Origin of the sequence: Clostridium chromiireducens, assembly GCF_002029255.1 — a bacterium.
GTDB classification, from domain to species: Bacteria; Bacillota; Clostridia; order Clostridiales; family Clostridiaceae; genus Clostridium; species Clostridium chromiireducens.
Window position 1 is genome coordinate 1 of record NZ_MZGT01000007.1, and the last position, 57,671, is coordinate 57,671.

General features: G+C 31.7%; 52 protein-coding genes and 3 pseudogenes. 7 read left to right on the forward strand and 48 right to left on the reverse strand.

Features of this window, described 5'->3' with window-relative positions; genetic code table 11:
• On the forward strand, window positions 1-993 hold a 993-nt coding region (locus CLCHR_RS03250; RefSeq protein ID WP_242965985.1), incomplete at its 5' end, for an amidase domain-containing protein.
• A gap of 540 nt (window positions 994-1,533) precedes the next feature.
• Here the strand turns inward: CLCHR_RS03250 and purB are convergent.
• Window positions 1,534-2,964 carry an adenylosuccinate lyase gene (purB, locus tag CLCHR_RS03255; protein ID WP_079438253.1) on the reverse strand — a complete coding sequence of 477 codons (1,431 nt, stop codon included), beginning with the start codon at window positions 2,962-2,964 and terminating at the stop codon, window positions 1,534-1,536.
• A 205-nt stretch (window positions 2,965-3,169) separates the two neighbouring features.
• Between purB and CLCHR_RS03260 the strand changes: the two genes are divergently transcribed.
• The gene (locus tag CLCHR_RS03260) at window positions 3,170-3,388 is read left to right on the forward strand and encodes a DUF378 domain-containing protein (RefSeq protein WP_079438254.1); all 219 of its coding nucleotides are present in this window, start codon (window positions 3,170-3,172) and stop codon (window positions 3,386-3,388) included.
• 134 nt (window positions 3,389-3,522) lie between these two features.
• Here CLCHR_RS03260 and CLCHR_RS03265 read toward each other — a convergent pair whose 3' ends face one another.
• From CLCHR_RS03265 to CLCHR_RS03485, 44 genes and pseudogenes are all read right to left on the reverse strand, one after another.
• Window positions 3,523-3,783, reverse strand: a complete 261-nt coding sequence (locus CLCHR_RS03265) for an HPr family phosphocarrier protein (protein ID WP_079438255.1) — start codon at window positions 3,781-3,783, stop codon at window positions 3,523-3,525.
• A 122-nt stretch (window positions 3,784-3,905) separates the two neighbouring features.
• A complete protein-coding gene (locus CLCHR_RS03270; RefSeq protein WP_009169189.1) occupies window positions 3,906-4,166 on the reverse strand; it encodes a stage V sporulation protein S in 261 nt (86 codons plus the stop codon).
• Window positions 4,167-4,361: 195 nt separating this feature from the next.
• Complete coding sequence (gene rny, locus CLCHR_RS03275) at window positions 4,362-5,903, reverse strand: ribonuclease Y (protein WP_079438256.1); 1,542 nt, start codon at window positions 5,901-5,903, stop codon at window positions 4,362-4,364.
• A 311-nt stretch (window positions 5,904-6,214) separates the two neighbouring features.
• Window positions 6,215-7,303, reverse strand: a complete 1,089-nt coding sequence (gene recA, locus CLCHR_RS03280) for a recombinase RecA (RefSeq protein ID WP_079438257.1) — start codon at window positions 7,301-7,303, stop codon at window positions 6,215-6,217.
• A gap of 279 nt (window positions 7,304-7,582) precedes the next feature.
• On the reverse strand, window positions 7,583-8,173 hold the full coding sequence (gene pgsA, locus CLCHR_RS03285; RefSeq protein WP_079438258.1) for a CDP-diacylglycerol--glycerol-3-phosphate 3-phosphatidyltransferase: 591 nt from the start codon (window positions 8,171-8,173) through the stop codon (window positions 7,583-7,585).
• Complete coding sequence (gene rimO, locus CLCHR_RS03290; protein ID WP_139376206.1) at window positions 8,157-9,509, reverse strand: 30S ribosomal protein S12 methylthiotransferase RimO; 1,353 nt, start codon at window positions 9,507-9,509, stop codon at window positions 8,157-8,159. The genes pgsA and rimO overlap by 17 nt, the downstream gene beginning before the upstream one ends.
• A 237-nt stretch (window positions 9,510-9,746) precedes the next feature.
• Entirely contained in the window at window positions 9,747-12,131 is a 2,385-nt protein-coding gene (locus CLCHR_RS03295) for an FtsK/SpoIIIE family DNA translocase (protein WP_079438260.1), read from the reverse strand.
• Window positions 12,132-12,244: 113 nt separating this feature from the next.
• Complete coding sequence (locus CLCHR_RS03300; protein WP_079438261.1) at window positions 12,245-12,952, reverse strand: ClpP family protease; 708 nt, start codon at window positions 12,950-12,952, stop codon at window positions 12,245-12,247.
• Between the two features lie 111 nt (window positions 12,953-13,063).
• On the reverse strand, window positions 13,064-14,260 hold the full coding sequence (dapG, locus tag CLCHR_RS03305; RefSeq protein ID WP_079438262.1) for an aspartate kinase: 1,197 nt from the start codon (window positions 14,258-14,260) through the stop codon (window positions 13,064-13,066).
• Between the two features lie 15 nt (window positions 14,261-14,275).
• Window positions 14,276-14,557, reverse strand: coding sequence for a YlmC/YmxH family sporulation protein (locus CLCHR_RS03310; protein WP_079438263.1), 282 nt, complete (start codon window positions 14,555-14,557; stop codon window positions 14,276-14,278).
• Between the two features lie 66 nt (window positions 14,558-14,623).
• Window positions 14,624-15,931: a M16 family metallopeptidase gene (locus CLCHR_RS03315; RefSeq protein ID WP_079438264.1), complete on the reverse strand. Its 1,308-nt coding sequence runs from the start codon at window positions 15,929-15,931 to the stop codon at window positions 14,624-14,626.
• Between the two features lie 49 nt (window positions 15,932-15,980).
• Window positions 15,981-18,086 (reverse strand): polyribonucleotide nucleotidyltransferase, encoded by a 2,106-nt coding sequence (locus CLCHR_RS03320; protein ID WP_079438265.1) that lies wholly within the window; start codon window positions 18,084-18,086, stop codon window positions 15,981-15,983.
• A gap of 251 nt (window positions 18,087-18,337) precedes the next feature.
• Complete coding sequence (gene rpsO / locus CLCHR_RS03325; RefSeq protein WP_079438266.1) at window positions 18,338-18,601, reverse strand: 30S ribosomal protein S15; 264 nt, start codon at window positions 18,599-18,601, stop codon at window positions 18,338-18,340.
• Window positions 18,602-18,729: 128 nt separating this feature from the next.
• Complete coding sequence (locus CLCHR_RS03330; RefSeq protein ID WP_079438267.1) at window positions 18,730-19,656, reverse strand: bifunctional riboflavin kinase/FAD synthetase; 927 nt, start codon at window positions 19,654-19,656, stop codon at window positions 18,730-18,732.
• Window positions 19,657-19,708: 52 nt separating this feature from the next.
• The gene (gene truB / locus CLCHR_RS03335) at window positions 19,709-20,584 is read right to left on the reverse strand and encodes a tRNA pseudouridine(55) synthase TruB (RefSeq protein WP_079438353.1); all 876 of its coding nucleotides are present in this window, start codon (window positions 20,582-20,584) and stop codon (window positions 19,709-19,711) included.
• A 77-nt stretch (window positions 20,585-20,661) separates the two neighbouring features.
• Window positions 20,662-21,642, reverse strand: coding sequence for a DHH family phosphoesterase (locus tag CLCHR_RS03340; protein WP_079438268.1), 981 nt, complete (start codon window positions 21,640-21,642; stop codon window positions 20,662-20,664).
• The gene (gene rbfA / locus CLCHR_RS03345) at window positions 21,642-21,992 is read right to left on the reverse strand and encodes a 30S ribosome-binding factor RbfA (RefSeq protein ID WP_079438269.1); all 351 of its coding nucleotides are present in this window, start codon (window positions 21,990-21,992) and stop codon (window positions 21,642-21,644) included. The genes CLCHR_RS03340 and rbfA overlap by 1 nt, the downstream gene beginning before the upstream one ends.
• Window positions 21,993-22,009: 17 nt before the next feature.
• The gene (infB, locus tag CLCHR_RS03350) at window positions 22,010-24,100 is read right to left on the reverse strand and encodes a translation initiation factor IF-2 (protein ID WP_079438270.1); all 2,091 of its coding nucleotides are present in this window, start codon (window positions 24,098-24,100) and stop codon (window positions 22,010-22,012) included.
• A 26-nt stretch (window positions 24,101-24,126) separates the two neighbouring features.
• Window positions 24,127-24,438 carry a ribosomal L7Ae/L30e/S12e/Gadd45 family protein gene (locus CLCHR_RS03355; protein ID WP_079438271.1) on the reverse strand — a complete coding sequence of 104 codons (312 nt, stop codon included), beginning with the start codon at window positions 24,436-24,438 and terminating at the stop codon, window positions 24,127-24,129.
• Window positions 24,431-24,697 (reverse strand): RNase P modulator RnpM, encoded by a 267-nt coding sequence (gene rnpM, locus CLCHR_RS03360; RefSeq protein ID WP_079438272.1) that lies wholly within the window; start codon window positions 24,695-24,697, stop codon window positions 24,431-24,433. The genes CLCHR_RS03355 and rnpM overlap by 8 nt, the downstream gene beginning before the upstream one ends.
• Window positions 24,698-24,710: 13 nt before the next feature.
• A complete protein-coding gene (gene nusA, locus CLCHR_RS03365) occupies window positions 24,711-25,877 on the reverse strand; it encodes a transcription termination factor NusA (RefSeq protein WP_079438273.1) in 1,167 nt (388 codons plus the stop codon).
• A 17-nt stretch (window positions 25,878-25,894) separates the two neighbouring features.
• Window positions 25,895-26,356, reverse strand: a complete 462-nt coding sequence (gene rimP / locus CLCHR_RS03370; RefSeq protein WP_079438274.1) for a ribosome maturation factor RimP — start codon at window positions 26,354-26,356, stop codon at window positions 25,895-25,897.
• Between the two features lie 586 nt (window positions 26,357-26,942).
• On the reverse strand, window positions 26,943-28,022 hold the full coding sequence (ispG, locus tag CLCHR_RS03375) for a flavodoxin-dependent (E)-4-hydroxy-3-methylbut-2-enyl-diphosphate synthase (protein ID WP_079438275.1): 1,080 nt from the start codon (window positions 28,020-28,022) through the stop codon (window positions 26,943-26,945).
• Between the two features lie 131 nt (window positions 28,023-28,153).
• The gene (locus CLCHR_RS03380) at window positions 28,154-29,164 is read right to left on the reverse strand and encodes a M50 family metallopeptidase (RefSeq protein ID WP_079438276.1); all 1,011 of its coding nucleotides are present in this window, start codon (window positions 29,162-29,164) and stop codon (window positions 28,154-28,156) included.
• A 17-nt stretch (window positions 29,165-29,181) separates the two neighbouring features.
• Window positions 29,182-30,345 carry a 1-deoxy-D-xylulose-5-phosphate reductoisomerase gene (dxr, locus tag CLCHR_RS03385; protein WP_079438277.1) on the reverse strand — a complete coding sequence of 388 codons (1,164 nt, stop codon included), beginning with the start codon at window positions 30,343-30,345 and terminating at the stop codon, window positions 29,182-29,184.
• A 97-nt stretch (window positions 30,346-30,442) separates the two neighbouring features.
• Entirely contained in the window at window positions 30,443-31,411 is a 969-nt protein-coding gene (locus CLCHR_RS03390; protein WP_079438354.1) for an AI-2E family transporter, read from the reverse strand.
• A 133-nt stretch (window positions 31,412-31,544) separates the two neighbouring features.
• Window positions 31,545-32,339, reverse strand: a complete 795-nt coding sequence (locus tag CLCHR_RS03395; protein ID WP_079438278.1) for a phosphatidate cytidylyltransferase — start codon at window positions 32,337-32,339, stop codon at window positions 31,545-31,547.
• A gap of 15 nt (window positions 32,340-32,354) precedes the next feature.
• Window positions 32,355-33,113, reverse strand: coding sequence for an isoprenyl transferase (locus tag CLCHR_RS03400; RefSeq protein WP_079438279.1), 759 nt, complete (start codon window positions 33,111-33,113; stop codon window positions 32,355-32,357).
• A gap of 304 nt (window positions 33,114-33,417) precedes the next feature.
• Window positions 33,418-33,975, reverse strand: coding sequence for a ribosome recycling factor (gene frr / locus CLCHR_RS03405; RefSeq protein WP_079438280.1), 558 nt, complete (start codon window positions 33,973-33,975; stop codon window positions 33,418-33,420).
• Window positions 33,976-33,985: 10 nt separating this feature from the next.
• Window positions 33,986-34,699, reverse strand: a complete 714-nt coding sequence (gene pyrH, locus CLCHR_RS03410; RefSeq protein ID WP_079438281.1) for a UMP kinase — start codon at window positions 34,697-34,699, stop codon at window positions 33,986-33,988.
• Window positions 34,700-34,806: 107 nt separating this feature from the next.
• Window positions 34,807-35,724, reverse strand: coding sequence for a translation elongation factor Ts (gene tsf, locus CLCHR_RS03415; RefSeq protein ID WP_079438282.1), 918 nt, complete (start codon window positions 35,722-35,724; stop codon window positions 34,807-34,809).
• Window positions 35,725-35,812: 88 nt separating this feature from the next.
• Window positions 35,813-36,514, reverse strand: a complete 702-nt coding sequence (rpsB, locus tag CLCHR_RS03420) for a 30S ribosomal protein S2 (RefSeq protein WP_079438283.1) — start codon at window positions 36,512-36,514, stop codon at window positions 35,813-35,815.
• Between the two features lie 447 nt (window positions 36,515-36,961).
• Window positions 36,962-37,738 carry a GTP-sensing pleiotropic transcriptional regulator CodY gene (gene codY / locus CLCHR_RS03425; RefSeq protein ID WP_079438284.1) on the reverse strand — a complete coding sequence of 259 codons (777 nt, stop codon included), beginning with the start codon at window positions 37,736-37,738 and terminating at the stop codon, window positions 36,962-36,964.
• A gap of 205 nt (window positions 37,739-37,943) precedes the next feature.
• Complete coding sequence (gene topA, locus CLCHR_RS03430; protein WP_079438285.1) at window positions 37,944-40,037, reverse strand: type I DNA topoisomerase; 2,094 nt, start codon at window positions 40,035-40,037, stop codon at window positions 37,944-37,946.
• 46 nt (window positions 40,038-40,083) lie between these two features.
• Complete coding sequence (gene dprA / locus CLCHR_RS03435) at window positions 40,084-41,139, reverse strand: DNA-processing protein DprA (RefSeq protein WP_079438286.1); 1,056 nt, start codon at window positions 41,137-41,139, stop codon at window positions 40,084-40,086.
• Between the two features lie 17 nt (window positions 41,140-41,156).
• A pseudogene (locus CLCHR_RS03440) lies at window positions 41,157-42,035 on the reverse strand (ATP-binding protein); the annotation flags it as partial.
• 20 nt (window positions 42,036-42,055) lie between these two features.
• Window positions 42,056-44,008 carry a recombinase family protein gene (locus CLCHR_RS03445; RefSeq protein WP_169896755.1) on the reverse strand — a complete coding sequence of 651 codons (1,953 nt, stop codon included), beginning with the start codon at window positions 44,006-44,008 and terminating at the stop codon, window positions 42,056-42,058.
• A 1,050-nt stretch (window positions 44,009-45,058) separates the two neighbouring features.
• On the reverse strand, window positions 45,059-47,347 hold the full coding sequence (locus CLCHR_RS03450) for a hypothetical protein (RefSeq protein WP_139376205.1): 2,289 nt from the start codon (window positions 47,345-47,347) through the stop codon (window positions 45,059-45,061).
• 378 nt (window positions 47,348-47,725) lie between these two features.
• Entirely contained in the window at window positions 47,726-47,920 is a 195-nt protein-coding gene (locus tag CLCHR_RS03455; protein ID WP_079438290.1) for a hypothetical protein, read from the reverse strand.
• A gap of 373 nt (window positions 47,921-48,293) precedes the next feature.
• Window positions 48,294-48,416, reverse strand: a pseudogene (locus CLCHR_RS25635) (helix-turn-helix domain-containing protein); the annotation flags it as partial.
• Between the two features lie 433 nt (window positions 48,417-48,849).
• On the reverse strand, window positions 48,850-49,578 hold the full coding sequence (locus tag CLCHR_RS03465) for a hypothetical protein (RefSeq protein WP_079438292.1): 729 nt from the start codon (window positions 49,576-49,578) through the stop codon (window positions 48,850-48,852).
• A gap of 25 nt (window positions 49,579-49,603) precedes the next feature.
• Window positions 49,604-50,086 (reverse strand): hypothetical protein, encoded by a 483-nt coding sequence (locus CLCHR_RS03470; RefSeq protein WP_079438293.1) that lies wholly within the window; start codon window positions 50,084-50,086, stop codon window positions 49,604-49,606.
• A 24-nt stretch (window positions 50,087-50,110) separates the two neighbouring features.
• Window positions 50,111-50,350, reverse strand: a complete 240-nt coding sequence (locus CLCHR_RS03475) for a hypothetical protein (RefSeq protein ID WP_079438294.1) — start codon at window positions 50,348-50,350, stop codon at window positions 50,111-50,113.
• A 431-nt stretch (window positions 50,351-50,781) separates the two neighbouring features.
• Window positions 50,782-51,921, reverse strand: a complete 1,140-nt coding sequence (locus CLCHR_RS03485; protein ID WP_079438296.1) for a transglutaminase domain-containing protein — start codon at window positions 51,919-51,921, stop codon at window positions 50,782-50,784.
• Between the two features lie 173 nt (window positions 51,922-52,094).
• Here CLCHR_RS03485 and CLCHR_RS03490 point away from each other — a divergent pair, with 173 nt between their 5' ends.
• The 4 genes from CLCHR_RS03490 (at window position 52,095) to CLCHR_RS03505 (ending at window position 53,996) form a co-directional block, all read left to right on the forward strand.
• Window positions 52,095-52,250: a ribbon-helix-helix domain-containing protein gene (locus CLCHR_RS03490; RefSeq protein ID WP_079438297.1), complete on the forward strand. Its 156-nt coding sequence runs from the start codon at window positions 52,095-52,097 to the stop codon at window positions 52,248-52,250.
• 314 nt (window positions 52,251-52,564) lie between these two features.
• Window positions 52,565-53,179, forward strand: a complete 615-nt coding sequence (locus CLCHR_RS03495) for a tyrosine-type recombinase/integrase (RefSeq protein ID WP_169896756.1) — start codon at window positions 52,565-52,567, stop codon at window positions 53,177-53,179.
• A gap of 33 nt (window positions 53,180-53,212) precedes the next feature.
• Window positions 53,213-53,521: a hypothetical protein gene (locus CLCHR_RS03500; RefSeq protein WP_079438299.1), complete on the forward strand. Its 309-nt coding sequence runs from the start codon at window positions 53,213-53,215 to the stop codon at window positions 53,519-53,521.
• Between the two features lie 16 nt (window positions 53,522-53,537).
• Complete coding sequence (locus tag CLCHR_RS03505; protein WP_079438300.1) at window positions 53,538-53,996, forward strand: hypothetical protein; 459 nt, start codon at window positions 53,538-53,540, stop codon at window positions 53,994-53,996.
• A 222-nt stretch (window positions 53,997-54,218) separates the two neighbouring features.
• On the opposite strand, the pseudogene CLCHR_RS03510 reads toward CLCHR_RS03505, so the two are convergent.
• A pseudogene (locus CLCHR_RS03510) lies at window positions 54,219-54,869 on the reverse strand (magnesium chelatase domain-containing protein); the annotation flags it as partial.
• 167 nt (window positions 54,870-55,036) lie between these two features.
• Between CLCHR_RS03510 and CLCHR_RS03515 the strand changes: the two are divergent.
• Entirely contained in the window at window positions 55,037-55,405 is a 369-nt protein-coding gene (locus tag CLCHR_RS03515) for a YraN family protein (protein WP_079438302.1), read from the forward strand.
• A gap of 454 nt (window positions 55,406-55,859) precedes the next feature.
• Here the strand turns inward: CLCHR_RS03515 and CLCHR_RS03520 are convergent, their stop codons facing one another.
• Together CLCHR_RS03520 and ylqF are read right to left on the reverse strand one after the other, a co-directional pair.
• On the reverse strand, window positions 55,860-56,672 hold the full coding sequence (locus CLCHR_RS03520; protein WP_079438303.1) for a ribonuclease HII: 813 nt from the start codon (window positions 56,670-56,672) through the stop codon (window positions 55,860-55,862).
• Complete coding sequence (gene ylqF, locus CLCHR_RS03525; RefSeq protein WP_079438304.1) at window positions 56,659-57,531, reverse strand: ribosome biogenesis GTPase YlqF; 873 nt, start codon at window positions 57,529-57,531, stop codon at window positions 56,659-56,661. The genes CLCHR_RS03520 and ylqF overlap by 14 nt, the downstream gene beginning before the upstream one ends.
• Window positions 57,532-57,671 lie beyond the last annotated feature (140 nt).

Genomic DNA, 57,671 nt, shown 5'->3' on the forward strand with positions numbered 1-57,671 from the left:
GGATTATATATGTTATCTAAAAATTTATATTCTTTGTGTTTGTTACTCTCAACACCCTATAATAATTTAGAATCACTTTCCAATAACGTCGTTGCTTTAAATAGCTATTTACAAGAAGAAATATATTTAAAGAAACTATTTGATTTTAGATGGAGAAAAAAATTAAATTCATCTTTTGAAAATTTCCACTTTGATTATTCTTATGACTTAGTAGAAGAATATTCTAACCTTATCAAAGTTAAGCTAAATTTAAAAATTTTTTTTACAATAAAAGATTCTAATGCTCTTATAAATTCTGCTTGTGTTCATGAATATATTATAATTCTAGAAAATCTACACAATAAATATAAAATACATCTTCTTATAGAGAATGAAGAAAATCCTATTCTATATAATTATATTTTAAGTACTTCCATATCACTAATCGATAATTCTATTTTTACTAAAACTCAGAGTATATATTTTGACAAGAATTCAAAAATAGATTCATTATACGAATCTTTTATAAGGACGGTTATGAAACCCAACAAAAAATATATACCCCGAAATGATCCCGTTTTTAACATTGATAAAGCATGCGCCTATGCAGAAACTTATGCCTTAAAACCAAATCCTAATTACAAATCGTTTGATGGAATTGGTGGCGACTGCACAAATTTCATATCACAAATTCTGCATGCAGGTGGATTTAATGAAAATAGTATATGGAAACCATATACTAACACTTGGGTTCGGGTTGAGGATCTTTACTCATATTTAACTTCACAAAAGTTAGGCATTAAACTTCCTGATGATACTTATCTAGATAAGGGAGTCTTAATTCAATTTTATACCCCCTCAATAGGTAGATATTTTCACAATGGATTTATTACTTATAAATTGCAAAATAATGACTATCTTTATTGTTGTCACAGTTACAACAAGCTAAACTATCCCCTTAGCGAAATTTATCCCCATAAGTATCCAAAACTTAGAGCATTAAAATTTAGTTGATATAGACAAGACTTATGCAATAAACCACCGAAATGAATAGCATACTTTTGTTCCAGTTTCTAAGGAATCTTTATGGGTGATTCTAATAACAAAAGTTGTACCCAAAATGCTAGCCTCAAAGACAAAGCTTTGAACTAGCATATTTGGAACAACTTTTATTCTAAGAATCACTACCACAAAAATTCCTTATGAAACATTCCACAAAAGTATGCTACTCATTTCTAGTTTGGTTATATTTCAAAGTAAATAATTGACGTATTATATAAACATATTTACAAATTTATTAAAACTTTAAGTTGATATCTTAACTAGAAATTATAAACATTTTTATGGAGAAAACATTTGAAAATAAGCTGCTAAAGATTCTTAGTTGTAGGTTGTTCCACTTTAGCTTGTCAAACTGAAAGTTGGAGCATGCTAAAGTGGATACAACCTGCTACTTAGAACCTTCAGCGATGTTTTCATAGTTTTTCGGAATAAAAATGTTTATAATTTCGGTAGGTTATCACTTAAGTCTAAGTTATATGTTGGATATCTATACTACACTGTAATTTCACTTTTAATCTTTAATGCTTCTTCATTATTCTTAATGATTGGATCTACGTATTCATCGATAAATTCAACAACTTGGCTTGGTGCTCTTCCAACAAATTTAGTTGGATCAATAACTGCTAGAATTTCTTCCTTGGATAGACCAAATGATTCATCACTTATTATTCTATCAATTAGATCATTATCTAATCCTTCACCTTTTACTCTTTGGGCTGCAGCCATAGAATGAACTCTAATCTGTTCGTGTAGCTCTTGTCTATCTTTACCCCTTTTTACAGCTTCCATCATTATATTTTCAGTAGCCATGAATGGTAACTCTCTTTGTACATGAGAAGCTATTACTTTATCATATACTACCATATTTTCAGCGATATTTATGTATAAATTTAAAACTCCATCTAATGCTAGGAATCCTTCTGCAACTGATAATCTCTTATTAGCTGAATCATCTAAAGTTCTTTCAAACCATTGAGTCCCTGCTGTTATCGCTGGGTTTAATGCATCTACTATAACATATCTAGCTAATGCACTTATTCTTTCACTTCTCATAGGATTTCTCTTATACGCCATAGCTGATGATCCTATTTGATTTTTCTCAAATGGTTCTTCCATTTCCTTCATATTTTGAAGTAATCTCAAGTCATTACTAAATTTATAAGCACTTTGAGCAATTTCTGATAATGTATTTAAAACTATAGAGTCAAGCTTTCTTGGGTAAGTTTGACCTGTAACTCCATAGCTTTTCTCAAACCCCATTTTTTCTGCTACTATTTTATCTAATGCTTTAACTTTACTTTCATCCCCATCAAAAAGTTCCATAAAACTTGCTTGAGTACCAGTAGTTCCTTTTACACCTCTAAGTTTTAAAGTTGATATCAAGAAATCTATATTTTCTATATCCATTACTAAATCTTGCATCCATAATGTTGCTCTTTTTCCTACAGTAGTCAATTGAGCTGGTTGAAAATGTGTAAATCCTAGTGTTGGCATATCTTTATACTCTAATGCAAAATTTTTCAAATGATTTAAAACTGTGACTATTTTATTCTTTATTAGATTTAGTCCATCTCTCATTATTATGACATCTGTATTATCTCCTACATAACAAGACGTAGCCCCTAAATGGATTATTCCTTTAGCAGCTGGACATTGAAGACCATATGCATAAACATGACTCATTACATCATGTCTGACTTCTTTTTCCTTCTTTGCAGCTTCTTCATAATTTATGTCATTAATATGTTCTTTTAATTCTTTAATTTGTTCTTCAGTTATATTTAACCCTAACTCTCTTTCACCTTCTGCAAGAGCTACCCATAATTTTCTCCATGTTGTAAACTTCATATCATCAGAAAAAATAAAACTCATTTCTTTTGATGCGTATCTCGAATTTAAAGGTGTGCTATATAAATTTCTCATTCAAAAACCTCCACACGAATATATTTTATACTTTTTCTTTCAACATTCGTATTATATCATACTTTTTTCATATTTGACTATTTAATTTTTAATTTTTAATCATCATGTAATAAATTTATATAAAATTAATTTAACTTTTTGTTATTATTGTCTCTTAAATTCATATAATTATAATAAAATAATATTTAAGATAGGAGTGGGTATTGTGTGTAAACTAAATCTATTTGACAAGCTCTCTTTTCTACTAGTCTTTCTCGGTTCTCTAAATTGGGGAACTATCGGCCTATTTAACCTGAATTTTGTGAATATGATCTTCCTTCATAATTCAATTATCGTAAGAATCAGCTATATTATTATTTTCTTAGCAGCATTAAATATAGTTACCTTATTTTTTAGGTGTAACTTACTTACTGACGATAATTAAACCTTTACAATTTAATATTTCAATAGATAAACTCACTTGTTTAGCTTTAACTATTATTAACTACATTATTATTCGAATAATTTTCCATAGAAAAAAGGTTCCATATTAAAAATATGGAACCCTATTTTGCATAATTAGTCTTCTAAAGTTTCAACTAATTTAACAATTTCTTCAACAGCTAAAGCTTCGTCATCACCTGAAGCTACAACTTTGATTAGAGCATCTTTAGTAACTGCTAAAGATAAAACTCCGATTAAGCTTTTTACATTTGCTTTCTTACCGTTATATTCTATGCTAACGTCTGATTTAAATGATGAAGCTTTCTTAACTAATAATGTTGCTGGTCTAGCATGAAGACCAGATGAATTTTTTACTGAAACCTCTTTTGCTATCATTATATACACCTCTTTACAAAATAATTAATAAATATAGCATTTAACTATTATAGTATAATCGTTTTTATAGATAATTTCAACTTAAAAATCACTTCATAGCATATTAATTTAGAAATAATTTATTATCTAGGTTGTACTATTAACTTTATTGCAGTTCTTTCTTCTCCATCAATTTGTATATCAGTAAAGGCTGGTACGCATACAATATCTTTTCCGCTAGGTGCCACAAACCCTCTCGCAATAGCAATTGCCTTGACCGCTTGATTAATTGCACCTGCTCCAACTGCTTGAATTTCAGCAATATTCTTTTCTTTTATTATAGCCGCCAATGCACCTGCCACAGAATTAGGATTTGATTTTGTTGATACTTTTAATACTTCCATTTTTGTTATTCCTCCTAGAATTTATTATACAAATCGTTTACATTAATTATATTCTATAAATTTCTTTAAATTCCTTTTTATTCTTACTAAATTTTAAAAATTTTTTTCATTTTTTTATATTAGTTGCTCAAATATATTTTGTTATATAATAAAATGAAGTATATTTTATTATATAACAAAATATACTTCATTGATTTACTTAGCAAAATCTATTGCTCTAGTTTCTCTAATCACATTAATTTTAATTTGTCCTGGATATTCAAGTTCTTCCTCGACACTCTTAACTAAATTACGTGCCAATTCAATTATTCCAGCATCATCTACTTTATCTGGTTTAACCATAATTCTAATCTCTCTACCAGCTTGAATGGCATATGACTTTTCTACACCTTCATGTGAATTTGCAATTTCCTCTAACTTTTCCAATCTCTTAATGTATGCTTCTAATGTTTCTCTTCTAGCACCTGGTCTAGCTGCCGATATTGCATCTGCTGCTTGAACTAGTACCGCTTCTAAAGATAGCATTTCAACATCTGAATGATGCGCTGCTATTGCATTAATTACTAATGGTGATTCGTGATACTTTTTAGCTAGATCTCCACCAATTAAAGCATGAGGCCCCTCTTGCTCTTGATCAACAGCTTTCCCGATATCATGTAACAATCCAGCTCTTTTAGCTAAAGTAACATCTAAACCTAGCTCTGAAGCCATTAAGCCAGCTAAGTATGAAACTTCTATGGAATGTTTTAAAACATTTTGACCATAACTAGTTCTATACTTTAATCTACCAAGAAGTCTTATAATCTCTGGATGTAGTCCATGTACACTAGTTTCAAGAGCTGCTTGCTCTCCTTCTTCTTTTATACTATTTTCTACGTCCTTATTAGCTCTTTCAACCATCTCTTCGATTCTTGCTGGATGTATTCTGCCATCCACTATTAACTTTTCTAGTGCCATTCTTGCAACTTCTCGCCTTATTGGATCAAAGCTAGAAAGAATGACTGCTTCCGGAGTATCATCTATTATTAAATCAACTCCTGTTAATGTTTCTAAGGTTCTAATGTTTCTTCCTTCTCTACCTATTATTCTACCTTTCATCTCATCATTCGGTAGTGCAACAACGTGTACAGTTGATTCAGACACATGATCGGCAGCACATCTTTGGATCGCAGTCGTTATTATCTCCCTTGATCTCTTATCTGCCTCTTCTTTTGCCTTACTTTCAATATCTTTTATCATTAAAGCAGCATCGTGAGTAATCTCTTTTCTTACTTCATCCAAAAGTATCTCACGTGCGTCTTCACCAGAAAGGGCTGCTACTCTTTCAAGTTCTGCTCTTCTTTCTTCATAAAGCTTCTGTACCTTTGCTTCTACTTGATCTACTTCAAGCATTCTTTGATTGATTGTTTCGTCTTTCTTTTCAAGAAGTTCACTCTTCTTATCTAGAGCTTCTTCCCTTTGAATTACTCTTCTTTCAAGCCTTTGAATCTCATTTCGTCTTTCACGAGATTCCTTATCAAAATCATTTCTCAATTTATGAAGTTCTTCTTTTGCCTCAAGGATTGCCTCTTTTTTAGTTGCTTCTGCATCCTTTTTAGCTCTTGCTAGAATTTCTTCTGCTTCTTTTTCAAGCGATTCAATTTTTGTTTTTGATATGTTTTGAATCGTTTTATAAACCACTATTCCTAATACTAATAAAACTATTATATCTATTAATATCATAAATGCTATTTCCACATAAACACCTCCTAATTTATCATTTTCTCATTATATTATTATTAACAAGAAAGTGTAGTCGGTGTCATATTCTTCTCACTGCATTCGGAATATGATAAACCAGTATTCCTTTTTATTCTATATTAAAAACAAAATTATGTCAAGTTTGCTCATATAATGGTTATATTCTGTTTTGTACTATGAAATATCAAGGAATTTTAAATATAGCTACATTATATGAGTAATCATATATATGTAGCTATATTTTAATTATATCTAATTTTATGGAATAAAATATTATTTATTCATCATTTTTACCTTTATAGTTAAATTTATTCTTTATTATCTTCTGCACTGTCTTCTTTAACCTTAGCCTCTGCATTAGTTGTGTTATTTATCACAGCTGTCTTAGCTAATTCTGCTGCAGGAAGATTATGCTTTTCTCTAATTTGATTTTCTATATCTAATGCTATTTCTGGATTTTCTTTTAAATAAATCTTAGCATTTTCTCTTCCTTGACCTAATCTTACATCACCATAAGAGAACCAAGCACCACTTTTTTGAACTATTTCTTCCTTAACACCAACATCTATTATGTTACCATTTCTTGAAATTCCCTCATTATACATAATATCAAATTCAGCTTGCCTAAATGGAGGTGCAACTTTATTCTTTGTCACCTTAATTCTTGTTCTGTTACCAATGATAGCATCACCTTGTTTTATAGAATCTATTCTTCTAATATCAAGTCTTACTGAGGCATAGAACTTTAATGCTCTTCCTCCTGTTGTTGTTTCTGGAGAACCAAACATAACTCCAACTTTTTCTCTTAATTGGTTAATAAATATCGCAACACAATTAGTTTTATTAATTGTTCCTGCAAGTTTTCTTAAAGCTTGTGACATAAGTCTAGCTTGAAGACCGATATGAGAATCTCCCATTTCTCCTTCAATTTCTGCTTTAGGTACTAAAGCAGCAACAGAGTCTACTACCAGAACATCAATAGCACCTGAACGTACTAATGCTTCTGCGATTTCAAGCCCTTGCTCTCCTGTGTCTGGTTGAGAAATTATTAAACTATCTACGTCAACGCCAAGTTTTTGAGCATAACTAGGATCTAACGCATGCTCTGCGTCTATATACCCTACAGCTCCTCCTTTTTTTTGCGATTCTGCAGCTATATGAAGTGCAATTGTAGTTTTTCCTGAACTTTCTGGTCCATAAATTTCAATAATTCTTCCTTTTGGTACCCCGCCAATTCCAAGTGCTATATCTAAATCTAAACATCCAGTTGATATAGCATCCATATTAGAAATATTGTGGTCACCTAATTTCATTACTGCCCCCTTACCAAATTGTTTTTCTATATGACTCATAGCACTTTCAATTGCTTTTAATTTTTCTGAATTTATATTTCCCATAATACTAACTTTCTCCCTTCTATCGAACTTATGTTCTGTATTTATTATAAATTAATTCTAAACTATAGTCAATATTTAATTCAAGGCATATGAACGAAAATAATAGTGCCAAAGATGTAAAATTGACAACCATACTGGTATATTATTTCTTTGAATGTGCCTGAAGAAAAGTTCCTTCTTTACCAACTAAAGAAGGAACCATTTAATTTATATCCACTTTTTCTTATTCTTAAACATAATATATATAGAAAATTTATATTTCTATATATATTTAATTTTTTATTTATCAATAGAGACTGCTTCCTTATTTTTCTTAAAGTAATCATAACCTGAAAGCAGGGTTACTACAACCGCAATCATAAGCATTATCATTGGAGCGAATTTAAAAAATCCTTTCAAATAATAATTGTCTATTACAAAAATTTTTAACAGCCTTGCATCATGAATATTTACTTTTAATAGTAATAAAATTATTGCTATAATTTGTATAACCGTTTTAATTTTTCCCCACCAGCTAGCTGCTATAACTCTTCCTTGTGTTGCAGCTATTGATCTTAAGCCTGAAACAGCAAATTCTCGTGCAATTATAACCACAGCTGCCCATCCTGGTACTACCTGTAATTCAACTAAAGAAATTAACGCCGCAGTAACTAATAATTTATCTGCTAAAGGATCCATAAATTTTCCAAAGTTAGTTATTTGATTTCTAGATCTAGCAATATACCCATCTAACTTATCCGTTAATGAAGCTAAAATAAATATAAATGTAGCAATAAAACTTCCATATGGTATATCTTTAACTGCTATAAATACTAAAAATACAGGAACCAAAAATATTCTAATTAAGGTTAACTTATTTGCAAGATTCATCAACAACAACTCCCACTAAATCATAATCCATATTCTCTACTATTTTTACCTTTACAAATTTGCCATTTACTATATTTCCTGAAAATTCAAATAATACATTTGCATCAATATCAGGAGCCATTTCATAATTTCTTCCATAGTAATACTTTCCATTATATCCTTCAACAAGAATATCATATAATTTCCCAATTTTCAATTTATTTATTTCTTCTGTAATATTTTTTTGTAATAACATTAATTTTTCTTCTCTTTTTTCCTTGATTTCTTCTTCTACTTGACCAACCATTTGTGCTGCCGGGGTATCTTCTTCTTGTGAATAAGTGAATACCCCTACTTTATCAAGTTTATATTCTTTAAGAAAGTCTATGATTTCATTGAATTCTTCTTCTGTTTCATTAGGAAATCCAACTATAAAAGTTGTTCTTATGATGATTCCTGAAACTTTTTCTCTTAACATTTTTATTTTATTTATTATATCTTGTTTGCTAGTCTTTCTTCCCATAAGCTTTAAAATTTTATCACTTATGTGTTGTATAGGTATATCTAAGTATTTTACAACTTTATCATTGCTCGCAATTTCATCTATAAGTTCATCATATATTTCCTCTGGATAACAATAAAGAATCCTAATCCACTTTATCCCTTCAATTTTAGATAATTCATTTACTAATATATGAAGGCTTTTCTTTCCATAGATATCACTACCATATAAAGTGGTATCTTGAGCTATAAGTATGATTTCTTTAACTCCACTTTCACTCAAGTCTCTTGCTTCATTTATAATATTTTCCATCTTCCTACTTCTAAATTTTCCCCTTATTTTAGGAATTATACAATATGTGCAAAAATTGTTACAACCTTCTGCAATTCTAATATATGCGCTTTCTTTTTGTGTTGTAATAATTCTTTTTCCTTCATTAATGTTTTCATCAGAATAATTTAAAAGTTCTAGTGCCCTTTTATTTCCATCTATAAAATCAGTTATTATTTCATTGATTTGATTATAATCATTAACACCCATCATCATATCTATCTCTGGTATTAACTTTCCTAGCTCTTCTCCATATCTTTGAGTCAAGCATCCTGTAGCTATAAGCAATTTACATTTATAATTTACTTTATAGTTAGCCATCTCTAAAATAGTGTCAATAGATTCTTGTTTTGCACTTTCTATAAAACCACATGTGTTTACAATGATTATATCTGCATTCTTAGGATTGCTAGTTATTTCATACTCGTTGCTCATCTTGCCTAATATTATCTCTGAGTCAACTCTATTTTTATCACATCCTAAACTTACCATACCAACTTTATATTTTTGATTATTATTTTCCATCTCTATTTTAATTTCACTCAAGTCCTTACATCCTCCTGTGTTTTAATAGTCTTTATTATAACAAATTAAAACTATACTTTACAAGTTTCTATTATTATAATATTACTACCATTATTACATAAAAATCATTTACAATTATATCTTAAATAGTATGAATCTAAAAAATTAACACAATGTTAAATTTTACTTCATAAATAGTTTAAAATTATTAATTAAATGTCTATATTGAAAAATCGTCTAATTATTCTCATCTTGTGTGTTCTCATCTAGAAGTTGTTGTCTTGTAATAAGCACTTGTCTCGGTCTACTTCCATCTTTTTCAGATATAATACCTCTTTCCTCTAATTGATCCATAATTCTAGAAGCTCTATTAAAACCTATTCTAAATTTTCTTTGAATAAATGAGGTTGACGCTTGACCATATTCTACTACAACATTGATTACTTCGCTAAGCAACTCATCTACATCATCACTGCTTTCACCTGACTCCGTAGATTTTGAATCTGACGCATTATTAATATGATCTATTATATCTTCTTCGTAATTAGTATCACCTTGTTCACTCTTAATAAACGAAATAACTTGTTCTACTTCTTCCTCTGATATGAAACACCCTTGAACTCTAAGAGGTTTACTTTCCCCAACAGGGTAATATAACATATCTCCTTTACCAAGAAGTTTTTCTGCACCTGATCCATCCAGTATTGTTCTTGAATCAATCTGAGATGAAACTGCAAAAGATATTCTAGAAGGAATATTTGCCTTAATTACTCCTGTTATTACATCTACTGATGGTCTTTGAGTTGCTATAACCAAATGCATACCAGCTGCTCTTGCCATTTGAGCTAATCTTCCGATATAATCTTCTACATCATTTGGACACACCATCATAAGATCTGCAAGCTCATCAACAATAATTACAATGTATGGGAGCTTTTGTTCTATAATACCTTTATTAAATAACTCATTATAAGATTCCATATTTCTAACTCCAGAATCAGCAAAAAGCTTATATCTGTTTGTCATTTCATTTACTGCCCAATTTAAAGCTGCTGCCGCCTTTTTAGGATCCGTAACAACTGGAATCAGAAGATGTGGTATTCCATTATAAACATTCAATTCAACAACCTTAGGATCAACCATAAGAAGTTTAACTTCATCAGGGTTATACTTATATAACAAACTTATTATAAGAGAGTTTATACATACACTTTTACCAGACCCAGTGGCCCCTGCAATTAATGTATGAGGCATCTTACTTAAATCTCCCACAACGCACTTTCCTGAAATATCTTTCCCTAGAGCGAATGCTAATTTTTTCTTAGAATTAATAAATTCATCATTTTCCAATACTTCTCTTAAAAATACTGGAGTTTGCTTTCCATTTGGAACTTCGATACCAACTGCAGCTTTCCCCGGAATAGGAGCTTCTATTCTTATACCTGAAGCGGCAAGCCCTAAAGCTATATCATCCGCTAAATTTACTATTTTACTTACCTTAACTCCTGGACTAGGCTGAAGTTCAAATCTTGTAACCGATGGACCTTTAGTTACTTGAGTTACTTTCGCATCAACTCCAAAGTTAGATAAGATCTCTTCAAGTTTATTTGCATTTTCTATTAATTCTTTTTTATCGGTATTATTGAGCTTTGTATTAGCATTTAACTTCAATAATTCTAAGCTTGGATGTTTATATTCTTTTTGTTCTTTTTGTTCTAAAATATGTTCCTGTATTTCTTTATTCACAACATCCTTAACATCATTTTCTAAATTTTCTTTCTTACGTGTATGGTTTTGTGTACTTTTCTCTAAGAAACTATCTATTTGAATATCTGATGAAATTTCTGACTGCAAATCTGGCGATACATCATCATCTTCACTTGCATTCTTCATAAAGTCTAAAATCTTTATCTTCTTATCAACTCCAGATAGAAATGCATCCTTTTCTTTTTGATTTCTATCTTCACTTTCATCCTTTTCTACTATATTGATGAAATTTTCACGAACCCGTTGTTCATTTTTTTCCCTTATCTTTTTATTTCTATTATTTCTTATCTTTTCTCCTTTATTATATGCCTTTAATCCTAAATCATATAAAGTAATATCAAAAATCAAAATAAGCGCTATTATTGAAAATGCAAGAAGTAAAATATAAGTCCCAACTACACCTATAATTTTATAAAGTGGATAACATATAAGATATGCTATAATTCCACCATGCATAGTTTTAGTATTATCACTAATTATAAGTTTAAGATTACCAAAAAAATCGCTTTGATTTTCCAAACTTTGAATATTTATAATTCCGAAAGTTAACATGATAACAACTACTAAAATTGTCATCCCAAAAAAATTCTTATTTAATTCTATCTTTCCTCTTGTCTTTATATATTGAAATCCAAAATATATTAGATAAATAGGTAACGCATTTGCACCTATTCCAATTGTTACATAGGATCCCTTTTGTGCCAGGAATGATAATATCCCAGCTAAAGAAGTGTATATTGCTATCCCAAGTATTATTCCTGTTGCAATATACACTATTCCTACTATATCTGGGTTTACTGTCTTCTCATCCTTTTTAGCTTTTGTGGCGCCATTTTTGCCTTTAGTCCTACCCACCTTAATCACCTCATATATTTATTTCTACGTAAGATAACGCTTCTCCTTTAATAAGATAACACTAAAAACAAAAATCGGCTATAGATTTTTTCTATAACCTTAAAAATAGAATGCTATTTTTCTATAAGTTCATTAAGTTTTTCTAAGGCTTCCTTTATTCCTCCAACCTCATCGATAAGTCCACACTCAACGGCCTGTTTTCCAATCAACATAGTTCCAACATCATTTAGCAAATCGTTAGTTTGCAACATGAACTTTTCTAAATTATCTTGTTCTATATTTGATGTTCGAACAATAAATTCATTTATTCTTTCCTGCATTTTCTTAAAATACTCAAATGTTTGCGCTACGCCAATCACAAACCCATTCATTCTTACGGGATGAACAATCATTGTAGCAGATGGAGTTATAAAAGAAAAATCTGCTGATGTTGCAAGCGGAACTCCTATTGAATGTCCTCCACCAATCACTACAGATACAGTAGGCTTAGACATGCTTCGAATCATTTCAGAAATCGCAAGACCAGCCTCTACATCTCCTCCAACTGTATTTAATACTATAAGTAATCCTTTTGCGTCTTCATTTTGTTCAATATCGATTAATTGCGGTATAATATGTTCATATTTCGTAGCTTTAGTTTGTGGAGGTAATACTGAATGTCCCTCAATTTGACCTATTATAGATAGCACCTGTATTTTTTTATTTGGAGTCGCTAGAGCTGTATTTCCAAGCTCTTTCACATTTTCTATTTTATCTTGAGCTTCTGATTTTTCTTTTTCTTCTTTTTCTGTATTATCACTGTTTAAAATATATTTATCCATAAAATAATTCCTCCTATACTAATTTTATTTTGTACATTCGGAATTATTTTATTCATAGTATAAAGTATAAAATATAAATCAGCCTATAAATCTAATTTATATTTTCAATTGCTAAAGCTTAAAAGTTTTATGTAAAACATTAATTGCTTCTTTTTCATCTTTTGAATGAACCAAACACCAAATTGTCATATGTGAATCAGCTGTTTGCAATACTTCAATGTTATTATCACTTAACGCTTTAATAATCTTAGCCATAACACCAGGTATCCCTTTCATTTTTGAGCCAATAACAGCTACTTTGCTACAATTCTCTATTAGTATATATTTTAAGTTAGCACTATTTAAGACATTTTCTAAAGTTTCTTTATCGGCTTGATTTACAGTAAAAATCTGTTCACTTGGAAATATGTTTATTAAATCCAAACTTATTTTATTTGCTGCTAGCAAATCTAAGACATTCTTATATTTGCTATTGCCTTGATTTTCAGCTGCAGTAATAGACACTTGAATCCTATTTTTTTGACTTGTAATGCCAGTCATCATTCTATCATTACTCTTATCGCCAAAATTATTAATTAAAGTTCCCTTACAGTCACTCATTGTATTTTTTATTAATATAGGAATATTTCCTTCCATTGCTACTTCTACTGCTTTTGGATGAATTACAGTGGCGCCTTTTTCAGCTAATTGGAATACTTCATAATAGCTTATAACATCAATTAAATTAGCATTTTCAACTACTCTTGGATCTGCCGTCATAATTCCATCTACATCGGTATATATTTCAATAGCCTCAGCCTTAAGAGCCACTCCTAAAATTGAAGCTGTAGTATCACTCCCACCTCTTCCTAAGGTAGTCAAATATCCATTTTCAGTAACACCCTGGAATCCAGTTACCACTGGGACTCTTCCTTGTGATACTAAGTCAAATATTTTTTTTGGCTTAACGTCAATACAAGTCGCTTCATTAAAATTATTGTCAGTTAATATCCCCGCTTGTCCTCCGGTAAGCGGCACAGCATCAATTCCTGCATTATATAAATCATCACTCATCACAACAGAACTAATAATTTCTCCACAACACATAAGCAGATCCTTAGCCAACTTGTTTGTATTTTTGAATTTATCATCTATTAATGATAATAGCGTATCAGTCGCATAAGGCTGGCCTTTCCTTCCCATAGCAGATACCACTAGAACAGGACTATACCCTTCCTTAATGGCATTTTTAACCTTATTAATAACTTGCTGTCTATTTTCTTCAGTTGATACCGAAGTTCCTCCAAACTTTTGTACGACTATTTTCATTACATTTCCTCCTAATTATAGCTTAACCTTTTTAATCACTTCATCATCTGCATCTAATATTATTGTTTTAGCCCCGATTTTCTTTACACATTCCCACGGAATCTCTAAAAAATCTTTACTACTAAAAAGATTAAATTTTCCACCACTGAGATTCACTATTAAATATTTAAAGTTTCCTTCATCATCTATTATCAAATCATTATTTAATAGATAGTCATACTTTTCCCCATCGTTAATGTTTATAAGTTCATATCTTTCTATATCACTTAAGTATTTTATTTTATTTTCCTCACTCATAATAAAAACCTCCTTTTGTACTCATAAAATAATATGAGATAAGGAGGTTTATTATTACACTATTGTTTATAAATTAAGCTTACTATCATTATTTGAATTATCATAAGCCTTTGCATTCTTCAAGATTATAGAATCTAACTTCTTATATTCTACATCTTGACCAACGTATGCTGCATTTAAAACTCCTTTTTTAAAGCACCTATCTAAAACATATTGAATATCATCTTTACTTATATCATCTATCTTTTTTATTACTTCTTCTTGAGTTTTTAATTTATTTCTGAAAAGGTACGCTTTCGCATTTGAAAACATTCTAGAACTAGTACTTTCTAATCCCAAAATGTAATTAGCTTTTATCTTTTCTTTATTGATCTCAAGTTGTTTATCAGTTATACCATTTTTACCAAAAAGAGTGATTTCCTTATCTATAACTTCTAAAGCTTTTTCTCCATAATTTCTATTTAAACCCGCATATATATTTAGAGTACCGACGTCTTGAAACGGTTGCAGATAAGATGCAATAGAATAGCACAATCCCAATTCTTCTCTTACCTTTTGAAAAAGAATTGATGAAGCTCCACCTCCAAATATATTATTAAGAAGTACTAGTGCATAATTCTTTTCATGACCATATGGTAATCCCTCTAAGCCTAAAGAAATATGAAGCTGCTCAATCTCTTTTTTTGCATTTGCTGAGTTAACTTGTATTGATGTTTCTTTATATTCTGGTTTATATTGGTCCTTACTTTCCCATGCCCCAAAATATTTATTAATTAAGTCCTCTAGTTCCTTATCATCAAATTTACCACAGACTGATATTACAGAGTTATACGGTGTATATTTCTCGCTAATAAAATCCAATATTTTTTCTCTTGTAAATGATTTTACCAAGGGGATCGTTCCCAATATCGGAAATCCTAATGCTTCGTCACCAAATGCTGATTTAGAGTGAATATCATCTAACACATCCTCTGGAGAATCCTCACTCATATTAATTTCCTCAATTACTACACCTTTTTCTTTTTCTATTTCGTCTGGATCAAATTTCGCATTCAGCATTATATCTGAAAGCACATCTAATGATAAATCTAAATGCGTATTCAATGCTTTGATATAATAACAAGTAGCTTCTTTACTTGTGAATGCATTGATCTGACCACCTACATTTTCTATTTGTTCCATTACTTCCTTTGAAGTTCTTCTATCTGTTCCTTTAAAAAACATATGCTCAATAAAATGAGATATCCCATTAACTTCTGCATTTTCATTTCTTGAACCATTTTGAACCATAACTCCAACACTTATAGATTTTAAATGTTCTATTTTTTCAGTTACAACTCTTAATCCATTTTTAAGGGTATATGTGTTATACATTTTGTACTTGCCCTCCTTAATAGTTAAAAAAAAGGCAATTAATTGCCCTTTATTTTTCCTCTTTATTTTCTTGTTCTAATAAAGCATCTTTTCTAGAAAGATTTATTCTGCCTTGGTTATCAATTTCTGTAACCTTAACCAAAATTTCATCCCCGATAGATACAACATCCTCAACCTTGTTTACTCTCTCTTTAGCTAGTTTAGAAATATGAACTAATCCTTCTTTGCTAGGTAAGATTTCTACAAATGCTCCAAAAGTTGTTATCTTAGTTACTTTACCTAAATAAACTTCTCCTGATTTAACTTCTTTAGTTAAGCCCTCTATTATTTTTATGGCTTGATTTACGCCATTATGATCAGTTGAGCTAACAAATACTGTTCCATCTTCTTTTATATCAATCTTAACACCTGTATCTTGAATTATCTTGTTAATAACTTTACCACCAGCTCCGATTACATCTCTAATCTTATCTGGGTTTATGCTCATTATTTGAGTTTTTGGTGCATATAATGAGACATCTTCTCTAGGTGAAACCATACATTCATTAATCTTATCGATTATCATAACTCTAGCTTTTCTAGCATCTTTTATTGCATTTTCAACAACGTTAAAGCTAAATCCTTGAAGTTTAGTATCAACTTGAATTGATGTTATTCCTTCTGTTGTTCCAGCCACCTTAAAGTCCATATCTCCAAAGAAATCTTCTATTCCTTGAATATCAGTTATAACTGCTTCTTCTGTTAAATCTTCAGATGTTATTAATCCCATTGCAATACCAGCTGCTGGTCTTTTAATAGGTACACCTGCATCTAATAACGCTAATGTTGAACCGCAAACTGATGCTTGTGATGTTGATCCATTTGAGCTTAGTACTTCTGATACTAATCTAATTGTATAAGGGAATTCTTCTTCTGACGGAATTAATGGCTCAAGCGCTCTTTCAGCTAATGCTCCATGCCCAATTTCACGTCGTCCAGGTCCTCTTAGAGGTTTTACTTCACCAACACTGTATCCTGGGAAGTTATAATGATGCATATATCTTTTTGATTGTGCTTCATCTATTCCATCTAATATTTGAATTTCGCTAATTGATCCAAGTGTTGCTACAGTCATTACTTGAGTTAAACCTCTCGTAAATAGTCCTGTACCATGTGTTCTTGGTAAAATCCCAACTTCACATCCTATTTTTCTCACTTCATCAAAAGCTCTTCCATCAGGTCTTCTTTTATCTTTTAAAAGCATATGTCTTACAACCTTTTTTTGCATGTTGTAAAGAACTTCTTTTATATCACCTGATTTTTCAGCATATTTCTCTTTAAATGCTTCATTAACTTTTTCATATACTACATCTACAGCAGCATTTCTTTCATCTTTATCTGTAATGTACATTGCTTCTTTAACCATATCGTAAGCAAATTCTTTTACATCTTTTTCAATTTCCGAGTCTACAGTATATAATACTGGCTCATCCTTTTTCTTCCCGAACTTAGCCATAGCATCTTCTTGGAAAGAAATAATTTTTTTACATTCATCAAAACCATATTTTATAGCATCGATCATAGTATCTTCTGGTATTTCTCGACCGCCTGCTTCAATCATCATTACTTTTTCTTTTGTAGCGCATACAGTTAAATGAAGGATACTTTTTTCACGTCCTTCTGTGTCTGGATTTGTAATGAATTTACCATCTATAAGACCTACTTGCACTGCAGCAACTGGAATCGTATATGGAATACTTGAAAGGCATAACGCAAGAGACGCTGCATTAATGGCTAAGATTTCTGGTAAGTTATCTTTTTCAACGGATACTACTGTAGTAACTACTTGAACATCATTTCTGTATCCTTTTGGGAATAGAGGCCTTATTGTTCTATCAACAGCTCTACCATTTAATATTGCTTTTTCTGATGGTCTTCCTTCTCTTTTTATGAATCCACCCGGAATTTTACCTACTGCATATAATCTTTCTTCATATTCAACACTTAGTGGAAAGAAATCTATTCCTTCTTTTGGTTGTGGTGACGCATTAACATTCGTCAAAATAACTGTATCACCATAACTTGTAAATGTTGCTGCATTTGATAACATACCTACTTTTCCGAACTCTACTTTTAATTCTCTTCCAGCGATTTCAGTCGTTAGAACATTACTCATAATTCATGACCTCCCTTTAGGTTCATCTCATTATTATAAATTTATTTAGTCATAATCAAAAATAACAAATCCTTGTGCCAGCCTATTTTTCTTCATTCTTCATAAGCGTATTTCCCTAATAGCCCTCTATGAGGCAAATATACTTCTTCGTCTGAAGAAAAATATACATCACATCACGGACTTGTTATTTTTCATTTGCCATATAATTGTATATTTTTAAAATAATAGAGCGGAAAACTCCGCTCTAAAAATTATCTTCTTAAACCTAATTCTTTGATTAAAGTTCTGTATCTTTCGATATCTTGATCGCTTAAATAGTTTAAAAGACCTCTTCTTTGACCAACCATCATTAATAATCCTCTTCTTGAGTGGTGATCTTTTTTGTGAATCTTTAAGTGTTCAGTTAAATATTGAATTCTTTCAGTAAGTAATGCTACTTGAACTTCTGGTGAACCAGTATCTCCTTCACTTCTTCCAAACTTTTTAATAATTTCTATTTTTCTTGCCTTATCCATTATAAGTGCACCTCCGTGTATTATATTAATTATCCCCTAGTTCCAAGTAAAAGATGGCACCTTACAACTTAGAATTAGGTTCCCTGTGTTATTATATCAAAAGTAACTATTATTGTAAACTATATTGTTTAAGTCGACACACAATTCTCATCTCTTGCGAAAGATTTGTCTTTTTCAAGCTGATCCTTTAATTCATCTAGGCTATTGAATTTTATTTCATCTCGGATTTTTTTTATAAATCTTACTTCTATCTGTTCTCCATAAATTTCTTTGCTAAAGTCCAAAATATATGTTTCTATTGTCAATTTTTCACCATTTACTGTTGGATTCTTACCCACTGATGTAATTCCCTTATATATATTATTATTTACCCAAATATTAGTATAATATACACCAATCTTAGGTAAAATGAAATTTTCATCATATTTTAAATTTGCTGTAGGAAAACCTATAGTTCTTCCAATCTTTCTTCCATGAATAACCTCACCGCTTAAGGCATACGGCATACTTAACATTCTACTAGCCTCAAAAACATTTCCATCTTCCAATGACTTTCTTATCCTAGTACTGCTTATAACTTCATTCTTATATGTACATGGCTCCATAACATATAATTCATATCCGTATTTTTTTTGCAATTCTTTTAAAAGTTCAACATTTCCAAGATTTTTATATCCAAATTTATAATTAAATCCTACTACAAAGCCTTTAATATTATATTCTAGTATTAATGATTTAATAAATTCTTCTGGCTTTATTTTCATGAATTCAAGATCAAATTCTTTAAAACAAACAATATCAACATTATTGATTTCTAGAATTTCAGCTTTCTTTTTGTTATCCATTAAAAGTTTAGGTGCATCCTCTTTATTGATAAGAGTCTTGGGATGATTTTTAAATGTAAAAACCATACTTTTTCCATTATTCTTTTTTGCTACTTCTACAACTTTGTATATTAAAGAAAGATGCCCAATATGAAGTCCATCAAAACTTCCAAGAGCTGTATAATTATTAGTATTTCGAATATCTTGTAAATCTTTTTCTATAATAATCATTTCTTTACTCCTAATTTAAGATACATAAAAATAGCCGCCTACTTATATATCCTTAAAGCAACAATTTTTCAATCTTAAAGCCATCATCATCTTGCTTTCCAATTCCAATGAAAGTATTTTCACTATCATAAACTCTATAAAGAATATTTTTTTCTCGCTTCTCGCTAGTCAAACGTTTATCAAAAACTTTAACACCATTTACTAATAATCTTGTAAATGAACTATTTACTATAATTTTAGGATAGAATGAAAGCGCCTGTTCCATTGTAATTATATAATCTTCTATATTTTCTTCTGTTAAGTCATTAATATTGATGCTTTTTTCCTGCTTAAATATCGACGTCTCACTTCTATTTAATTCTGTCATAGTTGCGCCTACTTCAAGCTTTTCACCAATATCATAACATAAACTTCTTATATAAGTTCCTTTTGAGCAAGATACTTTCATATATACATAAGGCAACTCAAATCTTATATTAGATATATCAAATATACTAATTCTTCGAGCTTCCCTCTCTACTTCAATACCTTGTCTTGCTAAATCATAGAGTCTTACTCCGTTTTTCTTAAGAGCAGAATACATTGGTGGAACTTGATCATATTCACCAATAAAAGATGCTATAACTTTTGAAACTTCCTCCTCTGAAAGATGCTGTACTTCATTTCTTTGTACTATTTCACCTTCTAAGTCATAGGTAGTTGTCTTTATTCCAAGTATGAATTTAACCTCATACGTCTTATTGCTATTCATAATATAGTCAATAATTTTTGTAGCCTTACCAAGGCATATTGGAAGGACTCCTGTAGCTTGTGGATCTAAAGTCCCAGTATGTCCTACTTTCTTTTCTTTTGCAATAAATCTTACTTTCCTAACAACATCAAAAGAAGACATTTCTTTATTTTTAAATACATTTAGTACACCATTCACTTTAACTTTCTTCCTATCTTCCTTAGTAAGTGAAGTTTTTATTTCCTCTTTCATACGTGAAACTTCTATTCCTTCCTTCATAAGTTCATTTCTTTTTTAAGCGAATCTAACAAGTTATTTCTTGCTGTTCTAATATCAACGCCTCTTTGCATAACACCAGCAGCTTTTATATGTCCGCCACCGCCGTATATCTCTGCAATTTTTCGTACGTCTACATTATTTTTAGATCTTAAACTACCCTTTACCCCATCTTCAACTTCTTTTAAAAGCATAGAAACTTCTACACCTTTAATACCAAGACCAACCGAAATTATATCTGAAGTATCAGCATTCTGTAAGTTCAATTCCTCTAATAATCCCTTTGGTATCTGAAGAACGGCAACTTTATTATCTAACGCAAGTTCAATATTAGATAATACATTTCCCATTAACTTCACTTTTTCAAAAGGCTTATTATCAAAAAGATTGCTATGAATTTTACTATTATCTAATCCAATCGCTATAAGGTTTGATACTATATCATGAGTTCTACTTGTAACATTCGAGTGTCTAAACGAACCAGTATCTGTTACAATCCCTGTATAAACTGCTTTTCCTATAGCTATTTCAATATCTGTTTTACTTTCAAAATCAATTCCCAATTCTTTTATTAAAAGATATGATAATTCACATGTAGCAGCTGCAGTTATGTCTACATAATTAATAAATCCGTAATTTTCGTTAGAAATATGGTGGTCTATATTAATTATTTTCCCATTATAATTCCTTAAATCTGCAGATATTCTTTCAACATTTCCACAATCTAATATTATTACTAAATCAGTATTATCTCTTGGTTCTGTTATGCTTTTATCAACTTCATTTGCTAAAGGAAGGAACGAGAGGTTATCCGAAATAACATCTCTCGTTATAATATATGCGTCCTTTTTTAAATATCTCAACGCATTAAGCAAAGCTAAAGTACTTCCTATAGCGTCTCCATCTGGAGAAGAGTGGAATGATAACCCTATTCTTTTTGCTGATAAAATCTCTTTTTTTATTTCTTTAAGACTACTCATTATTCTTTACTTATCCTTTGAATTAATTCATCCATACGCATTCCATAATTAATGGAGTCATCTAATTCAATAATAATTTCAGGGGTATGTCTTAGATTTATTCTTTGCCCTACAGCTTTTCTAATGAATCCACTTGCATTTCTTAATGCTTCAAGATTACTTTTCTTTTCATCATCATTTTTAGAGAATATACTTACATAAACCTTAGCATATCTTAAGTCTTTAGTAACCTTAACATCTGTAACTGAAATCATAGCTGTAAGTCTTGGATCTTTAACTTCGTTCTGAATTAAATTACTTATTTCTCTTTTAAATTCTTCGTTAATTCTTCCACCTCTATAATTTGCCATACCTGCAATTCACCTCTTTAAAGTTCTTTTCTCTTGATTGCCTCCATCATGAAGCATTCAATAATGTCACCTTCTTGAATGTTGTTAAACTTCTCAACAGTTAAACCACATTCATATCCAGCATTTACTTCTTTTGCATCGTCTTTAAATCTCTTAAGTGATGATAGTGAAGATTCAAAAATTACTATTCCATCTCTTATAACTCTAGCTTCTGCATTTCTTTGAAGTTTCCCTTTTAATACATAACATCCCGCAATTGTACCAATATTTGAAATCTTATATATTGATCTTATTTCTGCAGTACCTAATATAACTTCTTTATATTCTGGTTCAAGCATTCCTATCATCGCTGCTTTAACATCATCCATAGCCTCATAAATAATTCTATAAGTCTTAATATCTACTCCATCTTTGTCAGCTTGAGCAGCTGCATTGTTATCAGGTCTTACATTAAATCCAATAACTATTGCATTAGACGCAGTTGCAAGTGTTACATCAGTTTCTGTTATAGCACCAACACCGCCATGAATTACTCTTACCTTTACATCATCAGTAGAAAGTTTTTCTAATGATCCCTTAATAGCTTCAACTGATCCTTGAACGTCTGCTTTTACTATAATCGCAAGCTCTTTAACTTTACCTTCTTTAATTTGATTATATAAATCTTCTAATGAAACTCTATGATTTGCAAGTAAAGTTTCTGCTTTTAACTTATCTTTTCTGCTATCAGCCATATTTCTAGCAGTTTTTTCATCTTTAACTTGGTTAAATCTATCTCCTGCCTCTGGAACTTCTGAAAGACCTAAAACCTCTACTGGAATTGATGGACCAGCTGATTTTATTTTCTTACCAGTATCATCAAACATAGCTCTTATTCTACCATATGTAGAACCAACTAAGATTGAATCTCCAACTCTTAATGTTCCGTTTTGAACTAGTAAACTAGCAACTGAACCTCTACCTTTATCAAGTTTAGCTTCAATAACTGTTCCTACTGCTCTTCTATCTTTATTGGCTTTAAGTTCAAGCATTTCAGCTGTAAGAAGAACCATTTCCAATAGCTTATCGATATTTAGATTTTGTTTTGCAGATACTTCTTCACAAATAGTATCTCCGCCCCAATCTTCCGCAAGCAATCCTTGTTCAGCTAATTCTTGTTTAACTCTATCTACATTAGCACCTGGTTTATCGATTTTGTTTATTGCTACTACCATTGGAACTCCTGCTGCTTTACAGTGAGCAATAGCTTCCTTAGTTTGTGGCATAATTCCATCATCTGCTGCAACAACTAATATAACAACATCTGTAATTTGTGCTCCTCTAGCTCTCATAGCTGTGAACGCTTCATGACCCGGAGTATCTAGGAATGTAATTTCTTCTCCGTTCAATTTTATAGTATAAGCACCAATGTGTTGAGTTATACCACCTGCTTCTGTATCAGTAACCTTTGCTTTTCTTATACAATCAAGTAAAGATGTTTTACCATGGTCAACATGACCCATAACAGTTACAATTGGTGGTCTCTTTTGAAGATTTTCTTCATCATCTTCTTCTATTTCTAACACTTCTAATTCTTGAATTTCTTCTTTTCTCTCAACCAAAACTTCATATTCAGCACATACTTTTTCTGCTGTTTCAAAATCTATTTCTGCATTAATTGCTGCCATAACACCAGAAAAAATTAAAGTTCTTATTACATCATTTGAAGGTTTCTTTAGCTTTTCAGCTAATTCCTTAACTGTTATGCTTTCTCCAATTTCTATAACTTGAGATTCTCCCGCATTCTTACTAGCTTCTCTAGCTGCTTCTTCCTGCTCTTCTTTTCTTGTCTTTTTCTTTTTCTTACTTGCTTTATTAAGTTGGTCTGCTAATTCATCTTCGTATACGTCAACGATACTCTTCGAAGTTCCAGTTTTCTCTTCTGATACTGCTGAATCACCTTCCGATCTTCCTGCTAACAATTCCTTGATTAATACAGCATCTTCATCTTCAATTGTACTCATATGATTTTTAACTTCTATATTAAATTCATCCATTAATATAGTTACTAATTCCTTTGACTCTATGTTAAGTTCTTTTGCTAATTCATGTACTCTTATTTTTGACATGCAGTCACCCCCGTATTATTATCTACTCATATATTTTTTTCCTCCTCGTATAACGACAACATTCTTTTTGCTATATCGCTATCTAGAATCCCGAGCAGCATAATTTCTTTACGCCCAATCGGAGCTCCTAGTTGGTCTTTCGAGAAATCTTCAATATATGGTATATTTTTTTCATTACAATGCTTTTTAAATTTATCCTTAGATTTATCTGATAAATCATTAGATATAATAAAAAGATAAATTTTAGTATTATTTCTATAATCATCGCATTTGCTATATCCTTCAAGCAAATTACCCGATTTTTTTGCAATACTTAGAAAATTAAAAAACCTATTCATTATTTACTTCATCCTTTAGCTTATTATAAATTTCTTCACTTATAGGAGTTTCTAAGTTTCTACTAAGTCTTTTTGCTTTAAATGCTTTTTCCAAGCATTCTGTACTCTTGCAAATATATGCGCCTCTTCCTGACTTTTTACCAGTTAAATCAACACATACATCGCCCTCTGGAGTTTTTACTACTCTAATTAATTCTTTCTTTGGTTTCATTTCCATGCAACCAGTGCACATTCTTAAAGGAATTTTCTTAACCTTCATGAAAAGCACCTCTCTATTCTCTTATTTCTTCAATTTCAATTTCATCTGAAATTTCAAATTCATTTAAATCAGTAATTTCTTCATTGTCTATTTCGACATCAGTATTTAAAATTCTTTCGTCTTCTTCATCTTGGGCTTGTTTTTGAGATTTACTTTTAATATCAATTTTCCAATTTGTAAGTTTAGCTGCAAGCCTTACATTTTGGCCTTCTTTTCCTATTGCTAGTGAAAGTTGATTATCGTCAACTACAACTTTTGCTGATTTGCTATCTTCATCTACTACTACACTTAGTACTTTTGCTGGACTTAAAGAATTTGCAATAAATTCCTCTGGATTTTTGCTCCATTTTATTATATCTATTTTTTCGTTTTTAAGTTCATTAACTATACTTTGAACTCTTACTCCTTTCGGCCCAACACAAGCTCCCATTGGATCTACTTCTTCATCATTTGAGTGTACAGCTATCTTACTTCTTGAACCTGCTTCTCTGGAGATGCTTTTTATTTCAACTACTCCTTCAAAGATTTCTGGAACTTCAAGTTCAAATAATCTTTTAACTAATCCTGGATGTGTTCTTGAAACATGTATTTGAGGTCCTTTGCTTCCATTTTTAACTTCAACTATATATAGTTTTAACTTTTCATTGAATTTATATTCCTCATTTGGAATTTGTTCGTTAGGACCTATTATACCTTCCAATTTTCCTAAATTAACAAAAACTATTCCTTTATCTTTTCTTAAAATAGTTCCTGTAATAATATCAAACTCTTTTTCTTTATATTCGTCATATATTATACTTCTTTCTGCTTCCTTAATTCTTTGAGTAACAACTTGTTTTGCTAGTTGAGCTGCAACTCTTCCGAAATTTTTAGGAGTAACTTCGAGATTTATAACATCATCGACTTCACTTTTAGGACTTATTTCTTTTGCTTCTTCTAATGAAATTTCTGTTACATCGTCATATACTTCATCAACTACTGTTTTTTGAGCATATACATGAATTTCTCCAGTTTCTCTATCAATATTAACTTTAACATTTTGTGCGTTTGTATTAGCATTGGCATAATTTTTCTTATATGCTGCAACCATTGCATCTTGAATGGTTGTAAAAAGCAAATCTTCACAAATCCCCTTTTCCTTAACTAATTCTTTAAGAGCACCTACAAACTCTTCATTCATTTTTATACCCTCCTCGTCTATATTTCCCCTTCTAAATTTGCTGCTTTTATTTTATCTTTCGGTATTTTAACTTCTTCTTCTGCTTCAATTATTATGGAGTCTTCGGAAACATCTTTTAATATTCCTTTAATATTTTTCGCTCCATTAATTGCGCTAGTAAGCTTAACCAATACTTCTTTTCCTAGAACTCTTTTAAAGTGTTCCTCGTTATATAATCCTCTGTTTAGTCCTGGCGATGAAACTTCCAGGTAATATGCTTCCTTAATTGGATCCTCTACATCTAGAATCTCACTAACTCTTCTTGAAACAGCTTCGCAGTCATCTAATGATATTCTACCTTCTTCTTTATCTATATATATTCTTAAGTAAAACTCTCCATTTTCCTTTACATATTCCACATAATATAATCGACATGACACTTCTAAAAAAACAGGACTTACTAGGTCTTCAATCTTTTCAATTAATACATCTTTTTTCATTTTCTAACCCTCACTTTCATCTTTTAAAAACACATAGATTATAGTTAGCATGTGCATTTTTAAAATTTGTAATCAAAAACGCAACTATCGTAAGTTAGTTGCGTTACAAACAGAAAGAGCGGGTAATCTTCCCACTCCTTTTTTCTAGCTATTAGAAATAAATCTTCTTATATAATATCACAGATAAATTAATATTACAAGGGATACTGGGAAATTTTAAATATACATAATTATTTGAGTAATATTACTTAATCAAAATAATGTATTATACACTTTAGATCATTATAACATTTATAAATTGTATTAAAAGTTTATAATTGTGCTTCGCACTTTTTTCATCGGTGAAATGATCCTAATTGTGCTTCGCACCCTTTTCATCGGTGAGATGATCTCAATTGCACTTCGTGCTTTTTTAATCTGTGGAATGATCTTAATTGTGCTTCGCACCCTTTTCATCGGTGAGATGATCTTAATTGTGCTCCGCACCCTTTTCATCGGTGAGATGATCTTAATTGTGCTCCGCACTTTTTTCATCTGTGAGATGATCTCAATTGCACTTCGTGCTTTTTTAATCTGTGAAATGATCTTAATTGTGCTCCGCACCCTTTTCATCGGTGTACAACTTTTCTATTTCTTCCATTAGTGCGTCGACAAGCTCTTCTTCTTTTACTTTTTTTACTATTTTACCTTTTTTAAAGATAATTCCTTCACCTTTTCCTCCAGCAATTCCTATATCTGATTCTCTTGCTTCTCCTGGTCCATTAACAACGCATCCCATAACAGCAACTTTAATATCTTTTTTGAAATTTTCCAATCTTTTTTCAACTTCTTCTGCAATTTTTATTAAATTTATTTGGGTTCTGCCACACGTAGGGCATGATACAAATTCAACACCTTTTTTCTTTAACCCTAAAGCTTTTAAGATTTCTGTACCAACTTTAATTTCTTCAATTGGATCTGTAGTCAGAGACACCCTAATAGTATCTCCTATTCCTTCTGCAAGAAGAGTTCCTATACCTATACTTGACTTTATCGTTCCCTTTTGTATAGTTCCAGCCTCAGTTACTCCTAGGTGAAGAGGATAATCACATTTTTCAGCTATTAGTCTATAACACTCTATCATCATTTGTACATTCGATGATTTTATAGATATTACAATATCATGAAAATCTAACTCTTCTAATATCTTAACATGCCTTAATGCACTTTCAACCAATCCCTCTGCAGTTGGCATTCCATACTTCTCTAAAATATCTTTCTCTAAAGATCCAGAATTAACTCCAATTCTTATTGGTATCTGCTTCTCACTGCAAGCTTCCTTAAGCACTCTTATTTTATCCACACTTCCAATATTTCCAGGATTTATTCTAAGAGCTGAAACCCCATTTTCTATTGCCTTTAATGCCAATCTATAATCAAAATGTATATCTGCTACTACTGGAATAGGCGATTTCTTTGTTATTTCTCCTAAACTTTCAGCATCTTCCATATCTAACACTGCACATCTTATAATATCGCATCCCGCATCATATAATCTACCTATTTGCTTTAACGTCTCTTCAACATTTTTAGTCCGAGTTGTAGTCATTGATTGTACTGTAATAGGAGAATCTCCTCCAACATATGTATTTCCAACTTTTACTTTTCTTGATTTTCTTCTTTCCATATAATATATCTCCTCTTGCTAATCCCAATTACTTTAGTATTTTTATTTGTTTATTCTAACACTTAAATTTATCAGCTTATTTATATAAATAGCTTACCCTTCAAAATTTCTTTATCCAAGTAAGCTTTTTTCTAAAATTGCACTGGGAATAATATGTCTTTTATAGTTACTACTATCATCAATCCAATTAGTGCTGCAAATCCAATATAGTTTAGCACTCCAACTACTTTATCAGGAACTTTTCTTCTAGTTATAAATTCAATTAATAAAATTACACACCAGCCACCGTCTAAAGCTGGGAAAGGTAATAAATTAAATACCGCTAAATTCACGCTTAAAAAAGCTGTGAAATAAAGCAATGGCCAAATTCCTGCCTTAGCTGTTTCTGCTGACATTTTAACTATTGTAAGTGGTCCTCCAACATCAGTTTTAAGATTCGCTTTTCCTGTAAATATCATTTTCAACCCTACAAAAGTTTGATTTACTAATGAAGCTGTCTTATTAAAACTTTGTCTAAAACTTGCTATAAAACTTGGCTTCTCTACACTATCAAAAGCTACCCCAATCTTTAATTGTCCGTTTTCATTAGTTTTAGGAATTATTGCTAGCTCCTCTTTTTCACCATTTCTATCAACTAAAAAATTTATCTTCTCGCCTTTTGATAGATATATGTTAGTTATTATATCATCCTCTGAAAAAATCTTAGAATTATTCATTTTTAAGACTTTATCACCTGGCAATAATCCTGCCTCATAAGCTGGTGATGCATCTTCTATCTTATTAATAGTCGTTGTAACGTACCCAAATGTATTTATGAAGAAAGTAAAAATTACTATTGCTAATACATAATTCATAAATACACCGGCAATTATTATACTCATTCTTCTTAATGGAGATTTAGCTGAAAAACTTCTTTCATCCTGAATATTTTCTTCTTCCCCCATCATTTTTACATATCCACCTATAGGAAAAAGGCTTAAGGAATATCTTGTTTCTTTTCCTTGCTTTGATAAAATCTTTGGACCCATCCCAATGGAAAATTCCTCAACTCTCACTCCATTAAGCTTTGCCAACGTAAAATGTCCTAATTCATGAACAATTATTAAAATACCAAAAGCTAGTATAGCTAAAATTATATACATATTTTAAAATTACCTCCTTAAAGTACTGCTTTTTCTGCAATATATTCTTTTACTCTTCTATCTAAATCAATAATATTTTCTAAATTTAATTCTTTCTCAACTTCATCACTAAATACTTTCATACATTTTTCTATTAATTCAGCAATTTGCAGAAATTTTATTTTCTCATTCAAAAACAATTCTACCGCTGCTTCATTAGCTCCATTTAAAATCGTCGGCATGAGTCCTCCTATTCTACCCGCTCTAAATGATAAATCTAAAGCTTTAAATGTATCTAAATCCGGCTTTTCAAAAGTTAACTGAGATATTTCATAAAAGTCTATTGTATCCGCAATAACCTTTTCTCTTTTCTCATAATTCAACGCATATTGTATCGGTAGCCTCATGTCTGCCGCACCTAGCTGAGCTATTATACTCCCATCAGTATATTCCACCATAGAATGCACTATGCTTTGAGGGTGCACTGTAACTTGTATATTATCATAATCACATCCGAAAAGCCAATGTGCTTCTATTACTTCAAGACCTTTATTCATAAGGGTAGCAGAATCAATAGATATTTTTCTTCCCATATTCCATTTTGGATGTTTTAACGCATCTTCCACTTTTATATTTTTTAGTTCTTCCGTTGTTTTCCCTCTAAAAGGACCACCAGATGCTGTCAGAATTATTTTCCCTAAGGTACTAATATCATTTCCTCTTAAAGATTGAAATATTGCACTATGCTCAGAATCTACAGGAAGTATTCTTACATTATTTTCTTTAGCAGCCTTCATTACAATTTCACCAGCAACAACAAGAGTCTCCTTATTTGCTAACGCAATATCCTTTTTAGCTTCTATAGCTTTCATTGTTGGCTCTAATCCTATCATACCTACTACAGATGTTACTACTATGTCAATTTCATTTAAAGAAGCAATTTTATTAAGTCCTTCTATTCCATGAAAAACTTCAATATTCTTATTGTATTCTTCACAATATTTTTTTATTTCTTCTGCACTGTTATGATCCATCATCCCTACATACGATGGCTCAAATTCTTTTATTATTTCAATAACTTTCTGTACTGAAGTATTTGCAGTTACTCCAATTAATCTTAATTCTCCATCTAATTTTCTAATTACATCTAGAGTTTGAGTTCCAATAGAACCAGTAGCCCCTAGTATAGAAATTTTTCTCATTTTTCGTCCTCCTAAAAGCAAATCCAAATTAGCACAGTTTTATATCTTCTTAAATTTAGATATTTAAAACAATATCTGTATTTGTATAACTACTATGTCACTCTGTGCTATAAATTATTTCTTTTGCTAAAATACTGTACATTGGCCCGACTAATATTCCTAGTATTCCGAAAATATTCACCCCAATATATATAGATACCAATATAACAAGAGGATGGATATCTAATTTTTCTCCTAAGAATTTAGCCTCTAGCACTTCCCTAACTATTTGCACTAATATATATACACATATTAACCCAAATGCAGTAAGAAAATTCTTCATTATAATATTGTATATTATAATCGGAATAAATACAATTATAGTTCCTACATATGGCAAAACATCTAGAACGCCACAAATTATACCAAACATAAAAAAATTAGGAACCTTTAGTACAAAGAAACCTACTATTATCTCTAAAGTTGAAGCTAAAATTAGTATTCCTTCTATCCCTATCATTTGAATAAAATTATTTTTTTGATTCCTAAATCTTAATAACATTTCTTTTGGTAATATAATTGAGATTAGTTCTACCATCTTCATTCTATCTATTAATATAAAAAAAGCACATATATTTCCTATAAAATAAGCTAAAATTCCTTCTCCAGTACTCGCTGCCCCTCTCCTTATATTTTGATCATTTATTATTGAAATCACACTTTTCCCAATCTTAAAATTATTAAAGTCTATGTTTAGAGCAATTGAAATATCCTGAATAAATTTATTTATCCATTCTAGATTTGTAATGTATAGTTTTTTCAGTATAGAAAAAATTTCACTTCCTAAGTATATTCCCACTAACGTTATAATAATATTTACAGCTATAATACTTAGCGCTCCAGCAATCTTATTTGGTATTTTCGCTTTAATCATGATCTTATATATAGGCGAACAAATTATAACCATAATAATCATAGATAAGAACGGTTTAAAATAATACTTTACCAAAACAGTTCCAATTACCACTAATATGAGCGATAATAAAAGTGAGAAAAGTTTCTTATATGCTTTAAAAATAAGCTTCACCCCACTAAACACATAATTATTTCCATTTTTATAATATATGCTCACTATTTTAGCTTAAAAACTTCCGAGAATAATTTACATAAAAAAAATTAAACTTTGTATATTTAGTACAAAGTTCAATTTATATTTTCTATTAAATTTTCACTATAAATGTTAAGTAATAAAAAACTACCGTAGCAGAAAATATTATACTATCGAATCTATCTAATATTCCTCCATGTCCTGGAATCAAACTACTATAATCCTTTATCCCAACATATCTCTTTATTGAAGAAGCAACTAAATCTCCCAATTGTCCAAATAAACCACACATAGTACCTATTAGGAAGTAATTATATACCGGCATTATGTAATGATAATTCTGTACTACAACACCAAATACCCCTGTGAAAACCGTAGCACCTATAAGCCCGCCTATAGAACCCTCAATAGTCTTTTTAGGAGATACTTTAGGCGATAGTTTATGTTTACCAAAAAATTTCCCACTATAAAAAGCAGCTGTATCCGACAGCCAAGACCCTATAAATATAATCCAAATTAAAAATTCACCTAACGGCTTTGCATTAACTAAATATACAAAGCTAAATAAAATTCCACAATAAATAAATCCTAATAATGTTAGTGAAACATCTATAAATGTATATTCTAAATTTATAACTGGAAGTATTAACAATATAAAAGCTGCAACTACAAGAGTATACATCATATATTCAAAGTTATTATTTAAAAGATAATATGTTATTAATAAAATATATCCTGCACTCTTGACTGGTTTAAAACTTTTTTCTTTCAAAGCATTATAAAACTCCCAAAGTGCCATAATGGATAATGCTAATACAAATCCCTTTAGATAAATTCCTCCAAGAAAAACAAATATTATAAATGGAGCAATCATAGCAGCACCTAAATATCTATTATTAGACTTCAAAATCTAACCACTCCTCTATTTAACTCTACCAAAGCGTCTATCTCTATTTTGATAATCCGCTATAGCTCTTCTTAAATCCACTTCCTTAAAATCCGGCCAGTTTATATTTGAATACCAAAATTCTGAATATGCACATTGCCATAGTAAAAAATTACTTAGTCTTTGTTCTCCAGATGGCCTGATAATTAAGTCTGGGTCAGGTATTCCTTTAGTATATAAGTATTTTTCTACTAGTTCCTCGTTAATATCTTCTTCTTTAATTTTACTGCTTTTTATATCAGAACTAATAAGCTTTATAGCTCTAACTATTTCATCTCTTCCACCATAGTTTAGAGCAAAATTCATGTTTATTTTAGTATTATTCTTTGTTGTCTCCAAAGCAGACTCTAAGGCTTGTTGACATTCTTTAGGCAGCTTTGTCATATCTCCTAAAACATTCATTTTTACACCATTTTCATGACATTCTTTTAATTCTTTCTTTAAATAGCTAACCAGAAGCTTCATTAATGTACCAACCTCATCCTTAGGTCTACCCCAGTTCTCAGTTGAAAAAGCATATAAAGTTAAATTTTTCACGCCAAGCCTTGTAGCTTCTTTTAAGATTCTTCTGATAGTTTCCACACCTGCTTTGTGTCCCATGCTTCTAGGCAAATTTTGCTCTTTTGCCCATCTTCCATTACCATCCATTATTATAGCTATATGATTTGGTATGTTATTCATATCCAATTCAAAATTCTCATTATATTCCTTTTTTGATTTAAATATATTTAACATTTTTTCTCCCCCTAGTTAATTAAAAGAAACTCAATAATAGTAACATGCGTTTTCAAGTAAATAGCCAACAATCAATTGTAATTTAGATTTTTATTTTCTCAAATCATTAAGTAAAAAACCTGCTTTTTTAGCAGGTTTTAATTTAGGCACATGAAAGAAAATAACAAGTTCAAAGCTGCCACGGATATTTTTCATTAGACAAGAAGGCAGATATCACTCATAGTGGGCCTATTAGGGTTATCTGCCGCCGCAGAATAATGAAAAATAGGCTGGTAGATGGACTTGTTATTTTCTTGATTGTGCCTTAAACTGACATGACCTCTTTTTCCTTTGCAGCAATTATAGCATCTACTTCTTTTACAACTGCATCAGTCTTCTTTTGAACTTCATCTTCGGCTTTTTTTATTTGGTCTTCTGATAAATCAGCATCTTTCTTTAATGCCTTTATCTTATCATTGGCAGCTTTTCTTATAGATCTTACAGCTACTTTAGCTTCTTCTCCTGTTTTCTTAACATTCTTAACAAGAGTTTTTCTAGTTTCTTCTGTTAATTCTGGTACAACCAATCTGATTATCGAACCATCATTTGAAGGATTTAACCCTAAGTCTGATTTTAGAATAGCTTTTTCTATGTCTTTTAAAAGAGGTTTCTCCCATGGAGTTATCATAAGAACTCTTGGTTCTGGTGCTGAAACATTTGCCACTTGGCTTAGTGGGCACATACTTCCATAATATTCAACTTGAATTCTATCAAGCATTGTTGGATTTGCTCTTCCTGCTTTCATTGTTGATAAATCTGACTTTAATACAGATATTGTTTTGTTCATTTTTTCTTCTGCATTTTTAATGATATCCTTAATCATGATTTTCCTCCTATTTCTTTTTTACTAATGTACCTATACTTTCACCATACATTGCTCTCTTAATATTTCCTGGCTCATCTAATCCAAATACAAGAATTGGGATTTCATTATCCATACATAATGAAGTCGCTGTAGAATCCATTACTTGTAATCCTTGTTCTAATACTTCTATATATGATAGTGTATCATATTTTGTAGCATCTGAATACTTATGTGGATCTTTATCATAAACTCCATCAACCTTTTTAGCTAAAAGAATTACATCAGCTTCAATTTCAGCGGCTCGGAGTGCAGCAGTAGTATCTGTTGAAAAATACGGATTTCCTGTTCCAGCAGCAAAGATTACAACTCTTCCTTTTTCTAAGTGTCTCATCGCTCTTCTTCTAATGAACGGTTCTGCAATTTCCTTCATTTCAATTGCAGTCTGCACTCTTGTCTTAACGCCTACTTGCTCTAATGAATCTTGAAGTGCTAATGCATTTATGCAAGTTGCCATCATTCCCATGTAATCTGCAGTGGTTCTGTCCATACCTTCCCCACTTCTTCCTCTCCAAATGTTTCCGCCGCCTACTACAGCCCCTACTTCAACACCCATATCAATTAATTCTTTAATTTCAAGCGCTATTCTCTTAGCTACATTAAAATCAAGTCCAAATCCACTAACACCCGCTAATGCTTCTCCTGAAAGTTTTAGAATTACTCTCTTGTATTTACACTCTGCCATTTATAATTACCTCCTGAATCTTTTAAGGATTATCTGAAAACCTCTTTCAAGCTATTTACTTTATTTCTTAAAAAAAGAGAACACAAAGTGTTCTCTTTAGGTCTAGACTATTTACCGATTTGTCTTGCAACTTCTTCAGCAAAGTCTACCTTTTCAACTTCGATTCCTTCTCCTCTTTCGTATCTTACGAATTTAGTTACTTTAATTGGAGAACCAACCTCTTTAGATTTCTCTTCTATAAATTTAGTGATTGATTTATCACTATCTTTAACCCATGGTTGTTCTAAAAGACAAACTTCTTTAAAGTATTTTTGAATTCTTCCTATTACCATTTTTTCAACGATATTTTCTGGCTTTCCTTCATTTAAAGCTTGAACTCTGTAAATTTCTTTTTCTTTATCTAAAGATTCTGTATCAACATCATCTTTTGATAAGAATAATGGATTTGCTGCAGCAATTTGCATACAAACTTCTTTAGCAACTTCATCAAGAACTTCTGAATCTTTGTCACAAGTAACTTCTACTAAAACTCCGATTCTTCCGCCACCATGGATATAGCTCTTAACTATTCCGTTTTCAACTGAGAATTTAGTGAATCTTCTTACTGTCATGTTTTCACCAAGTTTAGCTATTAAAGCTTTTAAGCTATCAGAAATTGTAGCTTCTCCATCAAACTTTTCGTTAAGAAGTTCTTCTACTGTTGAAACTGAAGTTTCAACTACCATTTTAGCTGATTTTTCAGCAAATGCAACGAATTCTTCATTTGCAGCAACGAAATCTGTTTCACAGTTAAATTCAAGAACTGCTCCACTTTTCTTATCTTCTGAAATATATGTTTTAACTATACCTTCAGCAGCAACTCTACCTGATTTCTTAGCTGCATCCGCAAGTCCTTTTTCTCTTAGAAATTCAATAGCCTTTTCAATATTTCCGTCTGTTTCAACTAGAGCCTTTTTACAATCCATCATTTTTGCTCCAGTCATTTCTCTTAGTTCTTTAACTAATTGTGCAGTTATATTTGCCATAATTTAAATTCCTCCTCTATTATAAGGTAATCTCTAACATCTAATAAAAGGGTAATTGAAGAGATATCACTTACCCTTTTTATTTAAACTATTCAGCTAATTGTTCACCTTGTCTTGCTTCTATAATAGCATCAGCCATTTTTGCAGTTATTAATTTAACAGCTCTGATAGCATCATCATTACCTGGGATTACATAATCAACTTCTTCTGGATCACAGTTAGTATCTACTATAGCAACTACTGGTATTCCTAAAATCTTAGCTTCTAAGATAGCATTCTTTTCTTTTCTTGGATCAACAATGAACATTGCTCCAACATTTGAAGCATCTAAGTTTCTGATACCACCAAGATTTTTTTGAAGTTTTTCCATATCTCCCTTAAGTTTAATAACTTCTTTCTTAGGAAGAACATCGAAAGTTCCATCTTCTTGCATTTTTTCGATTTGTTCTAATTTTCTTATTCTACCTTTTATAGTTGAGAAGTTTGTTAACATTCCACCTAACCATCTGTTATTTACGAAATGCATGTTACTTCTTATTGCTTCATCTTGAATTGCTTCTTGAGCTTGTTTCTTAGTTCCAACAAAAAGTATATCTTTTCCTTCTTCAGATACTTGCTTAATAAAGTTATAAGCTTCTTCTGCCTTCTTAACTGTTTTTTGAAGATCTATGATATAGATCCCATTTCTTTCTGTGAAGATATAAGGAGCCATCTTAGGGTTCCATCTTCTAGTTTGGTGTCCGAAATGTACACCTGCTTCTAATAATTGTTTCATTGATATTACTGACATTTTGTTACCTCCTTGGTTTTTACCTCCACTATCTTTAGCTTATAGAATTCCCTCAAATTAAGGGCACCTAATCTATAAATTGGATAGTGTGTGTATTTCTTACCTTAAGTAGTATATCATAAGGTATTTAACGTATCAACAAAAATTTTTTATTTTAGACATATAAATGACTTATATGTTCAAAACACAATCGAAATTGTATACCAAGAACAATGCAGTAATACTATAAAATGCCTAGTTACATACTTTATAAACATAAAACATAAGACATTATAATAAATGTATATTAATAAATATCCTTTGTATCAATTCATTTTAAAGTTTTGTCAAAGTAATTAATTTTTATACATTAACTAATAAATTCCTTTTAATAAATTGATTAAAAGAGTACTTTTTGTAAACTAAAATAGCTATAAGTTTGTTCAACTTATAGCTATTTATCAATGATTATTTAATCTTTTTCAATTCTTCTAATAATTTCTCATTTAATATTCTAATATAGGTTCCTTTCATGCCTAGTGATCTAGATTCGATAACACCAGCACTTTCAAACTTTCTTAATGCATTAACAATAACACTTCTTGTTATGCCAACTTTATCTGCTATTTTAGAAGCTACTAACAATCCTTCATTTCCATTTAATTCATCAAATATATGCTCAACAGCTTCTAATTCAGAATACGAAAGAGTTCCTATAGCTAATTGAACTACTGCTTTCTTTCTTGTTTCTTCTGCAATCTCATCCTGCATAGCTCTAAGCATTTCCATTCCAACAATAGTTGCACTGTATTCAACTAATACTAAATCATCATCTGTAAACGGATTTCCAAATCTAGCTAATATTAGTGTGCCGAGTCTCTCCCTGCTTCCTATGATAGGAACTATAGTTGATAATTTATCTACTTTTTTGCATTTCCCTATTTCTTGAAACACACATCTACCTTCATTAGGAAGATTAGATAAAGTATCGTTAACATCTAACAATGTCTTGTTATAATCTTCAGGGAACTTCTTATCTTCAATTACTTTCTTTTTCATAGCTTCACATTCAAAATCTTTACCAAAAGTATATCCTAGCACTTTCCCTTTTTTACTGATTATGTATACATTACATTCAAGAACCTCACTTAATAATGTACATATATCTTGAAATGCTACAGGTTCAGTACCAGACTTCTGTAGAATCTTATTTAACATTCTAGTTTTACTTAATAATGATGACATACTATTATCCTCCTTGGCAACTGAATAACAACATTTATTTGAATTAAACACTTATTATTGTTAGAATATTCTTAATTTATTGAATTTTCTACAAGCTGCGATTAAGACTAGTTTATCATATAAAATTCTTCATTTCAACACTCTTTTGGTTTAATTCGACAAATAGTATTACTATTTTATTAATTCCACATCAATATATTTGTCTCTATTTATCATCTGTTGAATCTTTTTTTACTTCTTCTTTATAATTACATTCGCTGTTAGAACATTGTACATAATTTCCTTTTGTTTTAGAGTATTTCAAAACCATATACGAATTACAGTTAGGACACTTTTCTTTTACAGGCTCATGCCAACTCACAAATTTACATTCTGGATATCCTACACATCCAAAGAATTTTTTACCTTTTTTACTCTTCTTTGCTACTATAGCTTTACCACATTCCGGACAAGGTACATCTAACTCTTCAACTATTGGCTTAGCATTTTGGCACTCCGGATATCCAGGACAAGCTAAGAATTCACCATACCTACCTCTTTTAATAACCATCATACGGCCACACTTTTCACATTTTACATCACTTACTTTATCTTCGATTACAACTTTTGATATTTCCTTTTCAGCTTTCTCAATAGCGATTCTTAAAGGATCAAAAAACTCTGCAACTATTTTGGTCCACTCTTCTTTTCCTTCTTCTACATCATCGAGTTTTCTTTCCATATCAGCTGTAAAATCAGTGTCTGCTATTTGTTTAAAATATTCGTTTATAATATTATTTACTATCTCACCTAGTTCTGTTGGAATAAAATTTTTCTTTTCTCTTACTACATAATTTCTTCCTAGAAGAGTTGAAATAGTCGGTACGTAGGTACTTGGTCTACCAATACCTTTTTCCTCCATCAACTTAACAAATGATGCTTCAGTATATCGAGGATGCGGTTGAGTGAAATGTTGAGTTCCTTGAAGCGTTTCTGTATTAAGTTCCTCATTTTCCTCTAATTCTGGTAATAGCACTGAGTTTTCATCATCTTCATTAGAATATTCATATATCTTCATAAAACCATCAAAAGAAATTACTGATCCCGATGCTTTAAATTTATAATCTCCATTTATTATATCTATTGAATTTGTATCAAGTTCACATGATGCCATTTGACTCGCTATAAATCTGTTCCATATTAATGAATATAATTTATATTGTTCTGCAGTTAAGTTTTCCTTTGCTACTTCTGGAGTAATTTCTACATACGTAGGTCTTATTGCTTCATGGGCATCTTGAATATTCTTTTTCCCTTTATATATTCTAGGTGAACTTGGTAAATATTCTTTTCCATAAGTATTTTCTATAAATTCTTTAGCATTCCCTTGTGCTTCTTCAGAGATTCTTACAGAATCAGTTCTCATATATGTTATTAACCCAACTGTCCCATGGCCTTTCACTTCTACCCCTTCATAAAGGCCTTGAGCTATAGACATAGTCCTCTTGGTCATAAAATTCAATTTTCTATTTGCATCTTGTTGCAATGTACTTGTTGTAAAAGGTGGAAGCGGATTTCTACTTTTTTTACCTTTTTTTATCGCTTTTACAATAAAGCTGCCGCCTTCCAATTCTTTTATTATCGAGTTTGATGTTTCTTCATTTTCAATTTCAATCTTTTTTCCTTTATAAGCCGAAAGTCTTATAGGAAATTTCTTTTTTTCTTTTCTTAGTACACAATCTATAGACCAATACTCTTTTGGAATGAATTCGTTTATTTCTTTTTCTCTATCACATATTAATTTTAGAGCAGCTGATTGTACTCTACCTGCACTAAGGCCCCATTTCACATTTTTCCATAAAATCGGGCTGATTTCATAACCAACAAGCCTATCCAATACTCTTCTTGCTTGCTGCGCATCAACTAAATCCAAATCAATTTTTCTTGCTTCTTTTATTGATGCTTTAACAGCAGTTTTCGTAACCTCATTAAATACAATTCTGCATGTATCATCTTCGGATATTTTTAAAATATTGGCTAAATGCCACGAAATAGCTTCTCCTTCTCTATCAGGGTCTGTTGCCAAATAAACTTTTTCAGCTTTTTTAGCTGCTTTTCTCAATTTATCAATTAGTTCACCCTTACCTCTGATTGTAATGTACTTAGGAGTATAGTTATTGTCTATATCAACGCCCAATTTACTCTTAGGTAAATCTCTTACATGCCCCATTGATGCTTCTACTATATAATTTTTTCCCAAATATTTGCCGATTGTTTTTGCTTTTGCCGGCGACTCAACAATTACAAGTTTTTGACCCATAGTACAACTTCATAGAATTTATGAAGTATTCACCCCCTACACATTTTTAAATTGTTTTCACATAGTAATTTCCTGGTAAACAAATTATTTCACTTTTTATTTGCATCTCAAACAATAATGCATACAAAGCTCCTCTATCAACAGACGTATTTTTAAAAATATCATCTATGTGAATTGGTGAATCTGTTATTAAATCTAATATTTCACTCTTTTCTGGTGTAAAGTTCATAGGTTTAATATTAACATGTTCCAAACTAAGTAAGACTCTTAAATCTTCTATATCTGTGCAAATACTTGCACCATCTCTAATCAATTTATTCGAACCACTTGCACCATCATATAATATGGAACCCGGTACTACAATAACTGGCTTTTCTTGCTTATGTGCAAGCCTTGCTGTTATTAATGATCCACTTTTTTCAGAAGCTTCTATTACAATTATTCCGTCACTAAGCCCGCTAATTATCCTATTCCTTCTAGGAAAGTTTTCTCTAAACGGCGCTGTACCAAGTAAAAATTCTGAAATTACTACTCCCTTTTCTGATATCTTTGAAAACAAAACACTATTTTCTGGTGGATAAGCTATATCAATTCCACACCCTAACACGGCTATGTTATATCCATCACTTTCTAAAGCCGTTTTATGTGCTATCGAATCAATGCCTCTTGCACCTCCGCTTATAAGCGTTATATTATTAGTAATAAGCTCCTTTGTCAAGAGTTTTGTTACAGTTAGTCCATAATTTGAGCATTTTCTTGCCCCTACTACCCCTATAGATTTTCTATTTATAATATCTATATCTCCCCTATAAAAGAGAAAAAATGGAGATTCTAAAATTCCGCTCAACTTCTCTCTATATAAAGGATTAGCATAAGTAATATAACCTATATTTTTCTTTAATAATATCTTTTCCAGATTCGAAACTTCATAATATAAAGATTCTTTTTCAAAATTTTTTAATTTTTTTGCCACCATCTTATTTTCAATTAGAATCTCTTCAAAATTATTATATACATTTTCTGCTGTTTTATATTTATCAATTAATTTTATTTTTTGAAAATTTGTTATATTAATAAGTATTAACCATAACTCATAATTCATGTATTTTATACCTCTTTCTAAATAATTTCACCGTTAATATTTTTCCTATAACTAAATGCTTCTAAAATATGCCCCTCTGAAATTTCATCTTTATTTTCAATATCTGCTATCGTCCTTGATAATTTTATTACTTTACCATAACCTCTTAATGACACATTTGATGTATTATAATAGTGCTTTAAGATTTCCGAACATTTTTCACTGACTCTGCATATCTCAAAAACATCCTTACCTCTTATCTCAGAGTTGTATTTATATGAGGTATTTTTGAATCTTTCTTTTTGGGTTTCTCTTGCTCTTAGTACATTTTCTTTCATTACCTTCGAATCATATGAATCTTTTTCCTTTTTTATTTCATCATAGTTTAATCTAGGCACGTAATTCAGAATATCAATTCTATCTAGTAATGCACTCGAAAATTTTCTTGAATATTTTCTAATCCTAGTATTAAAATAGTATTTATCATCACTTATATCTTTATCATCATTGTTATCAATAGGGTTGAATGCTCCTATCAGCAAAAAATCTGCTGGCATTTTATGATTCCCGCTAAGCCTATTGATATTTATATATTTTTCTTCTAATGGCTCCCTTAACGATTCTAAAACATCCTTCTTAAATTCTAATATTTCATCTAAAAACAACACTCCATTGTGTGCCAGTGTTATTTCACCGGGTTTGATTTCTTTACCTCCCCCAATTAAAGCTAATTTTGTAGTTGAATGATGAGGAGCCCTGAAAGGCCTGTTAAATGCTGCTTTTGTTATGAGTCCACATGCACTATAAATCTTAGCAATTTCTATTAGTTCTTCTTGAGATAAAGTTGGTAAAATTGATATTAACGCTTTTGCAAGCATTGTTTTACCGCATCCTGGTTCCCCATAAAGAATTATGTTTGGTTACGGAGGCAAGGTGGCTAGAAGTATTGTGTTTCCAGCACTTCTAGCTTTGCACTAAGTTCATCTATATTCTCTTTTAGTTTAGCAGGTGGAATAATGTGCACATTCTCTAAATTCTCCATTGTTTTTTCTTCTTCGGCACCTTTCGAAAAAATATCTTCCTTTATATGTAGTATATTCTTAACCATTTCGGGCATTTTTAATCTAGGCTTCAATAAAAGTTCTGAAACTGCACCTCCACTATAATTAGTTGGACCATATACATCAATGCAATTAATTATATTAAGTACCTCACTGACTGTATAAGTGCGTTTAGTAAGCCCTTCCAAGCTTATATCAGGAGTGTTGAGAAGCTCATAGGCATACTCCCTGAGGATTTTACACTCATCTAAATATGCAATAGGTTTCTTTGTATAACGGTCTAGTTGCTTCTGTATCCCAGATAAAACTTCCTTAGTGTCGTCTATTAAGCGTTGTAATGTAGTAGAGTCTTCGCCTTTTTCTTCTTCTTTTATAAGTTGCTTATAATAAGCTCTCAATTCACTATCTGCATTTTCTCTATCGGCTTGTAGCTGCTCTACCTTTTCTGGGTCACGCCTACGCTCTATGTAGTCAATCTTATTAGCAATAGATTTACATACTGCTTTAAACACAGCCTGTCTGTCTTGATACAGGTCAGCTGATAAAGCACCAGCCATTAATCTATACATATATTCGGTTATAATAGCATCTGAAACATTGACAGAATTACATGCACTCAGTCCTTTACGCTTCTTCAATCCGCACTGATAAAACCCTCTGCCCCTATCACTGTTGTGTAGGTACTTACTACCACATACACTACACACCAATAGCCCGCCAAATGGACTGCTCGTACTAGGTAGCCCCTTCGCCTTGATAGTGTCATAGCGTGAGGAACGCTTTTCCTGACATAAATCAAATAATTCTTTTGATATGATAGCCTCTATATTTGTATCGGGTTCTAACAAATAATTATCTCGCACCTTAACTGACTTATTTGCACTAAATAGTTCACCGGCATCAAACTTTCCTGTGTTCAAGTAACCATAATACTTCTCATTTTTTAGCATATTACCTAGGGTTGTTATACCAAACTCTTTCTTATTTCTAGTGTAGATATTATGCTCTTTTAGATACTTACTTATTACTCTTTCACCTACACCAGCTGTTCTTTCAACAGTACAAGTAGCACATTTATAATCACACACGGGTAATTCGTCATCATATATAGACATACAACCTGCATACAGCCGATAAATACTACGCACAACATTATCTTCTATGGGTCTAGCTTCTAGTTTATTGTTCTCCTGTAAGGATTTTCGCTTAATATACTTATAACCATATAGCCTTGGCGTACTTCGGACAGTCTTATTAGCTATTGAGCGTTCATTACCAGCCTTAACCTTACGACTAAGGTCACGAGAAAACAGCTCGTCAAAGTTTTGGAATAGTTGTATTATCGAAATATCTGCTTTATTCTCTGTTGTTTTATCTATGTCTAAAAATCTTACATATACTTCTTTTTCTCGGAGCTTTCTGAGTACATCAGCTATTAAAACATTTCTGCTGAAACGGCTTGTATTACGCACTAAAATCTCATTAAACTTTGGCTCTCTATCACTTACTAAAAATGTATACTCTTTGTAATTTACCTTGATTTCTTTTGTTTCTGCCTTGTCTGATACAGTTGTTAATTTCTTCACTGTATAATCATATTCCTTTATATCTAAACCTGCATCTATAAGCATCTTCTCAAAATTTTCTCTATGTAGTAATGTTCCTGAAATACCGTGGTCTGCGTATATCTTATGCAGTTTATAATCATTAGCATTTTTACCGATAAAATCCTTGAAAAAACTTTCTTGATTGTTCAAACTACTCGCCTGTGGACCGCTCTTTGTTGAAACTCTACAGTAACACGCTACTGTTTTCTTCTTCTTACTCATATTAATATACCCCCTTAAAACCTTACCTTGCCTTTGTATCATATTATATTTATTATGATACACTGGGTATAACACTAGCGTCAAATAAAAGATGACAAGGGAAACACTATGGAATAGGGAAGTTGTTGAATAGATGGGTCAAGGCCACATTTAGAACTGTTCTACATTAAATATTAATAATAAATTAGCAGTTAGTAGGCAAAAATTATAATACTCTTACAGTCAAAGGTAAACCCACCAATAAAACTGCTCTGCGTCATAGTCATCACACTTCGTGTGATGACAGTCCATATATGGATTTATAAATCCCACATAATTAGAACGGAGTTCTGGGATTGGTAAAATTATATGATTACTTGTCACTAGGAGGACTGCGGAGGGTCTTTAATGGGAGTTTTGGAGCATTTATACTCTAATGGGTATAAATCGCTTAGAGGGTCTTACAATGCGTTTAGAGTATGATGGGGTGAAAAGACTGTAATTATATGGGTGGCTTGACTTGGAACAGTTCCAAAATCCCTATAAATGGCATAAATACTGGGGTCTGATAAAAGCACAGAACCGCCCCATCTGCTTGTAGTCTACTACAAGCTTATTCCGGAGAGACTTAAATTAGAACTATTTATAGGTATATTTAATAAATTTTTAACACAATACTTATTGCGATAATACCACAAACCATATGATTATTTATCCTAGAGTTACTAATTAAGAGCTACAACTAACAACAACTTATAACAATTATTATCAACTTTATGAGTATTTTGACTATTACAAAAGTAAGTAGTCATTCGTGCTAATCCGTAATTCGTATAACATAAAAAAAGTTAAAAACTTATGTATATATATAATAACCTATACTATGTGACATTTTCGGTGTTAGCCCCTATAACATAGGATGTTTCAGCTCATTTTTTGAGGTTTTTAAAGCTAAAAAGAAAAATAACTAAAAGTAAATAGTTACTACCATAAATCCACGGGTGGTTTTTACTGCTTTTTAAGGTATAAAAATCAGAAATCCTATGATTATTAATCATAGGATTAGCTATATTATACTATGCTTGTCACATTATAATTTTCATCCAGATAAAAAGTGTATGTTTTACCTTTTTCTTTGTATTTATACTTAGTTTTAGGTTTAGTATTGTTTTTTGCTCTATGCAGTCCTTGGCGTATATTTGTGTAATTAAGTCCTAAATCGGCTGCAAATTCTTTCGGTGTTGTATAGCTCTTACCATTGTAAGTGAGTTGCGGAACTTTAGCCACTGTATCAACAGCTATATACTGACATCCATCAGCACCTAAGCAGTAATCCCTGTTTTTATGATTGTAAGTTTCACCCGGTTTTAACTTGTTTAAATTAAAATTAAGATAAGCATAGCTCAGACCAAAGGCAGTACAATACTTTTGAGTAGTAGCATAAGGTTGACCATTATAGTTCACTGGTCTACTGGTACTACGTAAGTCCAAATTAACTTGTTTGAGTTCGATTTTTAGGTTTACACGCCTGTTGTCGTAGCGGATACCATTAATGTGGTTCGGCTCGTAATCAATTTCATATCCATTTGCATCTAATGGTGGACTACTGATTAACCTATATTCTTCTGGTTCATAAACCCATGATGCTAAACGATGTCCTACGATGCGAATAAAATCTTTATAATAATGCACTCTTGTAATATCTCTTATAGCTTCCAAAGCTGTTTCATCTTCTTTGTCAAACGCAATATTTGCCATACCAAGTAGATATTCGTATAGTTCCTCAGCTTCTTTTATAGCAGTTTTGCGGAGTTCTGCAACCTTAGGTAGTAGCTTATAGCTATAATCCTTGGGTAGTGGCTTGTAATCCTGTTCTGGTCCAAGTATAGGTTCAGGTTCTGTTTGCCACTTGATATACTCTGGTGTCTTAGCTAATAACTGTTGTAGGCTGTGTATGTGAGCATTAAGAGTATTCCAATTATATGCTTTAAATTGATATTCAGCATATTGGTCGTCCCTTATCGTAGGCTCTACTTTTAGATACTTGCCAGTTTCAGTAGTGTGTATTATTAAATCACCGTCAGCAATATATGGTTTTGAGGACTGTCCCGTAAGCATATTAGCCATTTCTCTGATTGTATAATCAGTTATAGGCACTAACATAGGTATTATGGATTGAACATCTTCTTCGGATAAAACTTCTACTGTTTCAGTGGTTACAACATTTGCTTTAATAGAGTCTAAAACCTCTTGTATAGGTTTTGTTAGGTCAAATAAGCTCGGTAATATAGGAGCGGTACCTTTATTAATACTATCTATCAGTTGCACCTTGCTTATAGGTTCAACATTCGGTAGTGGTTCTGCGTCTGTATAGTAACCAGTTTGAACCTGTATTTGATGATGTAGCTCTTTCGATAGCTCTACATAATCGAGTATATTAGCATTAAGCTTATACAATACCTTTGGTCTAAGAGTCGCAGCGAAGGCAAGCATACCCTTAATGGCACCGTGACTCAAAGCTTCGTCGGATAGAACTGACTCAGGAGATAGCTTATTTAGGGCTATATCTAAGCAGGCCACCAATGGTTTAGCTATGTTACTAAAATCAGAGTACCAATTTTTAATATCTTTCTGCTGTGTTTCAATAGCATCCATACTTGTACCTTGTGTATGTGCAAGATTTAAACCATCTATAATACTATAAATGTCATCCAGTATTTCCTCTGTAGTAGGTGGTTCTTCGAGTTTCTTAACCACAGGTACTGCATAAGCAACCCCAAGCTTTGATATAAATTCTCTAATAAATACTTCGTTTGCGTCAACTACAATAGATGGGTCTAGTCTAGCACCTACTGGTTTCTTAGCTTTTTTAGTTTTTGCAGCAACCCTAAAAGCTTTTAGGGTTGCTGTGATTAACTTACGAGTATTTTCAGTAATTATTTTGTCTTCAAGTGCTTGGGATATTTCGGCCCAATCTAATGGTGGAATTTGGTCTTTACTAACTTTTAATGCAGCTATAGTTTTAGGTTTAATCTTATAGTAAGCTAAACGCTCTTGTATAAGCTGTATATAAGGTTTTAACTCCTTACTGATAAAAGTGTCAAGCTCTTTATTACACGCATCTCTTATACTGTCAACCTCATCTACTAAATTAATTATTCTCTTATCAGTCACGGTATCCCATCGTAACGGAGAGTGCGAGTTAGTTAAAAAATCATTAATGCCTTCAAAGAAATACCATTCAGCACCTTTTCTATGATTATCTATATATGCAGATATTTCGCTGTACACGTCTTTTTCAAGGCTGTACCCCTCGGGTGCTGGTTCAGGAGTAGCTACAATATCACTAAGAGTGAGCATACAATCTTTAGATGCAATTAGCTCCATAGCTTTAATATGCGGTGCAGTCCACTTGGTTATATATTCTTCCTCCGTAATACCTGTAGTATCAAAATGAGGAAGTATGTAGCGATAGATTGCACAGGCATATTCAACGAGTGCCTCAGGTGAATACTTTAGCATTGTCTGCTGTCCAAAGGTGTAATTGTTTTTGCGACAATTAGAATCTATTTTCTCTAATGTAGTGACATTAAGTAGATTTAACATTTGCTCTAAGTTCTGTTTTGTAATCATTTTGTTGACCTCCTATAATAGTTTGATTTTTATACTATTCGAATCAGAGACCGTATCAACAAACATTTTAATTCTTAAATCAGTTATCTTGAATCAGTTATTTACTTACTTTTTATACTTATCAGGGTTGACTTGAAATCTATAAGGTGACCTACTAAGCTTTTCAGTACGGATTACCTTGCCGTAATTATCAATGTATTGTATCTGCTTACCACCAGCAACGTGAGCTAGCACAACTTTACATTCTACAACTTCGCCAGTCTTTGCTTTAGCCATAGCTTTTTCAGCTATAATTTCCATACTTAGCACCTCCTTTAATTTATATACTAAGTATAACTCTAAGTAGTATAAGCGTCAATAGGTGTACATTTTAGTACATATTTGTACACTCTGCTTGCAATAACGAGAAGTTCTTCTCAAAAACATATGATTTAAACTAAAAATATTTTTTTTAAAAATAAGTGGTTTAGGTCTCAAATGCTTGTATCCATCGGATAAAACTACATTAAATTAAAGTAACCCACGGAAATTCGTGGGTTACTATTGTTTAATCCTCGCTTTCAAGGGTTTGCCTAGCAAGGCGAACTGCATCCCTTGTAGCTTCGTCTACCCCAAAGTCAAGAGCTATGTTAGTTAGCAATAAATTTAATATGTAATTAGGTGGCACTCTGACCTCCAATTCCCAATCCTGTAGAGTACGAACAGATATTTTGTACTTTTCCGCCAGCTCGTACTGTTTTAAGCCTATCTTTTTGCGTACAGCTCTTAATGTCGCTCCTGTAGCTATTATAATCACTCCTTTTGCATACTATAAACCTTATCGTAACACGCTGAGCGTGCTTGTGTAAAGTCATTTCCTCATGCACACGCAGAGCGTGTACATGAGGAATTATTTCAAATCTAAAAATTTAGAAGTTTGACCATCGTATATGTACACGCAGAGCGTGTACATGGGGCATTATTTCAAATCTAAAAATTTAAAAGTTTGATTATCGCACATGAACACGCTGTGCGTGTGCATGGAAACTCATATATTTTTATGTTGTTATGATATACTATCAGATAAAACCTACCTTAATTAGGTTTAGAAAGTTATTTTGGGCATAAAAATAGAAGTACAACTTTAGTTGTACTTCATATCTTAAAGCTCCTGTAAGAGCATTGGAGGGTTATTTGAATTGTTTTTGGTGTATTTGTATACCTAACATTTTCAAAGAGCTTGAAACGGCTTATTGTGAGAGTAACCATTTTTCTTCGTCAGCAATAGTAATTGCCGGTCTTACATCCCATTTATATAGGCTGTACCCTGTGTAAATCCCAGTAGCATCACCAATATCAGTATAGCGTACATAAGTTGGCAGTACCTGTATGGCCGCCTTGCCTGATTGCACTACAATTAATATCTCATCACAGTACAAGTAGCCATAAGATGGATTAATGCTAAAGCTTAATCTGATATTATAAATTCCATCGGATACACCTGCGAGTGAGAGTTTAGGCACATTAGGTAAATCATAAGTAAGCACGCTTTTACCATCTGTGTCAGTGGCAGTAATTATAGGAGCGACAGCACTCGAAAGCGTTAGGTTATGTGTTAAACTCCCCATTATAGTGGGTTTGAGCTTTAAGCGTGTATATGGACTATCTAAATCTATATCTGTGTTTTTTTCGACTGTAGCTATACCATCACTACCTATACTAAAATCTGTGTAATTTACTGGCTTAATTAGGTCTAATTTTACACTGACACCTGCTCCGTAATAATCAGGGGCATTGCCACTCATTACTAAGGTGTTGTTGTTCTGTACACTCAATGTAAAGTGGTACGGGCAACCCAATGCAACTGCATAAACAGGAGTTGCTGTGTAAGTGGATGCACTAGCTCTTGCAGGTATTATAGTCATTAAGCAAATCGCACATAATGTAGCACAGGCCATCAATTTCTTAAATTTAAACATAGATTTTTTACCTCCCTTTAAAAACTTAAATTATCGGTACTAATGGGATTATTCTATTATCGGCCGAAACTCGGCTGTAAGTAATTAGTGTATAATTACTTAAATGATATGTGCCTCTATTTTTAAGTGACTTCAAGCATAAAGGGTAGTATTTGTCACCAGTTATGCCCCAAGCCTTGAAGTAATTTCTTATATAATCACTGTTCCACAATTCTAGGGGTGTTTTGTAAGCTGAATGGATATAGCCTTTCATATTAGTGTTATGAGCGTCATACGCACATATAATTCGATAAGCTGCTTGCATATAAGGTGCGATTTCATCGGCGATTTCGGGACAAATGGCTTGCCACTTATACATAGTTTTTGAGGTTACACCTATTATATCGGCGATTTGACAGAGTGAATGTCCCTCTGCTAAAGCGTTAGCAAGCATTGTTAAGCCACCTGTTGTCTTTAATAGCTGTAATTTGTTTAGTGCTGATAAGGATTTTAAGTTTGATAATTTCATAGTGTCACCTCCTGCAAATAAAGGCTACTTGGTAAATGTACCACTTGGAGGTTTAGGGTTTTGCTTACCCTCTTTGAGGCTTCGAAATAGAGCTTCTCTTGCTTTCTGACGCTCTGCTGGGTCATCGTCAGTCGGCTTGTGGAAGAGCCTCGATAAATATGTCGGTTCAAAATGTATAGGTTCTTCTTCTTTAGCCTTACGATTACGGTTGTATTGGCTTAGGTCGATTCTGCTATTTATTTTCTTATCATTATTATTACTCATTATCTTCACTCCTCTCATTATCTAGTGCAGTTTTTATAGCTATCACACGCTCTATATCCTTAGATTGTTTCAAGGTCATACGAACAATACTCCTATAGGTGTAAGTGCTAATGCCTATTTCCTCGCAATAATGTTTAATAGTATGTTTGGGGAATTCGGCTCTACAATGTAACAATATGCCCGCTATCTGGCTATCTGTAAGGCGTAAAGAGCGTCCGCCCGGCGAATGAAAGGGTTTACCACATAAAGGACATTTTTCAGTAGTATTCATTTACTCCACTTCCTTTTCAAGTATTTATTTACTACACACGAACAGGCCTAGAATGACTTTCAATAAAAAAGCAAAAACCCTCAGAAAAGTTTTAACCTTTCTGAGGGCTTGTGTATCAAAAACTATGTTTAATTAACTTAAATGGGCAAATAAAGCACTTCTAGTTAGCTTTCCACTTAGCGTAGAATGTAACATCATAACTGATTTCATTAGTGTCAAACTTCCACAAAACAGAATTATAAGGGTTACCTACAGCCCAGCCTAGAAAAGTATAACCATCCTTAGTAGGTGCTGTTGGTTCAGCTACCTTACCACGACCACTGGCCTCAGGAGTTACAGTCACACTATTAACAACAGAACCACCCCGAGAATCAAATTTCACAGTAAATCCAGATGTCTTTACAAAAACTCTATTATTACCAACATTTATTTTGTTTGTAGCAAAACTCCAAGGTATTGTCAATTTAGCATCACTATACAAGTCAGAAGCCTTATATCCATAATTTGATGTTAATAAACTATCAATAGGGATGTTCTTTACTTCTTGAAGCACTGTACCTTGTTTTGGGTCAATAAAGTATACAGAACCGTTCCACGCTGCTTTATCTTGGTCAGCCAAATTAATGCCAAGTCTATGTGTACGTGACCACTTGTCTATAGGCATGTCAAAGTAAGTTTCTGTACATTTTATTTTATTTGAGAATTTACCATACATAAAAAAATTTTTACAATCCCACGTAGTATCCATGAACACCCAACGACCATCAACATATACTTCTGTCCAATCATGCGCTTCTTCATCACCTACATCTTTTGCACCTCCAGTAACTTGTTTAGCTGGAAAACCTGCTGCTCTCATAAGGTTAGTAGTTACTCCTGCAAAATTACCACAAAGACCTCTTTTAAGAGCTCCTGAACCGGGAAAAAGTTCTGTATCAGCTGCCTTATCTACAACAACAGTTGTTCTATCAGAAAAATCGTAATACATATTGGTTGCAACCCAATCGTGTATGGCCTTAACCTTATCATAATCGTTGGTGATACCTGCTGTGATTAGGTTAGCTTGTGTAACATAAGCTGGAATTGGAGTACCTTTATAAGATGCTAGTGCGTAAGCATCTGTTCTTTCATTTGCTACCGCTTTTAAGTTGTTAGCATAGTAAGGATTTGCACTTACTGAAACATTAGTATTGCCATTTAGTGAAGCATTAGTTGCTGTGTCAGCTGCATAAGCAATAGTCGAGCTTAAAGTAATTGCTGTGGTTGCTACTAAAACTGTTAATAATTTTTTCATCATCATAATAAAAACCCCCTAAAATTTGAATATATACATCTATAGTACAACAAAATCTACCAGATTAATAGTAATTAATTCCTTTAGTCCCTGAAAGTACCTTAACATAAATATACCACAAACTGATAGCAGTTGCAATCAGTTTTGTATTATTATATAATATTTATGAGGTGATAAATATGCGTAATGACTTGAAAAATCGGACTCCTGTCGGTTCAGCAGTTGATACAAAAATATTAAATGAGCTAAAAGAATACTCCCGAGAAACTGGAATACCTCTATCAAAACTATTAGACAAAGCAATAACAATGTATCTCGAGTCTACTAAAAAATAGTAGACTCTTTTTTATATAATTAAATTAAGAAGTAATTCATTAATACTTAATTCGCTTCCTAAGAACCATAGAGGGTCTTTGAAATAAGTTTTAATATATTTGTACTAATTATAAATAAAAAGTCTTATAGGGCTTTAAATGAGTTGTCAATGCCAACTTTGTATATTTCCTAGCATTGGCTGTAAACCCTACAGCCATTGATATATCTATATTTCCTGTACTCTCACTAAGATTTTCCAGAAAAGTTCTTGTTTTATATGATAACTTATACTATAATAACCTCAAAAGCTGGCATTGAAAAAGGAGAGATATTTATGATTGCAGATAATACACTAAAGGTAAGAGCAAACGAAGTCGAGCCAATAAAAAACATCAAGGACATAGCAAAGATTAAACAGTACCTACTTGGCAAAAGTAATAAACGTGACTATATGCTTTTTGTTTTGGGGATTAATGTCGGACTTAGGGCAGGGGACCTGCTATCATTAAAAACCCGAGAAATTTTGAATGATGGTACAATAGTAGACAAAGTTACTATATACGAAGAAAAGACCGATAAGAAACGGGAGTTTGAACTGAACACAAGTGCTAAGGCCGCAATAAGACTCTACTTGGATACACTGAAAGAGGTGGATTACGAGTCATATCTATTTAAAAGCCGAAAAGGTGACGGTGCATTAACTGTTGAAGCAGCACATAAAATTATTAAGACCACGTTAAGAGAGCTAAACATTAAGGGTAACTATGGCACACATAGCCTACGAAAAACTTTCGCTTATCATATCTACGTAAACAATATTAAAACTAATCCTACTATTATTAATACATTACAAAAGATGCTGAACCATAGTAGTGCAAGTGTGACACTTAGATATATAGGAATAACTAAAGAAGTCATTTCGGATGTTTATAATAGCCTTAATTTATAAGTATACAAATAAAATCAAGGGAGAGGACGAACTATGTATGTAATTGAAAGAGGGAAATCAGCTTGGCTATGTGTTTCGGCCGTCGAAACATACGAGGTACAAGCCGTACAAATCAGACTACAAGCCGAGGATAAGGATTTTAAAGTGTTTGAACAACGGCTTGATAAAGGAGAGATTATTGATGCTGGGGTAATAAAGTGTTATAAATGTAGTGATGCCAATAAATGCAACCTTTGCACTAAGTATAAAGGTTGTGAAATACTAAAGGCAGTGCAAGAAACAGCACAGGCTAGCTCAGACTTTGCTAAATTCATCAAAGATAATGGAGGTTACACATTTTAAAAGGAGGTATAAGGATATGCTGTATTGCCCTTATCATAAGGTATACGCAAGTAAAAGGCATCAATGTGATGCTCTTAAATTAGTAACTATCACAAAAGAATGTAAAGGTATAGTTGACAGACTATTCGATTTAGTAGGTACTGGTGCTGGAGCATTAAGTGCTTCACACTTCGTAACCCCCGTAATTGCAACTGAATGTGAATATTATATTAATGTATACATTGACTTACCACCAAAAGACTTTCCGATAAAACTACTGGGTGATTTCCCAGTAGGCTGGGTCATCCATACAGAAACAGTTTCGAGTGACCACATTAGTATTTTGGTTATAGCTTATAATGAAACATTTCGTTATGACGGTGTTAAGACCGTTAACGACAGGGTAAAGGAAATTATCAAAGAGTTTGAATATTACTTAGATACGCATTATGACCCACAGGCCATTAAATCAGTATTAAAGTTAATGTATAGTTGACCAAATAATAGTCTATAATTTGACTAGATGTAATCATAGTTAAATTATAGACTATTTTTAAGTTCTCAAATAGGGTATATATATAAAGGAAGCAACTCCGCACAAACATAATACAAATAAAAAAATCCCACCTCTGTACTTTATCAAAGGTATTTATATTTCTATATGCTGATAAAACGGCTTAAACACTAGGGTTTGGACTACCTTGCCTCTGTAACATAATATTATAATATTATGTTTCCCCGCTGCTGCTATCTCCAAAGCTCTTTTAGATGAATATTGGCCTATAACATCTCCATAATCAGGTAATTCATAATGCTCATCATCTTTATAGCTATCTTCGTCTTTATAAGGAAGCACATCTTCATATTCTATATAGGAAATCACCTCTTTTAAATTTCTAAAAGGATAATAATCTCCCCCTTTAAAATAGTGGCTTTCCTCCAAATTTTCATGCGGAAAAATGAATTTAGTAATATCATTTCCTGCACCTTCGATAATAATTGGTATTGTCCCTTTTATTCCTTTGAGTTCACCAAACAGAGATAGTTCGCCAAAAACTATGTAACTTTCCATATCCTTCTTGCATATTTGATTTGATTCCATAAGAATCCCAAGCGCAATAGGCAAATCTAAAAGCGAACCTATCTTTCTAACATCTGCAGGAGCTAAATTTATAGTAATCCTACCTAACGGAAATTCAAATCCACAATTTAAAATTGCTGCCCTTACTCTTTCTTTCGCTTCTTTTACTGATACATCTGCAAGCCCTACTATATTAAACATTGGTAAACCCTTAGAAATATCAACTTCAACTTTTATTAAAAATCCTTCTAATCCATTGTGCGTTGCACTAATAATTTTTACTGCCATATATATCACCCATTCAAATTATAGACACACATTTAGATATTAATTCCTAATATAAATATATTTGTTTAAGTTATTTTTAAATTGTTAATAATGTAATTAAGTTTTATTTATGAATTAGCCACATTATTATGAAAATTTAAAGAAGCATTTTATATTGGAGTGATTAAATGAAAAAATCAAATAAAGATATAGGTTATTATTGCGAAAATCTAGCTAAGGAATATCTAATTAAAGACAATTACAATATAGTTGATTGTAATTTCAGAAATTTTCTAGGTGAGATTGATATAATATGTACTAATAATAATTTACTTATTATTGTAGAAGTTAAAGGCAGGTACAACTATAATTATGGACTTCCAAAAGAATCTATTAGTTTTTCAAAACAAAAATCCATAATAAATGTTACTACATCATATATTTCATACAAAAGATTATTTAATTTTAATGTTAGATTTGATGTTATCGAAGTTTATTTAAACACTCAAAATACGTTGGTTAAAATAAATCATATAAGAGATGCCTTTAGATTATAGTAAAAATATGAAATATTGTATATTTTAGTTGATGATATAACTCGCAGAAAGAGAAGGTGCTCTGTTACTCGGTTGCCAGAAAAAATAATTGAGGATTTCTGCCAGTAAAAGTTGTGCCTATCTCTGCTTGCTCCCGAGACAAGCCCGTGACAAGCAATGATGGAACCACTTTTACTGAAGAAATGCCTACAATTATTTTCAATGCAACACTGCGTAAAAGAGCACCTTCTCTTTCTGTGTGGTACAAATAAATAATATATGAATTAGGCTTATTAGATAAATATATTTACAAATTTGCTAAAATGGATGCAACCTACAACTTAGAACTTTCAGCGATATTTTTATAGTTTTTCGGTAAGCTATCGCATGATTCTAAGTTTTAGTTTGGATTTCAGGATATTAAATATTTTATATTTAATATAATATTTAATATTCAAAATCCATGAAAGTACAATTATAATAATTTTGTCAAAAAACTACTTCTATGAATATCGCACTTCCCATGAACTTTTAATCCTTCTATATGCTTTGAGGTTCCATATCCTACGTTGTTCTCAAAATCATAGTAAGGATATTTTTTAGCATATTCTTTCATTAAATTATCTCTATATACTTTTGCAACAATTGATGCAGCCGCAATACTTGCACTTTTAGTATCTCCCTTTATAACTGATTTATTTTCTATTTGAATATTCTTAACTAAATATCCATCAGAAAGAACTAAATCAGGCTTAATACTAAGTGAATTACAGCTTTCTAAAAACACTTTATTATTTGAAAAAGCAATTCCTTTTTCATCTATCTCTTCATTTGACGAAACTGCAATATGATAACTTAGAGCCTTTTCTTTTATGATTTCAGCAAGCTCTTCTCGCTTCGACTCTTTTACCTTTTTTGAGTCATTTATATATATAATTAACTCATTATCTAAAACATTTAAATCTAAAATAACACTACAAGCTACTATCGGCCCAGCGAGAGGCCCTCTTCCTACTTCATCCACTCCAGCAATATATTTATAATCGCCAAAAGACTTATCAAAGTCATACATCGCCTTAACTCTTCCAACCTCATTTAAATACATCTTCAATTGTTTTTCAATCTTATCTTTAAGGGATAACACATTTTTTCTTTTATCTTCTTTTAACCAATTTATAATTTTTATATACTCCCCACTCTTATAAGAATCAATTATTGAAAATTTATGTATTTGTTCTTTTATTTCTGCAAATGATAATGATTTTATATCCTCGTTAAATTTCGTCATTTTCTTCCACTTCTTCTATTGGGCGCTCCAGCGTAATATTGCCCATTTTTCCTCCTCTGAATTCGTCCAATAAAATAACAGCAATTCTGTTATAATCAATCTGGCCTCCTGAAATTAAGGCTCCTCTTTTTTTACCTATCGCATCTAATGTATCTAAAGGATTTTCAAAAACTTCAGTCAATTTATATCTTTCTTTTAATCTAGCTTCATAACTATTCTGCAATTTTTCGACAAGTTTCAGAGCTAATTCCTCTATATCCATTATTTCATCTTTTATTGCTCCTGTAAAAGCTAAATTCAAAGCCGTTTCATCATCTTCAAATCTAGGCCACAATACTCCTGGAGTATCTAACATTTCAATACCCATTCCTGTCTTTATCCATTGCTTACTTTTAGTAACACCTGGCCTATCACCTGTTTTAGCTATATTGTTTCTAGCCATTTTATTTATAAATGTTGATTTTCCTACATTAGGTATCCCAACTACCATTACTCTCATTGTTATGTTAACCATACCTTTTGATTTTAACCTATCGTGTTTTTCCTTTAACAAGGTCAATAATGTAGGTTTTATATTTTTAAGACCATCACCCTTTAAACAATTAACTTCTAGTACTTTAACATCTTCTTTAGTTAAATAATCAATCCACTCTTTTGTAACTTTACTATCAGTTAAATCACTCTTATTTAAAAGTATAACTCTTGGTTTTCCTTCTAATAATTTTTCAATATCAGGATTTGCAGAACTTCTTGGAATCCTAGCATCTCTTATTTCAATTACTGCATCAACTAACTTTAGGTTTTCTTTAATTTCCCTTTGAGTTTTTTTCATATGTCCTGGAAACCAATTAATTGCCATATGAATTCCTCCTTAAATTTATTTTAGGAACACAAAAGTATATTTCCTGTCAGACGTAAAAGTATATTCACCTCATAGTAGACTATTAGGTAAATATGCTTAGAGTATATAGCAGGAAACACGCTAATATGTTGACTTAT

Bases quoted from the DNA above. Each gene is read 5' to 3' on its own strand.
- codY (WP_079438284.1), bottom strand. From the start codon at position 37,738: ATGTCATCATTATTAAGTAAAACTAGAATGTTAAATAAGATTCTACAG.
- CLCHR_RS03455 (WP_079438290.1), bottom strand. From the start codon at position 47,920: ATGGAAATTATAGCTGAAAAAGCTATGGCTAAAGCAAAGACTGGCGAA.
- CLCHR_RS03450 (WP_139376205.1), bottom strand. From the start codon at position 47,347: ATGCTCACTCTTAGTGATATTGTAGCTACTCCTGAACCAGCACCCGAG.
- rimO (WP_139376206.1), bottom strand. From the start codon at position 9,509: ATGGAAAATAATAATCAAAAATATAAAGTTGGTATGGTAAGTTTAGGA.
- dapG (WP_079438262.1), bottom strand. From the start codon at position 14,260: ATGAAAATAGTCGTACAAAAGTTTGGAGGAACTTCGGTATCAACTGAA.
- rnpM (WP_079438272.1), bottom strand. From the start codon at position 24,697: ATGAAGGTTAAGAAAATTCCTTTAAGAATGTGCACTGGTTGCATGGAA.
- CLCHR_RS03490 (WP_079438297.1), top strand. From the start codon at position 52,095: ATGCGTAATGACTTGAAAAATCGGACTCCTGTCGGTTCAGCAGTTGAT.
- frr (WP_079438280.1), bottom strand. From the start codon at position 33,975: ATGATTAAGGATATCATTAAAAATGCAGAAGAAAAAATGAACAAAACA.
- CLCHR_RS03465 (WP_079438292.1), bottom strand. From the start codon at position 49,578: ATGTTTAAATTTAAGAAATTGATGGCCTGTGCTACATTATGTGCGATT.
- CLCHR_RS03270 (WP_009169189.1), bottom strand. From the start codon at position 4,166: ATGGAAGTATTAAAAGTATCAACAAAATCAAATCCTAATTCTGTGGCA.
- CLCHR_RS03520 (WP_079438303.1), bottom strand. From the start codon at position 56,672: ATGACGAAATTTAACGAGGATATAAAATCATTATCATTTGCAGAAATA.
- ylqF (WP_079438304.1), bottom strand. From the start codon at position 57,531: ATGGCAATTAATTGGTTTCCAGGACATATGAAAAAAACTCAAAGGGAA.
- CLCHR_RS03470 (WP_079438293.1), bottom strand. From the start codon at position 50,086: ATGAAATTATCAAACTTAAAATCCTTATCAGCACTAAACAAATTACAG.
- purB (WP_079438253.1), bottom strand. From the start codon at position 2,964: ATGAGAAATTTATATAGCACACCTTTAAATTCGAGATACGCATCAAAA.
- rimP (WP_079438274.1), bottom strand. From the start codon at position 26,356: ATGAAAAAAGATGTATTAATTGAAAAGATTGAAGACCTAGTAAGTCCT.
- CLCHR_RS03505 (WP_079438300.1), top strand. From the start codon at position 53,538: ATGCTGTATTGCCCTTATCATAAGGTATACGCAAGTAAAAGGCATCAA.
- CLCHR_RS03445 (WP_169896755.1), bottom strand. From the start codon at position 44,008: ATGAGTAAGAAGAAGAAAACAGTAGCGTGTTACTGTAGAGTTTCAACA.
- rbfA (WP_079438269.1), bottom strand. From the start codon at position 21,992: ATGGCAAATTATAGAGGTGGAAGAATTAACGAAGAATTTAAAAGAGAA.
- CLCHR_RS03500 (WP_079438299.1), top strand. From the start codon at position 53,213: ATGTATGTAATTGAAAGAGGGAAATCAGCTTGGCTATGTGTTTCGGCC.
- topA (WP_079438285.1), bottom strand. From the start codon at position 40,037: ATGGGTCAAAAACTTGTAATTGTTGAGTCGCCGGCAAAAGCAAAAACA.
- CLCHR_RS03330 (WP_079438267.1), bottom strand. From the start codon at position 19,656: ATGATTATTATAGAAAAAGATTTACAAGATATTCGAAATACTAATAAT.
- dxr (WP_079438277.1), bottom strand. From the start codon at position 30,345: ATGAGAAAAATTTCTATACTAGGGGCTACTGGTTCTATTGGAACTCAA.
- CLCHR_RS03380 (WP_079438276.1), bottom strand. From the start codon at position 29,164: ATGTATATAATTTTAGCTATACTAGCTTTTGGTATTTTAATAATTGTT.
- CLCHR_RS03320 (WP_079438265.1), bottom strand. From the start codon at position 18,086: ATGAGTAATGTTCTAACGACTGAAATCGCTGGAAGAGAATTAAAAGTA.
- CLCHR_RS03265 (WP_079438255.1), bottom strand. From the start codon at position 3,783: ATGATAGCAAAAGAGGTTTCAGTAAAAAATTCATCTGGTCTTCATGCT.
- CLCHR_RS03485 (WP_079438296.1), bottom strand. From the start codon at position 51,921: ATGATGATGAAAAAATTATTAACAGTTTTAGTAGCAACCACAGCAATT.
- infB (WP_079438270.1), bottom strand. From the start codon at position 24,100: ATGTCAAAAATAAGAGTACATGAATTAGCAAAAGAACTTAACATAGAG.
- CLCHR_RS03355 (WP_079438271.1), bottom strand. From the start codon at position 24,438: ATGAATAGGTTTTTTAATTTTCTAAGTATTGCAAAAAAATCGGGTAAT.
- CLCHR_RS03310 (WP_079438263.1), bottom strand. From the start codon at position 14,557: ATGAGTGAGGAAAATAAAATAAAATACTTAAGTGATATAGAAAGATAT.
- CLCHR_RS03475 (WP_079438294.1), bottom strand. From the start codon at position 50,350: ATGAGTAATAATAATGATAAGAAAATAAATAGCAGAATCGACCTAAGC.
- pgsA (WP_079438258.1), bottom strand. From the start codon at position 8,173: ATGAATCTTGCAAATAAGTTAACCTTAATTAGAATATTTTTGGTTCCT.
- tsf (WP_079438282.1), bottom strand. From the start codon at position 35,724: ATGGCAAATATAACTGCACAATTAGTTAAAGAACTAAGAGAAATGACT.
- CLCHR_RS03300 (WP_079438261.1), bottom strand. From the start codon at position 12,952: ATGGATAAATATATTTTAAACAGTGATAATACAGAAAAAGAAGAAAAA.
- pyrH (WP_079438281.1), bottom strand. From the start codon at position 34,699: ATGGCAGAGTGTAAATACAAGAGAGTAATTCTAAAACTTTCAGGAGAA.
- CLCHR_RS03340 (WP_079438268.1), bottom strand. From the start codon at position 21,642: ATGAGTAGTCTTAAAGAAATAAAAAAAGAGATTTTATCAGCAAAAAGA.
- CLCHR_RS03400 (WP_079438279.1), bottom strand. From the start codon at position 33,113: ATGTTAAATATATTTAAATCAAAAAAGGAATATAATGAGAATTTTGAA.
- recA (WP_079438257.1), bottom strand. From the start codon at position 7,303: ATGGGAAATATAAATTCAGAAAAATTAAAAGCAATTGAAAGTGCTATG.
- CLCHR_RS03315 (WP_079438264.1), bottom strand. From the start codon at position 15,931: ATGTATAACACATATACCCTTAAAAATGGATTAAGAGTTGTAACTGAA.
- rpsO (WP_079438266.1), bottom strand. From the start codon at position 18,601: ATGGATAAGGCAAGAAAAATAGAAATTATTAAAAAGTTTGGAAGAAGT.
- CLCHR_RS03495 (WP_169896756.1), top strand. From the start codon at position 52,565: ATGATTGCAGATAATACACTAAAGGTAAGAGCAAACGAAGTCGAGCCA.
- nusA (WP_079438273.1), bottom strand. From the start codon at position 25,877: ATGAATGAAGAGTTTGTAGGTGCTCTTAAAGAATTAGTTAAGGAAAAG.
- CLCHR_RS03515 (WP_079438302.1), top strand. From the start codon at position 55,037: ATGAAAAAATCAAATAAAGATATAGGTTATTATTGCGAAAATCTAGCT.
- dprA (WP_079438286.1), bottom strand. From the start codon at position 41,139: ATGAATTATGAGTTATGGTTAATACTTATTAATATAACAAATTTTCAA.
- rpsB (WP_079438283.1), bottom strand. From the start codon at position 36,514: ATGTCAGTAATATCAATGAAACAATTATTAGAAGCAGGTGTACATTTC.
- ispG (WP_079438275.1), bottom strand. From the start codon at position 28,022: ATGGAAAGAAGAAAATCAAGAAAAGTAAAAGTTGGAAATACATATGTT.